43 protein-coding genes, 2 tRNA genes and 1 other RNA gene (1 of these 46 running past the window's edge) are annotated in these 57,671 nt (G+C 39.9%); 26 read left to right on the top strand and 20 right to left on the bottom strand.

Annotation, left to right across the window (positions count from 1 at the left end; genetic code table 11):
- The 8 genes from B9T19_RS10030 to B9T19_RS09995 form a co-directional block, all read left to right on the top strand.
- On the top strand, positions 1 to 1,156 hold the 3' portion of the coding sequence (locus tag B9T19_RS10030) for an NAD(P)/FAD-dependent oxidoreductase (RefSeq protein ID WP_094568495.1). 128 nt of this gene lie to the left of the window's left edge; only the last 1,156 of its 1,284 coding nucleotides appear in the window; the start codon falls outside the window, past its left edge; it ends in the stop codon at positions 1,154 to 1,156.
- Between the two features lie 368 nt (positions 1,157 to 1,524).
- A complete protein-coding gene (locus tag B9T19_RS10025; protein WP_143436883.1) occupies positions 1,525 to 3,231 on the top strand; it encodes a hypothetical protein in 1,707 nt (568 codons plus the stop codon).
- A 360-nt stretch (positions 3,232 to 3,591) separates the two neighbouring features.
- On the top strand, positions 3,592 to 5,355 hold the full coding sequence (locus B9T19_RS10020; protein ID WP_094568493.1) for a carbon-nitrogen hydrolase family protein: 1,764 nt from the start codon (positions 3,592 to 3,594) through the stop codon (positions 5,353 to 5,355).
- A 581-nt stretch (positions 5,356 to 5,936) separates the two neighbouring features.
- Positions 5,937 to 6,704: a YoaK family protein gene (locus B9T19_RS10015; protein ID WP_233146847.1), complete on the top strand. Its 768-nt coding sequence runs from the start codon at positions 5,937 to 5,939 to the stop codon at positions 6,702 to 6,704.
- A 107-nt stretch (positions 6,705 to 6,811) separates the two neighbouring features.
- A complete protein-coding gene (locus B9T19_RS10010; protein ID WP_094568492.1) occupies positions 6,812 to 8,005 on the top strand; it encodes a cupin domain-containing protein in 1,194 nt (397 codons plus the stop codon).
- A 379-nt stretch (positions 8,006 to 8,384) separates the two neighbouring features.
- Positions 8,385 to 11,306, top strand: a complete 2,922-nt coding sequence (locus tag B9T19_RS10005) for a xanthine dehydrogenase family protein molybdopterin-binding subunit (protein ID WP_094568491.1) — start codon at positions 8,385 to 8,387, stop codon at positions 11,304 to 11,306.
- Positions 11,307 to 11,485: 179 nt separating this feature from the next.
- The gene (locus B9T19_RS10000; protein WP_233146848.1) at positions 11,486 to 12,040 is read left to right on the top strand and encodes a (2Fe-2S)-binding protein; all 555 of its coding nucleotides are present in this window, start codon (positions 11,486 to 11,488) and stop codon (positions 12,038 to 12,040) included.
- 10 nt (positions 12,041 to 12,050) lie between these two features.
- Entirely contained in the window at positions 12,051 to 13,400 is a 1,350-nt protein-coding gene (locus tag B9T19_RS09995) for a cytochrome c (protein WP_094568490.1), read from the top strand.
- A 303-nt stretch (positions 13,401 to 13,703) separates the two neighbouring features.
- On the opposite strand, the gene rplI is transcribed toward B9T19_RS09995, so the two are convergent.
- From rplI to kdsB, 5 genes are all read right to left on the bottom strand, one after another.
- Positions 13,704 to 14,150, bottom strand: a complete 447-nt coding sequence (gene rplI / locus B9T19_RS09985) for a 50S ribosomal protein L9 (protein ID WP_094568488.1) — start codon at positions 14,148 to 14,150, stop codon at positions 13,704 to 13,706.
- A 22-nt stretch (positions 14,151 to 14,172) separates the two neighbouring features.
- Positions 14,173 to 14,397 (bottom strand): 30S ribosomal protein S18, encoded by a 225-nt coding sequence (gene rpsR / locus B9T19_RS09980; protein WP_094568487.1) that lies wholly within the window; start codon positions 14,395 to 14,397, stop codon positions 14,173 to 14,175.
- A 43-nt stretch (positions 14,398 to 14,440) separates the two neighbouring features.
- Positions 14,441 to 14,836, bottom strand: a complete 396-nt coding sequence (gene rpsF, locus B9T19_RS09975; RefSeq protein WP_094568486.1) for a 30S ribosomal protein S6 — start codon at positions 14,834 to 14,836, stop codon at positions 14,441 to 14,443.
- Between the two features lie 222 nt (positions 14,837 to 15,058).
- Positions 15,059 to 15,895 carry an archaetidylserine decarboxylase gene (asd, locus tag B9T19_RS09970; protein WP_094568485.1) on the bottom strand — a complete coding sequence of 279 codons (837 nt, stop codon included), beginning with the start codon at positions 15,893 to 15,895 and terminating at the stop codon, positions 15,059 to 15,061.
- 67 nt (positions 15,896 to 15,962) lie between these two features.
- Positions 15,963 to 16,730, bottom strand: a complete 768-nt coding sequence (gene kdsB / locus B9T19_RS09965; protein WP_094568484.1) for a 3-deoxy-manno-octulosonate cytidylyltransferase — start codon at positions 16,728 to 16,730, stop codon at positions 15,963 to 15,965.
- 729 nt (positions 16,731 to 17,459) lie between these two features.
- Here kdsB and mazG point away from each other — a divergent pair.
- The 3 genes from mazG (at position 17,460) to B9T19_RS10655 (ending at position 27,762) form a co-directional block, all read left to right on the top strand.
- Positions 17,460 to 18,326 carry a nucleoside triphosphate pyrophosphohydrolase gene (gene mazG / locus B9T19_RS09960; RefSeq protein WP_094568483.1) on the top strand — a complete coding sequence of 289 codons (867 nt, stop codon included), beginning with the start codon at positions 17,460 to 17,462 and terminating at the stop codon, positions 18,324 to 18,326.
- The gene (xseA, locus tag B9T19_RS09955) at positions 18,323 to 19,735 is read left to right on the top strand and encodes an exodeoxyribonuclease VII large subunit (protein WP_094568482.1); all 1,413 of its coding nucleotides are present in this window, start codon (positions 18,323 to 18,325) and stop codon (positions 19,733 to 19,735) included. Before mazG ends, xseA begins: the two co-directional genes overlap by 4 nt.
- 1,409 nt (positions 19,736 to 21,144) lie before the next feature.
- Positions 21,145 to 27,762 carry an Ig-like domain-containing protein gene (locus B9T19_RS10655; RefSeq protein ID WP_158214398.1) on the top strand — a complete coding sequence of 2,206 codons (6,618 nt, stop codon included), beginning with the start codon at positions 21,145 to 21,147 and terminating at the stop codon, positions 27,760 to 27,762.
- Between the two features lie 78 nt (positions 27,763 to 27,840).
- Here the strand turns inward: B9T19_RS10655 and B9T19_RS09945 are convergent, their stop codons facing one another.
- From B9T19_RS09945 to B9T19_RS09885, 13 genes are all read right to left on the bottom strand, one after another.
- Positions 27,841 to 28,536, bottom strand: a complete 696-nt coding sequence (locus tag B9T19_RS09945; protein ID WP_094568481.1) for a triacylglycerol lipase — start codon at positions 28,534 to 28,536, stop codon at positions 27,841 to 27,843.
- 242 nt (positions 28,537 to 28,778) lie between these two features.
- Positions 28,779 to 29,318 carry a ClpXP protease specificity-enhancing factor gene (locus tag B9T19_RS09940; RefSeq protein ID WP_094568480.1) on the bottom strand — a complete coding sequence of 180 codons (540 nt, stop codon included), beginning with the start codon at positions 29,316 to 29,318 and terminating at the stop codon, positions 28,779 to 28,781.
- A 9-nt stretch (positions 29,319 to 29,327) separates the two neighbouring features.
- Positions 29,328 to 29,936: a glutathione S-transferase N-terminal domain-containing protein gene (locus B9T19_RS09935; protein WP_094568479.1), complete on the bottom strand. Its 609-nt coding sequence runs from the start codon at positions 29,934 to 29,936 to the stop codon at positions 29,328 to 29,330.
- Positions 29,937 to 30,036: 100 nt separating this feature from the next.
- Positions 30,037 to 30,858 (bottom strand): cytochrome c1, encoded by an 822-nt coding sequence (locus B9T19_RS09930; protein WP_094568478.1) that lies wholly within the window; start codon positions 30,856 to 30,858, stop codon positions 30,037 to 30,039.
- On the bottom strand, positions 30,855 to 32,129 hold the full coding sequence (locus B9T19_RS09925; RefSeq protein WP_094568477.1) for a cytochrome bc complex cytochrome b subunit: 1,275 nt from the start codon (positions 32,127 to 32,129) through the stop codon (positions 30,855 to 30,857). The genes B9T19_RS09930 and B9T19_RS09925 overlap by 4 nt, the downstream gene beginning before the upstream one ends.
- The gene (gene petA / locus B9T19_RS09920; RefSeq protein ID WP_094568476.1) at positions 32,129 to 32,725 is read right to left on the bottom strand and encodes a ubiquinol-cytochrome c reductase iron-sulfur subunit; all 597 of its coding nucleotides are present in this window, start codon (positions 32,723 to 32,725) and stop codon (positions 32,129 to 32,131) included. Before petA ends, B9T19_RS09925 begins: the two co-directional genes overlap by 1 nt.
- Before the next feature lie 28 nt (positions 32,726 to 32,753).
- On the bottom strand, positions 32,754 to 33,323 hold the full coding sequence (efp, locus tag B9T19_RS09915; RefSeq protein WP_094568475.1) for an elongation factor P: 570 nt from the start codon (positions 33,321 to 33,323) through the stop codon (positions 32,754 to 32,756).
- 78 nt (positions 33,324 to 33,401) lie between these two features.
- A complete protein-coding gene (locus B9T19_RS09910; protein WP_094568474.1) occupies positions 33,402 to 34,502 on the bottom strand; it encodes a TRAP transporter substrate-binding protein in 1,101 nt (366 codons plus the stop codon).
- Positions 34,503 to 35,071: 569 nt separating this feature from the next.
- Entirely contained in the window at positions 35,072 to 36,157 is a 1,086-nt protein-coding gene (locus B9T19_RS09905; RefSeq protein WP_094568473.1) for a TRAP transporter substrate-binding protein, read from the bottom strand.
- Between the two features lie 163 nt (positions 36,158 to 36,320).
- On the bottom strand, positions 36,321 to 37,418 hold the full coding sequence (locus tag B9T19_RS09900) for a TRAP transporter substrate-binding protein (protein ID WP_094568472.1): 1,098 nt from the start codon (positions 37,416 to 37,418) through the stop codon (positions 36,321 to 36,323).
- A 440-nt stretch (positions 37,419 to 37,858) separates the two neighbouring features.
- Positions 37,859 to 39,271, bottom strand: a complete 1,413-nt coding sequence (locus B9T19_RS09895; protein WP_094568471.1) for a TRAP transporter large permease subunit — start codon at positions 39,269 to 39,271, stop codon at positions 37,859 to 37,861.
- A complete protein-coding gene (locus B9T19_RS09890) occupies positions 39,265 to 39,807 on the bottom strand; it encodes a TRAP transporter small permease subunit (RefSeq protein ID WP_094568470.1) in 543 nt (180 codons plus the stop codon). The genes B9T19_RS09895 and B9T19_RS09890 overlap by 7 nt, the downstream gene beginning before the upstream one ends.
- Before the next feature lie 542 nt (positions 39,808 to 40,349).
- Entirely contained in the window at positions 40,350 to 41,402 is a 1,053-nt protein-coding gene (locus B9T19_RS09885) for a class 1 fructose-bisphosphatase (RefSeq protein WP_094568469.1), read from the bottom strand.
- 279 nt (positions 41,403 to 41,681) lie between these two features.
- On the opposite strand from B9T19_RS09885, the gene fur reads away from it, so the two are divergent.
- The 14 genes from fur (at position 41,682) to B9T19_RS09815 (ending at position 53,613) form a co-directional block, all read left to right on the top strand.
- Complete coding sequence (fur, locus tag B9T19_RS09880) at positions 41,682 to 42,104, top strand: ferric iron uptake transcriptional regulator (RefSeq protein WP_094568468.1); 423 nt, start codon at positions 41,682 to 41,684, stop codon at positions 42,102 to 42,104.
- A complete protein-coding gene (locus B9T19_RS09875; protein WP_143436882.1) occupies positions 42,089 to 43,702 on the top strand; it encodes a glycosyltransferase family 39 protein in 1,614 nt (537 codons plus the stop codon). The genes fur and B9T19_RS09875 overlap by 16 nt, the downstream gene beginning before the upstream one ends.
- 296 nt (positions 43,703 to 43,998) lie before the next feature.
- Positions 43,999 to 45,906 (top strand): peptidylprolyl isomerase, encoded by a 1,908-nt coding sequence (locus tag B9T19_RS09870; protein ID WP_094568466.1) that lies wholly within the window; start codon positions 43,999 to 44,001, stop codon positions 45,904 to 45,906.
- Positions 45,907 to 46,027: 121 nt separating this feature from the next.
- Positions 46,028 to 47,056, top strand: coding sequence for a UDP-N-acetylmuramate dehydrogenase (gene murB / locus B9T19_RS09865; protein WP_094568465.1), 1,029 nt, complete (start codon positions 46,028 to 46,030; stop codon positions 47,054 to 47,056).
- Between the two features lie 84 nt (positions 47,057 to 47,140).
- Entirely contained in the window at positions 47,141 to 47,725 is a 585-nt protein-coding gene (locus B9T19_RS09860) for a phospholipid-binding protein MlaC (protein WP_094568464.1), read from the top strand.
- A gap of 118 nt (positions 47,726 to 47,843) precedes the next feature.
- Positions 47,844 to 48,128, top strand: coding sequence for a lipid asymmetry maintenance protein MlaB (locus B9T19_RS09855; RefSeq protein ID WP_094568463.1), 285 nt, complete (start codon positions 47,844 to 47,846; stop codon positions 48,126 to 48,128).
- A 148-nt stretch (positions 48,129 to 48,276) separates the two neighbouring features.
- A tRNA-Gly gene (locus tag B9T19_RS09850) sits at positions 48,277 to 48,352 on the top strand.
- Positions 48,353 to 48,360: 8 nt separating this feature from the next.
- A tRNA-Cys gene (locus B9T19_RS09845) sits at positions 48,361 to 48,434 on the top strand.
- 28 nt (positions 48,435 to 48,462) lie between these two features.
- Positions 48,463 to 48,559: signal recognition particle sRNA small type (gene ffs / locus B9T19_RS09840), an RNA gene on the top strand.
- Between the two features lie 34 nt (positions 48,560 to 48,593).
- Positions 48,594 to 50,654 carry a DNA polymerase III subunit gamma/tau gene (dnaX, locus tag B9T19_RS09835; RefSeq protein WP_094568462.1) on the top strand — a complete coding sequence of 687 codons (2,061 nt, stop codon included), beginning with the start codon at positions 48,594 to 48,596 and terminating at the stop codon, positions 50,652 to 50,654.
- A gap of 202 nt (positions 50,655 to 50,856) precedes the next feature.
- On the top strand, positions 50,857 to 51,186 hold the full coding sequence (locus B9T19_RS09830; protein ID WP_094568461.1) for a YbaB/EbfC family nucleoid-associated protein: 330 nt from the start codon (positions 50,857 to 50,859) through the stop codon (positions 51,184 to 51,186).
- Positions 51,187 to 51,202: 16 nt separating this feature from the next.
- Entirely contained in the window at positions 51,203 to 51,796 is a 594-nt protein-coding gene (recR, locus tag B9T19_RS09825) for a recombination mediator RecR (protein WP_094568460.1), read from the top strand.
- A gap of 9 nt (positions 51,797 to 51,805) precedes the next feature.
- Positions 51,806 to 52,147, top strand: a complete 342-nt coding sequence (locus B9T19_RS09820) for a histidine triad nucleotide-binding protein (RefSeq protein WP_094568459.1) — start codon at positions 51,806 to 51,808, stop codon at positions 52,145 to 52,147.
- Positions 52,148 to 52,563: 416 nt separating this feature from the next.
- A complete protein-coding gene (locus B9T19_RS09815; protein WP_094568458.1) occupies positions 52,564 to 53,613 on the top strand; it encodes a cytochrome-c peroxidase in 1,050 nt (349 codons plus the stop codon).
- A 217-nt stretch (positions 53,614 to 53,830) separates the two neighbouring features.
- On the opposite strand, the gene B9T19_RS09810 is transcribed toward B9T19_RS09815, so the two are convergent.
- A complete protein-coding gene (locus B9T19_RS09810; RefSeq protein WP_304441111.1) occupies positions 53,831 to 54,868 on the bottom strand; it encodes a cation diffusion facilitator family transporter in 1,038 nt (345 codons plus the stop codon).
- A gap of 103 nt (positions 54,869 to 54,971) precedes the next feature.
- Entirely contained in the window at positions 54,972 to 55,502 is a 531-nt protein-coding gene (locus B9T19_RS09805; RefSeq protein WP_094568457.1) for a GNAT family N-acetyltransferase, read from the bottom strand.
- 577 nt (positions 55,503 to 56,079) lie between these two features.
- On the opposite strand from B9T19_RS09805, the gene B9T19_RS09800 reads away from it, so the two are divergent.
- Positions 56,080 to 57,330 (top strand): SLC13 family permease, encoded by a 1,251-nt coding sequence (locus B9T19_RS09800; protein ID WP_094568456.1) that lies wholly within the window; start codon positions 56,080 to 56,082, stop codon positions 57,328 to 57,330.
- Positions 57,331 to 57,671 lie beyond the last annotated feature (341 nt).

Genomic DNA, 57,671 nt, shown 5'->3' with positions numbered 1-57,671 from the left:
TGTACCCAATATTCCGGCAGAAGTTTTAGAGAACCGTAATCCGGAGTATTCATTAAAGATGGATATTCCCAAAACATTGAAGAAAGATAAGATTGACTTTATTCATGCAGAAGTCACAAAGATCGATCCAAAGGCACAGACGGTCTCTATCATCCCTAATGAGCGTCCAGGTGCAGAAGCGCATGAGATGAGCTACGATTATCTTGTGATTGCTCTCGGTGCTAAATTAGCCTTCGATAAAATTGAAGGTTTTGCAGAATATGGGGATACCGTATCAGATTTCTATCATGGTAATAAGCTCCGTAAAAAATTACATGATGGAACCTATAAAGGAGGACCGATTGTTGTAGGTTCTGCTCGATTCCATCAAGGTGATGGGGCGAAAGGTTTAGAGCCTTATCCTGGCGGACAGATTCCTGATGCGATGGCGGCGTGTGAAGGCCCACCTGTTGAGATCAGTTTAGGTTTAGCTGACTGGCTTCAACGCCATAAAATGGGAGATGCCTCCAAGATCACTATAACAACACCTGCTGAGATGATTGCAGAAGATGCGGGCGATAAAGTTGTTCCGCAGTTGCTTGAAGTTGCCGGCAAAATGGGCTTTAAGTATGTGAACAATACTAAAGATATTGTGAAGCTCACGAAAGATTCCATCATCTTTGCAAATGGTATGGAATTACCGGCAGAGTTAAAGATTGTCTTCCCTGATTGGGTTGCGCATGATTTCTTAAAAGGTTTAGAGATTAGTGATAATCAAGGTTTTATTATTACCGATCTCTTGATGAGAAATCCTAAGTATAAAAATATCTTTGCCGCCGGAGATTGTGCTGCGGTAACGATGCCAAAATTAGGGGCGATCGGTCACCAGCAGTGTGAGATTATCGGCCGTCAGGTGGCCATGGATCTAGGTAAGATGGCGCCAGAAAAAGCAAATGAGCCATTAAAGCCTTGGGTCTTCTGTATAGGTGATATTGGTAGCGGTAAGGGATTCTATATCCGTTCTAACTCTTGGTTTGGTGGCGATACCCAAATATTGAAGATGGGCCGTATCCCTTATATGTTGAAGATGCAGTATAAAACACTCTTCTTTGAAACAGATGGAAAAGTTCCTGTTTGGGGGCCTGATGTTGCCGAGATTATGGCGGAGAAGCTATAAAAAAATAGCCTATCTTAGGATCTTAAAGATAAGTTTAAGTAGCTCTTAAGGGGGCTGGAATAATCAATCGCCTCAGTGTTTATCGATACTGAGGCTTTTTTACGGATTCTTTACTCACTTTTGAGACAATAACTCTGTTAGTAGAAATTGTGTATTATTTCTGTAGAATGGAGCAAGTCTTGAAGTTTATTTATTTTTCATTTATTTTAATTTGTTTTTGATTTAATAAAATAATTAATTAATCAACATTTATTTAAAATTTTTTATTTGAAATTTATTGAATGGTTATTTACAACAAGATCAGAACACTTAAATCTTAAACGCATAGTAGTTTTATGCAAAGTTGAGGAATTTTGGTTAAAAAAGGAATGCAGAAAAATATTTTTTATCGCATGATAGGAGGCATTCTCCTAATTATGGTGCTTCTTATCGCTTTGATCGGGAATAATATTACATTTGCACAGAGCGGTGAATCTCGTACCATTGTGCAAGAGAATACCGTCTCACTCAATCAGATTCGCGGGAATCTCGATGATGTAAATGCAAAACGAGAAGTTATTATTGCAGAATTAGCGGAGACGACAGATCCTGATCATAAAATGAGCCTTGAAGTGACGCTCTCCCAGCTCGATCAGCAGAAGCGCAATTTTGAGCGGATGTTTGAGAAGACAGCCCTAGGCGGATTGGAGGTTGAGCTTTTTGATATCTCCGATAATGAAGAGGAGGAGATTCTCCAATATGATTGGCAAAAAGAGCTGATTAAAATCGTTCAGCCGGTCTTTAGCTCCCTGCAAAATTTAACAGAATCACAAAGAAAGCGAGACTTTATTCGAACAACTCGCGCTGAACTTGAGCAGAATCTTATTGCGATCGATGAAGCATTGATTCACCTTAATGAGATCGATGAGTCTGAACTCAATCCTGCTTCACTCAAACAGCTTGATAAGATTAAAAATAGCTGGGAGATTAAACGCGCATACTATGCAAATCAGCTTGAGTTGATTAACTTGCAATATCGAGAGCTAGAGAAAGAGGGGACACTTTCAGAGCGAATTACCCAAGGAACGTGGAACTTTATAACAAATGAAGGGAAGATACTGCTCTATAGTTTAGGAACCTTTTTTGGTCTGCTTTATCTCTTCTCCTGGATCTTGCGACGTGTTGTACAAAGACATGAACGAAAAGTGCAAGAGAATCGCCATACAAGACGGGCAAATCTTCCTTGGCGCTTGATGTTGCTTCTCTATGAAATCTTCTCATTTATTATCGCTTTTTCCGCGATGTTAGTTATCTTGCACTCATCAGGGAATATGGTGCTCTTTGGTTTTGCTATCTTAATTATTTTGGCGATGCTGATCAGTTTCCGTAACTCTGTGCCGGCTTACTTTAAACGTCTTCGCACATTCCTTAATATGGGGCTTGCTCGTGAAGGGGAGCGTGTGATGTATCAAGGAATTCCTTGGGAGATTGAGCATATTAATCTCTATTCGGTCTTTCTCTATAATCCGCTACTCGATAATGGGCGTATTCGACTAACGATCGATCTTCTTGAAGATATGATCTCTCGAGATGTTCCTCATGATGAGGCTTATTATCCTACTAAAGTAGGAGATGTAGTGATTATCGATTCCACCTATGCGGTTGTGGTTAGGCAGACACCAGAGACGATCTATCTCAATAGTTATGGTGCGGCAATTGAGTATGGAACAGAGGAGTTTGTTAATCGTAAACCTAAAAATATTACCGATGGTTACGCTGCAAGCACACAATTTGTTTTAGATCAGGCTCATCGTCATGATGATATTGATCTTATTTTAGAAGAGCTTAAAGCAACGGCGATTGCTGAAATAGAGAAAGACCCTGAAATGGTAGCAACCGTCTTAGGTGTCCACTCTAATTATCGTGAGATTAATGCTTATGGAGATCTAGTCTTCGGCATGAGTATTAGCTTTGGTCCTAATGCTGCAGGTTACTACAATTCAGCGCCGAGACTTTTGCAACGTAGTGCTCTGATTGCGGCAGAGAAACATCAGTGGAAGTTGCCACGTAAGGGATATATTGCCGTAGCGGAGTAATCTAGAGGAATAATATCTCTTATCTTATTACAAGATCTTTATTGGTCTATAGAGTCGATAAGAAGTTGATAAGATCGATAAACGCTAATGAAGGAGTACTTTTGATAAGTACTCCTTTCTTATCAAAATATTTTTTTGAGATCTTTTCTTTTGAGATCTCTTTCATCTGATCTTTTAATTTTGTGATATTCAGCATACTTTTTGTCAATAATCGAAAGAAATCTTTTACTTGCTATGATTAATTGCTAATATCTTCTAATAATAATTCATCATTTTTTATCGAATTTCATGGTTTTCATTCTTAAAAAATGACACATCTTAAATAGAACCTAGATCGTTATAGGGATTGTAAGGTGAGATATGCAGAAAATAATAAAAAAGAGCGAGCATATAGGTCAGCATAAAAAAGAGAAGGTCACTGTTGCCGCGATTGATTTTATTCCGGCATGGGGTGATTTAGAAGGCAATATTGCGCGTCTTGTTGTTGCCGTTGAAAAGCTTGCTCAGGAAGGAATCGATTATGCTGTTTTTCCTGAAACGGCGACTTGTGGTTATCTTTTCCGGGATTATCAAGAGATCTCCCCTTTTTTAGATACCATTCCCGGCAAAACAACTGCGGCACTTCTACCTCTGCTCAAGAGATATAATCTCTATATCAGCGTAGGTATCGCAGAGCGAGATCAAGAGAGCGGACTTGCTTACAATAGTGCGGTCTTATTAGGGCCTGAGGGGATTATCGGGACTTATCGTAAACGGGGGCTTAATAGTCAAGATCAGCGTATTTTTGCCCCGGGAAATAGTGAAACGACGGTCTTTGATACAGCGCTCGGTAAAATTGGACTTCTGATCTGTTATGACGATACCTATTGGCAATATGCGCGTCTCTTGACGTTAAAGGGGGCGCAGATCATTGGTTGGCACTCGGTGTCGGATCGGATTATGCCTAATGCAGCGTCGAGTGAGCGAGTTGGGGATCACTCTACAATTGCACATGTGCAACATATTAGTGCACTTAATGGCGTTTGGTCGATCTGTGCAACTCGCAGTGGAATTGAGACTAATCCATTGACGGGAGCCGAGCTCTACTATAATGGTGGATCGAGTATTTGGGCACCAACAGGAGAAAAAGTGTTGCAAGCCCCCGTGATTTCTCCTGAAGAACTTGCTCCTGGTTTAAATGGAATTTATCGCGCTACAATTGAGCCGGCAGAAGCAGATACTTATCGTGATGCAATTTTGGCAAGAAGAAGAGTTCAGCTTTATATACCTCATTTAGCCCTTCATCGTGCGCCTGATGATGCTAATGCAACTCAAGAGCGCCGGCAGGTATTGTTGAGCGCAGCTCAATGGCCTAAAGAGAGTTCTCTGCTTGATAAGGTGAGCGTTCAAAAGAATCAGCTTTTAGTTTTACCGGCATTCTCTACGATTGCTGATCCCCTTTTAGAGACGGAGATTTTTGCAGCAGCTGAAGAGCAAGGTGGTTCTTTTGAGACAAAAATATCGCAAATTGCAGCGAAAGGGGGCGGTTATGTTGTGGGATCCTATCCTGAAATAGAGCAAGATCGACTCTACCATACAGTTGTTTTAGCAGGGCCAGAGGGCAATATTTTAGGTCGTTATCGTGCAACTCATCTTGATGCATCTGATAAGGGATGGGCGGTTGCAGGAGATCGGATCACGGTCGTGGAGACGTCGATTGGACGAATCGGACTGGCACTGGAGTATGAATTGGCGGTAGCAGAACTTGGGGCTCTCTATAGTGTTGAGCGTACCGATATTATTGCCGCGCCGGCGCGATTACCACTTCCGTTAAAGGTAGAGATTGATGCCGCTCTCTATTCGACCCCTAATCCCCCTACAGGAAGGGCTAATTATTATCCTTATGCAGCGGCAACATTACATCAACTCTGGGTTGTTTGTGGTGGAAGAGAGGAGGGGGAATTTACCGCTAGTGCTATCTATGGGCCTGAGCCTATCGTATTAACGCCGGCATTATTAGCAAAATCTGGAGAGGATTTACTCTATTGCAAGACGGTCGTACCCGCACCTGACTCATGGATTAGTCAAGAACGATTAATTCATGGGCAAGCTGCCATTTGGTTCCCCCCATTGGTGCAAGAGTAGAGGGTAAGAGAGGGTATTGATAGATAATATGCGTAATATTAATTCAGTAAATAATGGGAGAAGCTCTTTATTGATAGCGATTCACCCCTATTATATGAAGTAGGAGCATTAAAGAATAGAAAATAGAAAAATAAATTTTATATAGTGGAGTTAGCGTAATAACTAGTTTTATGACAAGTTTTGCAACTATATAACAGACATAGAGATATAACATGAATAGCATTCAAGGGAGCCATTCCCTGTTATATAGATTATTAACGTTATATGTGAAAATATAATATATATCGATCTGTTTTTATTACCATCTCTCTTCTTAAGATTAACTTTTTAATTAACTGTTTGATTAATTTTTTAATTGGTTTTTTAATTAAATGTTTAAGTCAACACTGGTGTTTATATTAGCGTTTAAATCTTTATAGCGAGTTTGTAGAAATAGATTATTAAAAAAATTGTAAATAATGGTATGTTGGAGTAAATGTATCGCAGTGAGTATGTAGAAGAAAATAAGACTTACAAAATAAGATTTACTATTTAACCTTATAGGTTTTATCACGATTTATCATTATTTGAGGGGATCTACTATGAAAAGTTCTTCATCACAGCCGGAGCAGTCGGTGAAAAGTCGGAATACATTGGCTTCTTCAATGTTAGATCCTGCTTCAACTGCCGTTCCGATTATGGAACGCCCAGAAATTGCTTTCGTTCTGGCGATTATCGCAGGGTTAATGAATGGTTACACCTATCATGTCTCTAAGATCTTCAGTACAGTACAATCAGGAAATATTATTCTCTTAGGTGAGACGATCGCAACTAAAAACTGGCCCCATTTCTATGCGATTATGTTTACCGTTTTAGCGTTTGGTGTCGGCTCGATGTTAACCGCGATAGTGGAGAAGATCTATCGAAATAAGAATAATCATAGTTGGACCTTCGTGATCATCGCTATTGAAGCGCTAGTACTTATTATTCTGGCGAGTGGTTATTTTAATAGTATTCTCTCTATCTCAACAATCTGCATCATCATCTCATTTGTTGCAGGTCTTCAGGGGAATGCTTTTCACAAGGTGAAAGGAATGCTCTACGGAAATGTTGCTGTCACTTTAGTTGTACAGTTGGCATTTAGTAATTTAATGCAAGCTATTCAAGGGGATAAAGGTACATGGCGAAAAGCTGTGATCTTCTTCTCAGTATTATTAGGGTTTGGTTTAGGAGGCTATGCTGGCACATTAGCGACGATTCGCTTTGGTGAGGCGGCCCTTCTTTTACCGGCAATTTTATTAATTTTACTCTTAATCTACCTTCTTTTGGCAAAAGAGAAGGGGGATGATTCAATCGATCCTGCTTCTTAAGCATCATTTCTGGAGTAGTAAGGAGTAGTTCGTTTTTCCAATCAGTGATTCAATCGATATGCTTGATTGCTGATGATATTAACTTAGATAGACAATGGAGATTTTCTATGCCTATAGATAAGAATACCCCGCAGCCGTTTCGCCCATCAGATGGTAAAGGTTGGATCGACCATGGTCCACGTAACATCATGCGCGATCGTGAAAATCCAGATATTTTAGTGCCACCACCAACGGATCATGGCACCATTCCAAACTTACGTTTTAGTTTCTCTGATGCGCATATGCGTTTAGAAGAGGGCGGTTGGACGCGTGAAATTACTAATCGTGAACTACCGGCATCGCTCGATATTGCTGGCGTGAATATGTCGCTTGAGCCAGGTGCTTATCGTGAGCTTCATTGGCATAAAGAGGCAGAGTGGGGCTATATGCTCTATGGTAATGCTCGTGTTACAGCGATTGATGAAGATGGTCGTATCTTTATTGATGATGTTAAAGAGGGTGATATCTGGAACTTTGAAGCTGGAATTCCCCACTCTATTCAGGGATTAGATCAAGGGTGTGAATTCCTTTTAGTCTTTAGTGAAGCTGATTTCTCTGAAAATAACACCTTCCTCTTAACAGAGCTCATTTCTCATATTCCACAAGATGTGATCGCAGCAAACTTCAAGATGGATGTGGATACGCTGAAAAAATTACCACAAGTTGAGAAGTATATCTTTAAAGGCGAGGTTCCAGGGCCGATCAATGTTGTGCGTAAGCATAATGAACATGGTGATGTTCCTTCACCATTTACATTCCATCGTGATTCAATCACGCCTCATGAGTGTGAAGCAGGTAAAGTCTACTTTGTAGATGAGCGTAACTTCCCTGAAGCGAAGACGATTTCAGCAGCATTTGTAGAGATCGAACCTGGTGGTATGCGTGAAATCCATTGGCATCCACGTGCGCAAGAGTGGCTCTACTTTATTGAGGGTAAGGCGCGTATGACGGTCTTTAACTCACAAGGGACGGCAAGAACATTCAACTATCAAGCAGGTGATGTAGGGGTTGTTCCTATTGTAGCGGGACACTATATCCAAAATATTGGTGATGAGCCTGTTCGCTTTATCGAAGTATTTAAACGTCCAGATGCTTATCCGATCTCTCGTTACTCCGATATTTCTCTTAATGCTTGGTTAGCGAGTACACCTACACAGATCGTTGCAGATCATCTCAATTTAACGTTTGAAGAGGCAGAAGCGCTCCCAAATCCAGGGCGTCCAGAGCCTGTTATTTGGTATAAAAAGCCAGAAGGTAAATAGTTGCTGTCGTGAGTGATCTATTGTGTTGATGGATCTGGAAGTATAGTAAATCCATTATCGATCTACCATTAACTCACTTACAATTGACGTACAATTCTATTTTTATTTTTTATTTTTAATATCACCAGTATCGATTCATCTACTTATTTTGAATCGATACTGGTTTTTTGATTGGTTATTTAAATCATCTATTTGAATTACTCATTGTGAATGGGTCATTATTAATTTAAGTAGATCGAGATTTTACTTCAGCTAGACTCCGTTAGATTCAACTAGATTTAGTCCGCTCGATCTGTTGCAATAGAGGGTAATATAGAGAGAGTATATAGAGATCGATCCGATCGTGATCGATTATAAAAGATTAAATAAGGGGTAAGTCATGAGTATGGAGATCTCCCGCCGAGGCTTTATTAAACTCGGTGTTATTGCTGGTATTACGATAATGGTAGGAAAGCTTCCAATCGCGGAAGCTGTAGAGATCAATTCAGGACCGACATCCACAGATTGGATGGGGCGTGATGGTCGGGCAAAGATGCGTTGGGATGCGATTCGTAAAATAACAGGTGAGAAGAATTTTGCCCGAGATTATCGTGCGAAAGATCTGGAGGGTTGGCCGGATCAACAAGCTTACGCCTTTATGCTTAAAAGTACGAAGGCTGATCGAACTTTTGAAGGGATTGATCTTTCGATTCTAGGGAGCGAGCTACAGCCCGATCGCCTTGTGATGCAGGAAGATCTAGTACGAGATGGACTCAATATTCCTCAAGATACCAGCATGGGTGCCGGCTTTTATGGGAGTAATATTCTTCTTCCGAAAGGGGAGACGCCCCCTATCTATGGTCATCCTGTTGCGATTTTGATCTATAAGGATTTTGACCGATTTAGTGCCGCACAACGTCTATTACAATTTGATGAGAGCGTTATTCAATATGGCGCAGTGACCGGTATTAAACCACCCAAAAATTATGGTGCTGCTCGTTATGTCCGTATCGGAGGTGATACACCGACTGCGCCTTCCCAATTCTCCCCTTATCAAGATTCTGCCATTAAAGGCGTCTTTGATGGTAATGAGGTGATTTGGCCACCCGAGGGGTATTCTACTGGCTCTTTAGTCGCCAGTCTTAAGCATAAGGATCGTGGAGGTGGTTTTATCCGTGCTCTAGAGAAGGCCGATAAGAAGCCAGAGATTCAACATATAGGGATGCAACATGCTGAAGCAATAGCCGCTGAGGTAGAGCGGGCAAAAGAGGATCCTAATAAAATTGTTCTAACGCGAAAAGGGTTTTCGCAGTCGATCGATCCGAGTGCGATGGAACCCGATAACTGTAATGCTTGGTATGATGCTGAGAATAAGACGCTTCATATCTTAACAGCGACGCAATCGCCGGCAGGAGTTGCGAATATGGCAGCAGATCTGCTCAAGGAGAGTCGTTTTAAAGGGGTAGAAAATATCCTCCTTTTAACGGGTTCGACGGTAGGCTATGGTTCTAAGGATTACTCTGTTTTCCCAATCTATGCGATGGCGGCTAGTTTCTATAGTGATGGATTGCCGGTACGAATGGCTAATAATCGCTATGAGCAATTTCAGATGGGCATGAAGCGACATGCGGTGGAGATGGAGGTCACTATTACAGCAGATCGTCAAAGTGGCCAATTTGAGATCTTAAAAGGAACTTATCAATGTAATGGTGGAGGGAGAGAGAATCTTTCTGTTGCAGTTTCTCATGTGGCAGTGCGGGGCGCGCAGTCGATCTACTATTTTCCTAAGTCTGATTTGACCGCTTTAGCGATGGCAACACCGGCAGTTGAAGCCGGTTCAATGCGTGGCTTTGGCTCTCTCCAATCGATGGCAATTACAGAATTACTGGTCGATGAGTTAGCGCATGAATTGGGGATCGACCCGATAGAGTTACGTAAAAAGAATGCAATTCGAGAAGGGTATACCAATACTCAAGGAGGTATTTTTGCCGGAGATCCCCGCAATATCGAGATGTTAGAGATGGCACAAAAGCATCCACTTTGGCGTCATCGTCATGAGGCAAAAATGAAGTATGAGGCAGAAAATCCTGGTCGACTCTATGGTGTAGGATTTGCCCAAGTACAGCAAGTTTATGGCTCAAGTGGTGTTCCTACAATTCTCTCACTAGAATTTGATGAGATGGGTAAACTCTCGATGCGCCATTGTGTTCAAGAGATTGGAACGGGTGGAACAACAGCGCAGCAGGTAATGATTTGGCAAGCGTTAGGAAAAGTTCCTGACTATGTCGAATTTGGCGTGACGCAATTTGATGAATTGCCGCTTTATACCAGTTGGGCAAATCAGAAAAAACAGGATCAACTAGCGAAGAATGATCCCTATTGGGTGCCGGCATTGATTCCTGATATGAGTTCTTCAAGTGGTGTTTACTATATCGGCTTTGGAACGCGACAAGCTGGGAATTTTCTTTTAGAACATTCACTCTGGCCGGCGGCAAAAGCGATCTGGAGTGAAGGGATTGGGGGGGGATCTTTTAATAGCCTCAATATGTCTCTGGCAGATCTTCGAATTACAGAGCTCGGTATCGGTGGTGGCGGTATGACACCACTCCCCTTTGAGGTTGTGGCGAAAAAAGCACATGAAATGGGATTGGTCACCGGTGTTGCCGTACATGCTTACTCTAGCTGGCAGTGGGCGCGTGCAGAGTTTGATATTCCCACAGTAGGGATGCTCAATCTCCCCCTAGATGCGCTTGCCGTAAAATATGGGAAAGGGGCGCCGGCAAGCTTAAAAGCGAGGATGACTACAGGGGGATATGATTTTATTAAACGAAAGGTTGCCTATTTCCCAGATACAGATCGATCAGGAGCAGATCCAACGACAGTCACGCCGGCATCGTCACTTGTAGAGTTGAGTGTTGATAGCTTTAGTGGTGAAGTGGAGATCCTTTCACATCATATGATTATGAATCCCGGTAAGCTCATCGTTCCTGAATTAGTCTCAGGGCAAATTCAGGGCGGAACGGCAATGGGGTTAGGGCATGCGCTAATGGAGGAGCTTCCACTCTATGAGGATGGCCCGGGAAATGGTACTTGGAACTTTAATCGCTATCGATTGCCACGGGCAAAAGATGTTGCTGTTTGGAATCAGACGGCACAATTTCTTCCCCCTTTATCGGAAACGTCTCCTCCAAAAGGGATGGCTGAACTTGGGATGATCCCTATTCTGCCGGCAACTAGCAATGCATTAACCCATGCAACAGGTAGACGTTTTTACCATTTTCCGGTAACGGCAGATAAGATTCAGAAAGCGCTCTCAGAGTAGCATTATGAGTATCAAAAAAGGGAGTAAAGATGAGTAGAGAGATAGAGAAAGAGCATCAAGTGGGCACTTTATCGAATCAACAAGGATTAGATGAACAAGGATTAGATCTACAAAAAAATGATCAACAAAATCATGACGAGAAGAGTCATATTGTGAAAGAGCACTTTGATAGTGAAAAGATTCAGCAACGTTATCCTGCAATTGAGCGTAAACCCCTTACACTCACAATTAATGGGGAGGAGGTTGGGCCGATTGAAGTACCATTGACGATGACAATGATCGACTTTTTACATGAGTATCTCGATTTAACAGGGACTCATTTTGGTTGTGGGCAGGGGATTTGCCATGCCTGTACCGTTATGGAGATTCATCCTGATGGGTCAAAAAGTGAAACGAGAACATGTATCTTTGGAGCGCACTATTTTTCCGGCAAAAATATTGTGACGATTGAAGGGCAGGCGACAAAAAAAGATGGAGTATTGATCTTAACGCCTATTCAACAGGCTTTTATTGATAATTTTGCTTTCCAATGTGGTTATTGTGCGCCAGGATTTGTTGCGGGTGCAACGGTTTTTTTAGATCGCTTAAATCGCCACCCCATTAAGAGAGCTAATCTAGAAAAAGCCATTGAGGAGGCACTCAATGATCATATCTGCCGTTGTACAGGGTATGTCCGTTATTATGAAGCAATTCGGGATGTCGCCTTAGCTACCCCCGGTTGTGTTATCGATTAAGGAGTAGAAGATGCGTTATGTTGAAGATATCGATTATTATCGTCGCAGTAAGCAGAACAGGAGCTTAAAGCGCTGGCTCATCTGGCTCCTATTATTGTTGATTATCTTAGCGGTATTAATCCTAATCGGTGTGTTTCGTCAAGATTCTGTGACTACTAAAGGTACTTTGAGTGAAGCAGAGATGAAGGCATTGATACCTAAAGGGCGAGAGCTAGCGCTTGCTGGAGATTGTTTTGGTTGTCATACCCGGGAAGGAGGAGAGATGGGAGCAGGGGGTGTTCCTATTACAATGGCACCATTAGGAACGATCTACTCTACCAATATTACTCCTGATAAGAGATATGGAATTGGCAACTATACGCGAGAAGATTTTCATCGGGCGCTTAAAGATGGGGTAGGTAAGGAGCGTGGAAATCTCTATCCGGCAATGCCTTACGTCTTTACCCATATTACGACTGATGAGGATATCGATGCGCTTTACGCTTACTTGATGAGTATTCCTCCTTTAGCAATTCCTAATGCTCAAAATAGTGGGGTATTTGCTTGGCCCGTACGCCCATTTTTGAACTTTTGGACACTCTTTAACTTTCCAGATCGATTGGCACCGCATGATCCTAATCGTTCTGAAGTATGGAATCGAGGTGCTTATCTCGTTGAGGGATTAGCACATTGTGGCGCTTGCCACTCTCCTAGAAATTTTATGATGGGGGTAGATTTTAAAGCGGCATTGACCGGAGGATTTGAAGATGGGTTAGCGATTCCTAATATTACGGCTGAGACATTGGCGAAAAGAGGTTACTCATTAGAAGATCTTACCGAGTATTTAGCGACTGGAATTGCCCCGGAAGGGGATTCTTTTGCGGGAATGGAGACAGTGACCCATTTCTCGACAAGTCAGATGAATCGTCAAGATGTGATTGCTATGGCAACCTATCTTCTTACCGATAAAGGGGGGAAGATTCTTTCGCCTAAGCGCTCTCCTATTATGACTAATCAAGTTATAGGAGCGATGAAACAGGCAGATCTTGTAGCGGGTCGAGAGAATTATTTAGCGGCTTGTGCTACTTGTCATGGGATAGAGGGTAAGGGAATTCCACATGTAGCGCCAGCATTAGAGGGAGATGCGATCGTGATGATGGAGGATCCACAAACTCTAATTGCCGTTGTACTCAATGGAATACCCACAACCTCCTACTCTAATGGGGAGCGTATGTACGCTATGCCAGGGTTTGAAGGTGCATTAACCGCGAAGGAGATTGCCGATCTTCTTAATTGGGTGAGAGTTGAGTGGGGAGGCATTGAAAAACCGATCAAAGCAGATCAGGTTGCCCCTCAAGGAGAATCTCTACTCCATTTATAAATTTAGAATCCAGAATCCAGAATCTAGAATTCAGAATCTGTAATCTCCGATTCATGATTTCCAAGATGATTTATGATGTAGCTCTACACTCTACATTAAGGATAATAGTAGGAATAGTAGGAATAGCAGATGAGGTAGATAGGATAGATAGGATAGATAGGATAGATAAGGTAGATAAGGTAGATAAGAGAAAGCCCACTATTGAGTGGGCTTTTTTGATTCATTGTCTTAGGATGAATTTTATTATTGATGTTTTGATCTGAATTTTAAAGCTACTAACATGTAGCTTTAAAACCTAATCGATTATTCAGCTGTTACGTTAACAGTGATTTCAACATTCACATCAGCGTGGAGGTGAAGTGTAACTGTGTGCTCGCCGAGTGAACGGATTGCACCATCATGGATACGAACTTCTTTACGCTCAACAGGTACACCTGCATCTGTAATAAGAGTTGCGATATCTTGAGCTGTTACTGAACCGAATAGACGACCTTCTGAACCTGCGTTTGCAGCGATAGTCATCACTAAACCAGCAAGTTTTTCACCACGTGCAGTTGCTTCCGCTAATACTTCAGCTTGTTTCTGCTCGAGTTCTGCACGACGCTCTTCAAAGCGAGCAACGTTAGCTTCAGTCGCTTCAGTCGCAAGACCTTGTGGAAGAAGGTAGTTACGTGCAAATCCTGGCTTAACATCGACCATGTCGCCAAGAGAACCTAAATTTTCAATTTTTTCTAAAAGAATAACTTTCATTGATTATCTCCCTTTGGACAAATTAGTGTTGATCAGTGTATGGGAGCAATGCAATGTAGCGAGCACGTTTAATTGCAGTTGCGAGCTGACGCTGATAGCGTGCGCTTGTACCCGTTACACGGCTAGGTACGATTTTACCTGTCTCTGTAACATAATTTTTTAAGAGATTAATATCTTTATAGTCGATTTCTTTAACGCCTTCAGCGGTAAAACGACAATATTTTCTACGACGAACATAACGTGACATAATTTTATTACCTTTTGTCTATATTTTAAAAGAGATCCGATGCTTATGCTTCTTCGCTATCTGCGTTGTCAGCATCATCGTTGCTTTCAGCTTCAACTTCACGATTGTCATGATGACGCTCAGGTTTTGCTGCAACAACAGATGGTTCAGTTTCCGCTTCTTCTTTGTTGATGATAAGATCACGGATAACCGCATCGTTAAAACGGAATGCGCTTTGTAGCTCTTCTAAAGAGGCTTTATCACATTCAATGTTCATAAGAACGTAGTGTGCTTTATGAATTTTTTGAATAGGATATGCTAATTGGCGACGGCCCCAATCTTCTAAACGATGGACTACGCCACCATTATCAGTCACGATTGCTTTGTAGCGATCGATCATTGCAGGAACTTGTTCACTTTGGTCTGGATGAACCAGAAATACTACTTCGTAATGACGCATTATTCATGCTCCTTATGGATTTAAAAAATATTTAAAGTCTTTTAAACACAACTTAAAAGACAAGGAGACCTAGAGTCTTGTAGTTTTGATTGGCACTATTTTTTTAAACTTTTTCAGTAACTAAAAAGCTTAGAAAGCACCATCTCATTAAAAGACTCAAAATCAAGCAAAGCATTATACCCGTTAAGATTTATAAAAGAAAGGGGAAAGAGCGGAGAAGTGCTAGAAGCTCTCTTCTTGAAGATGAAAGAGCGGCTCACCAAGTTTAATGGGCTGATACTCTTTGATGAGAGGATCGAGCATTAAATTCCCTTTCTCTGTAATAACGATTGCCGTTGATCCCATATTGAAGCGCCCCATCTCTTCCCCTTTTTTCAAGGAGATCCCCTCTTTTTGATAATCACTATATTGTAGCAGTTTGCCATAGGGTGGTGTAACGGTTCCCGACCAGATAGTTTCAATACTAGAGACATTAATGGCACCGACTAAGATAACGATCATCTTGCCATAGGGGGTCTCAAAGAGTGAGACGTGTCGCTCATTCTCCGCAAAAAGAGCGGGGATTTTTTCAGCAGTCTTTAAGGAGACACTATAGAGTTTCCCCGGGATATGAATGGTCCGTAGAAGGGTTCCATCCACTGGCATATGGATACGATGGTAATCCCTTGGTGAAAGATAGATCGTTGCAAAAGAGCCATCTTTAAAAGTGTCTGCTAATTGTGGATCAGCAATTAATGATTCTAAGGTGAAGTTGTGACCTTTGGCATGGATAAATTGAGTCTTATCTAATGCTCCACTTGCTGCAATTTTCCCATCAGCAGGGGAGATGAGCGCTGCGTCGCTTATGGGACGAGTCCCCTCTTTTAACTCACGGGTAAAAAAATCATTGAAGTTAATAAACTGTTCTGGGCTTTGACGTTCATAATCTTGCCAAGCGATCTTGTAGATTTTCGCAAATTGGGAGATGAAAAGGTTTTTAAACCATGCTGTTTTGATACGTGTAATTTTACGAAACAGAGTAGATGAGAAGCGTTGAAATGAGAGGTTGTTGAGAAACATGGATAATCTCCTAAATTTTTAAGTATTAAGCCGACCGTGAGTTTAGTCTATGATTTAGTCGAGGTGCTTATTTGAGGGTGCTTAAAGAGTGAATCCAAGATTCTGCTGTGATTAGATCCGCTTCAGTATCGATACCGGCAGGGGGTGCTTCTGTAGTGATTGCGACAGCAATTTTATAATTGTTCGCAAGGGCTCTGAGCTGCTCTAATTTCTCTAAAGACTCAAGATGGGAGGGGATTAAATGGGGATAGGCATTGAGAAAACTCGCACGATAAGCATATAGGCCTATATGGCGCAGATAGGGGGAGTCTTCAATTACCCCTGTTACCGGCATTGCATCTCTCTGGTAAGGAATCGCAGCTCTTGAGAAGTAGAGTGCTTCATCAGCCTCATTGAGAACAACTTTTACAGCATTAGGATTATGAACTTCTTCCCATTGATGAATCGGGGTTGCCAATGTACTTATTGCAACAGAAGGATTTTCTTTGAGGGCTGTTGCTGCAAGATCGATTAAATTAGTGGGTAGAAAAGGCTCATCCCCTTGCCAATTAACAATGATCTCATCATCGGGGAATTCTAATTTTTGAGAGACTTCGCTGAGACGATCAGTTCCAGATTCATGGGAATCTTTTGTCATAATAACTTCTGCGCCTAAAGCTTTTAAATGATGATAGATTGCATCACTATCCGTCGCAACGATAATGCGCTTCGCATCGCTCTTCAATGCTGCCTCCCAGGTCCACTCTATAAGAGGCTTGCAGGCAAGGTCGCGTAACATTTTATTAGGAAGGCGAGTCGACTTTAATCGTGCGGGGATGATAATGGTATAACTCATAATTAATTTAATGCTCTCTTCTGTAAATGAAAGTTGAATGGAATAATTGAATGGAGCGATTAAAATAGTTTTTTATAAGACTCCATTGATTAATTGGAGAGATTATAGCAATAGGGGGCGTTTGGCGCGAAGAATTAAATTAGTGATCATTTATTTGGATTTTTTCACCTAAAAAGAGAGAAAAATTTGATGTAGAAAATAGGAAGTTGTTCAAAGATTGCACCACTTTTTAACGCGTCTCTCATTGTGAAAAAAACAGAAAAAAAGATCTAAAATTAGCTTGACTTATTAACATCTTTTCAAAAGCTCGATAATTAGAGGGTTATGTCGCTATTTGACTTTTGTGAGTTTATGATTTGTGAAATCGATTGATATTACTAGCTTTAGAGAGGTGTCTAATTATTGGTCATTTTAATAGATGAGCCATTTTAATGCCCTTTATGCTCCTTATCATCGAGTTATACACAAGGTTATCCACAGTATCTGTGGGTATCTATTTTTAGGTCAATTACTTTCTAAAAGTCAAATTTTGGCATCTTATCTCATCATTCACTTTGAAAGATATTTTGAAAGATACTTTGATCAGATTATTAGGATGCTATTCGGTCTTTAGTTTTATTTAAAAATAACAATATAACGGGTATCATAAGCCCCATCATTAGTTGTAATTATTAGTTGTAAATTAGTGGCATTAAGCTAATCAATAAGAATAGGGAGTAGGAAAGCATCATGGCTCATAGAGAGAGATTAGATCACTTATTAGAGACGATGGCTCGATTGCGAGCTGAGGATGGTTGTCCTTGGGATCGTGCGCAGACACATCTTTCTCTGATTCCCTATTTAAAAGAAGAAGCCGCTGAAGTGATTGATGCTATTGTTGAATTAACCGAAGCGGATCAGATAGCTCGGCAAGAGAATATTAATGATAAAATACAAGAGCCTTATATCAATGATCAAGAGCAGATTAGAGAGGCTGCATTAGAAGAGGAGCTCGCGGATCTATTGCTACAGATCCTTCTTCATTGTGAGATTGCAAAGGAGCGAGAAGCTTTCGATTTTAGTGATGTGATGGCGCGTCTCAATGAGAAGATAATACGTAGACATCCCCATGTTTTTGCCGGAAAGCAGTACCATTCAATCGCTGAACAGAAGGCAGATTGGGCTCGTATCAAAGCAGAAGAGCGAGCAGAGAAGAGAGTAGAGATCAATCCATCATTGCTTTCGGGAATTCCCAGAGCTCTCTCTCCTTTAAGACAGGCAGAATTATTACAGAAAAAAGCTGCGACAGTAGGTTTTGACTGGGATGAGATTGATCCTGTTATTGAGAAAGTTGAAGAGGAGCGTTTAGAGTTTTTTGAGGCAATGGAGAGCGGGGATCGAGAAGCGATAAAGAGTGAGTTGGGGGATCTCTTCTTCTCATTGGTCAATTTAGCACGCTTTTTAGAGATTGATCCTGAAGAAGCATTGCAATTGACTAATCTAAAATTTAGACGTCGATTTAATTATATTGAGAAGAGCGCCACAGCGCCACTAGAATCAGTAACGCTCGAAGATTTAGACCGCTATTGGAATGAGGCAAAGCAAGGAGGATTATGAGTCGGCATGATCTTTTCAGCACAGAAAGGGAGGGATATCCTCTAGAGAATCGAGAAAAACGTGACTTATCTGATGCTGTCTATTCAGTTACGGCGCTCAACTTTGCGATTCGAGATCTTCTTGAAGGTGCATTTTTCTATTGTCAGGTTGAAGGAGAGGTCTCTAATGCGGCTTATCCTGGTTCTGGACATATCTACTTTAATCTTAAAGATGAAGGTGGGATGCTTAAGTCTGTCATATGGCGTTCTCAAGCAGAGCGTTATCGTTCATTGATTACAAATGGTCAGAAAATAAAGTTAACTGGAAAAGTCTCCGTCTATGCGCCTCGAGGAGAGTATCAGTTAATAGTCTCTCGTGTTGAAGAGGCTGGAGTTGGTGATCTTTATCTACAATTTTTAGCACTTAAAAATCGCCTTGCAGAAGAGGGGTTATTTGATACGCATTATAAACAGCTTATCCCTAAGCATCCGCGTAAGATAGGTATTATTACCTCACGAAGCGCCGCAGCGTTACAAGATGTCTTACAGGTTTTCTCATCCCATAGACCCGATATTCCCCTTAAGCTGTATGCAACTAATGTACAAGGAAGAGGGGCCGAACATGATATCGCTAATGCAATTGGGCGTGCGAATCGAGAGAATATATGTGATCTTCTACTTCTTATCCGTGGAGGGGGCAGTATAGAGGATTTATGGTGTTTTAATGAAGAAGTAGTTGCTCGCGCAATCTTTGCTTCTAAGATACCTATTATCACAGGAGTAGGGCATGAGACAGATATTACAATAGCTGATTTCGTCGCCGATCTACGAGCTCCAACGCCATCTATGGCAGCAAAATATTCATCACAATCTCGAGATGAGCTCTATCAATATCTTTCAGAAGTTGAATCCCATTTAATGAAAATGATGCGGGATAAGTTACGTACGCTCGAAAAAGAGATCGATCACCTCTCCTATCGACTCTATCTTAAAGATCCTAAATCGCGCTTAAGTCAAAATAGGGAGCAATTGATTCGTCTAAAAGCAGGTTTAGGAAGAGCGATTCATTATCGATTAGAGCAACTTCAGGCGCGTTATTCAGTTATCAATGATCGATTGAAGAGAATCTCTTTAAATGATCAGATAGAGCGTCATCAAGATCGACTTCAGATGATGAGTGATGGGATGGAGAGAGCGCTTAGAAAAAAATATCAAGAAAGAGAGCAAGCGTTTGTCAATACTGTAGAGAAGTTAACGCTATTGAGCCCTCTCAATACGCTTTTACGCGGTTATTCTATGACCACTAAAGAAGGGCAGTTAGTCAAAAGTATTACTGATGTCGAGATCTACGATCAGTTAGAGATAGAAGTGACTGATGGAACGATTGATGTTGCTGTTATTTCTGTCGGTTTCCATGAGCGAAGTGAATGAAGATATTAATTGTTATAGGCCAGCCATCAATGAAAATACAAGTTTTATATTATTTGACTGGACTTTTAGTCATTACCTATATTCTATAATCATTCTATCAATATTAACTACTTAAAAATATTTTAACTCTTATAAAGTTAGGACTATCATTCAAATTTAAAAGCGATATTTTTATTTAAAGTATGTAGAAAAATATACTATTGATTATCTTTTTTCGGGAACTTAGCATCTAAAATTTAATTTTGAGGGGATAGTTAAGGGCTTAATAATAGATTAAGCTCTACTTCTATAGGGTTCTGTTTATTTTAAATACTCAAATCGACTATACACATTCTAAAATCAGATTTACTTTTTGAAGCCTCTTTGTGGTGGACAGATGGTAAAACTATCTCTTTAGCTTCTAATTGAAGACAGTCAATATATTTTAAAATATATTGATTTGTATATTTTATAGTTTAAATGTCAATTATTGTAATCTCCATTAAATTTAATTCAGCGTTTATAAGTGTTTTTTTATGTTTGACAGTTGGGTCGATATGTAATAAGCAGTTTAAGGCTGATATTTACCATTTTTTAAATGTAAATTTAAGTGTTTTTATGTATTTATTTTAAATTTAGAAAGAGATATATAAAGAGTAAACTCTATCTTATATTTTTTATGTGTATATATTTCAACAGGATAGAGTTTTTGTGGGAAATTAAAATATATTTCTATTGATATATATTAAAAAAACAGTTGATTTTTATATTCCATCAAATTTTTATTGATAATTATTCTTTTTTTGGTCAATTGTTGATCATATTTAAGTTTTTAAAATACTCTTTTTTCTCTGATATCATCATTTTTTTTTGTTCTTATATCCTCACCAAGTCTGCTATTCACACATATTATTAATAATATATTACTTGTTTTAGTAACCTTCATGGGTATTTAAGCTTATAGTTATAAATTGACACTAATAGGTATTATTTTATAATCAGAATCACCTTTTGTTGTGAGAATGAGTGGTCAGTTATAAACAAAGTTTTAATGAGTGCTTCCATTGGGAAGGTTCAATATGCGATAGCAGCTAGATATGGGTCTTTATCTGACAATCTAATTGGTGATGTTTGATGTCTATTAAGACACTGTTATATCGTTGAGTCGGTTTACTTATTTATAAATAAGTTCTGTAGAAATTGATGTATAGAAATAGATCTATAGAGGTTAATTGCTTTAGCTCTCTTCTCTATTCACGTGTTTCGCTGTTTATAGATGTATATTAATCGCAAGTTATAGATTAGATAGAACGTTAATAATATTTTTTACTTGAATGAATATTCAGGTAGGCCTCTTTTTATCCTTTTTTTAATTGCCTTAAAGTTAAGCAATCTGAATAAGTTATTTTTTAACAATATAGCGGAGTTATATGACAATGATATTGATCGAGCGGGTAGATGGTGCTAAGCCATTAAATGTTTCTTTAGATGACCAAACATTATTAACACCTCATCTCATTAAGATTGAGGGGAGTCCGCAAGATATTACTAGAGTTGAGCGCGATGGTAATAACCTGATATTGACATTTGTATCGGGAAAAAAGGTCGTTTTCTATGGATTCTATAATGAAAATGAAGAGGGAGTTCATAGTGAATTAGTCTTTGAAGACGAAGATTCTCAATTGTTTTGGCTTAATGGCGATGGATTTGTAGAAGTTGCGGTAGATCCGGCTTTAGTGCCAGAAGTTGTAGGGGGAGTAGCCTCAGACTCAGCGATGCCTAAGTGGATGTTGCCCTTATTGGGTATTGGTATTTTGGGCGGAATGCTTGCAACGTCTTCGTCGAGTTCTGGCGGAGGCCGTTTTTCTGATCAGGGTGATGTTAATAAGCCCGATTCTCCAACAGATTTAGAAATTAATAATAAAAATGATGGCTCCACCGCTGTAACTGGTAAGGGTGAGCCGGGTGCTGAAGTCATTATCCGCGATAAAGAGGGTAATGAAGTTGGTAAAGGTAACGTCGATGGAGATGGCAACTTTGAAGTAGAAGTTGAGAATGGTCTAAAAGATGGCGAAGAATATGATGTTATCGCTAAAGACCCCGCAGGCAATGAATCTGAAGCCGGAAAAGTTGTAGGTGATACCACAGCTCCTGATGCGCCAACGGACTTAGAGATCAATAATAACGAAGATGGCTCCACCACTGTAACTGGTAAGGGTGAGCCGGGTGCTGAAGTCATTATCCGCGATAAAGAGGGTAATGAAGTTGGTAAAGGTAACGTTGATGAAGATGGGACCTTCGAAGTGGAAGTTGAGAATGGTCTAAAAGATGGTGAAGAGTATGATGTTATCGCTAAAGACCCCGCAGGCAATGAATCTGAACCAGGGATCGTTATAGGTGATAGCGATTCTGACTCGGATAGCGACTCTGACTCAGATAGTGATTCAGATTCCGATAGCGACTCCGATTCCGACAGTGATTCAGATTCCGATAGTGATTCAGATTCCGATAGTGATTCAGACTCAGATAGTGACTCTGATTCCGACAGTGATTCAGATTCAGACAGCGATTCGGATTCTGATAGTGATTCAGATTCTGATAGTGATTCAGATTCCGATAGCGACTCCGATTCAGACAGCGACTCAGACTCCGATAGCGATTCTGATTCTGACTCGGATAGCGATTCAGATTCCGACAGTGATTCAGATTCCGACAGTGATTCAGATTCCGACAGTGATTCAGATTCCGATAGCGACTCTGACTCAGATAGTGATTCAGATTCAGATTCCGATAGCGACTCCGATTCCGACAGTGACTCTGATTCAGACAGCGACTCAGACTCCGATATCGACTCCGATTCCGATAGCGATTCTGATTCGGATAGCGATTCAGATTCCGACAGTGATTCAGATTCCGACAGTGACCCCGATTCCGACAGCGACTCAGACTCCGATATCGACTCCGATTCCGATAGCGATTCTGATTCGGATAGCGATTCAGATTCCGACAGTGATTCAGATTCCGACAGTGAGCCCGATTCCGACAGTGATTCAGATTCCGATAGCGACTCTGACTCAGATAGTGATTCAGATTCCGATAGCGACTCTGACTCAGATAGTGATTCAGATTCAGATTCCGATAGCGACTCCGATTCCGACAGTGACTCTGATTCAGACAGCGACTCAGACTCCGATAGTGATTCAGACTCTGATAGCGATTCAGATTTAGATAGTGACTCAGATTCCGATAGTGATTCAGATTCGGACAGCGACTCCGATTCCGACAGCGATTCTGATTCCGATAGTGACTCAGACTCCGACAGTGATTCTGATTCCGATAGTGACTCAGACTCCGACAGCGATTCAGATTCCGACAGTGACTCAGATTCAGATAGTGATTCTGACTCCGATAGCGACTCAGACTCAGACAGTGATTCAGACTCGGACAGCGACTCCGATTCCGACAGTGACTCTGATTCAGACAGCGACTCAGACTCCGATAGCGATTCAGATTCCGACAGTGATTCAGACTCGGATAGTGATTCAGATTCCGATAGCGACTCCGATTCAGATAGTGACTCCGATTCCGACAGCGACTCTGATTCAGACAGCGACTCCGATTCCGACAGTGACTCTGATTCAGACAGCGACTCCGATTCCGACAGCGATTCAGATTCCGACAGCGATTCAGATTCCGATAGCGACTCCGATTCCGACAGTGATTCAGATTCCGACAGTGATTCAGACTCGGATAGTGACTCTGATTCGGACAGCGACTCAGATTCCGACAGTGACTCTGATTCAGACAGCGACTCCGATTCCGACAGTGGCTCTGATTCAGATAGCGACTCCGATTCCGACAGCGATTCAGATTCCGACAGCGATTCAGATTCCGATAGCGACTCCGATTCCGACAGTGACTCTGATTCAGACAGCGACTCCGATTCCGACAGCGATTCAGATTCCGACAGCGATTCAGATTCCGATAGCGACTCCGATTCCGACAGCGACTCTGATTCAGACAGCGATTCAGATTCCGACAGTGATTCAGATTCCGACAGTGATTCAGACTCCGATAGTGACTCAGATTCTGACAGTGATTCAGATTCCGACAGTGATTCAGACTCCGATAGTGACTCAGATTCCGACAGCGATTCAGATTCTGATAGCGATTCAGATTCTGATAGTGATTCAGACTCGGACAGCGACTCAGATTCGGATAGCGACTCAGATTCGGATAGCGACTCTGATTCCGACAGTGATTCAGACTCCGATAGTGACTCAGATTCCGACAGCGATTCAGATTCCGATAGCGATTCAGATTCCGACAGCGACTCAGATTCCGACAGTGACTCTGATTCAGACAGCGACTCCGATTCCGACTTAGATACAGTGGTGCCAGAAGCTCCGACGGAGGTTGAGATCGAGAATCAAGAAGATGGTTCAACGACTGTCAAAGGTAAAGGTGAAGAGGGCTCTACCGTCATTATCAAAGATAAAGAGGGTAATGAAGTCGGTCGTGGAGAGATCGATGAAGATGGCAACTTTGAGGTTGAAATTAAAGATGGCCTTGAGGATGGTAAAGATTACGATGTGGTCGTGAAAGATCCTGCTGGAAATATATCTGATCCAACGACTGTTACGGGCGATAAAACGCCACCTAAAGCACCGACCGATATTGTGATCGAGAACCAAGAAGATGGTTCAACGACTGTCAAAGGTAAAGGTGAAGCGGGCTCTACCATCATTATCAAAGATAAAGAGGGTAATGAAATCGGTCGTGGAGAGATCGATGAAGATGGCAACTTTGAGGTTGAAATTAAAGATGGCCTTGAGGATGGTAAAGATTACGATGTGGTCGTGAAAGATCCTGCCGGAAATATATCTGATCCAACGACGATTACGGGCGATTCCACGGCTCCTGATGCACCTAAGAATGTTGTTGTCTCTGACGATGGATTAGTGATTACAGGAACGGGGGAAAAAGGGACTACGGTGACTGTTAAAGGTAGTGATGGGAGTACTATCGGAGAGGGTAAAGTGGATGAAGATGGTAATTTTACTGTGGATTTAGAAAATCCAACAGATGGATCGCCTATTGAGATCACTTTAACGGATGATGCAAAAAATACTTCTAAGCCAACAATAATCGAGAAAACACCTGATTTAACTATCTTAAATCCGCCGTCAAATATTATGTTTTCAAAAGATGGATTCTCTGTATCAGGTAAAGGAAAACATGGGGCAACTATTGTTATTAAAAACGATAGAATGGGGACTTTAACAAAAGAGGTCGATGAGAATGGTGACTTTAAATTTACCTTTAATAAGGTAACAGATGGTTCTGATTTTGAATTTTATTTAACAAGTGGTGAGAAAAAATCAGAGAGTATTACAGCGCCGTCTTATGACAAGTTACCACCAGATGCGCCCACTGATCTTGTTGTTATCATGGAAAATGGTGAAATTAAAATAACTGGAAAAGCTAAAGAGCCGCAAAGTTTTGTTAGTATTAAAAATGCTGATGGAAAGCACATAGGTGGTGCAATAGTGGGGCAGGATGGAACTTTTAAGGCAATTATGAATAAAGGGCATAATTTAAAGCCTGGAGATATGGTTACAGCTGATGTTGTAGATAATGCCAATAATATTTCAGAAAAAACTCCTATTGTTATTCCTTCTTTCTCTTTGGATGCACCAACTGATATCTTAGTTTCTGATAATGGTGAAGTCGTGATAGGTAGAGGTAAGCTTGGAGCGACAGTATTAGTTAAAAATCAGCAAGGTAAGACTATTGGTTCTTCTACAGTGAATGAAAAAGGGGATTTTGTTGTAAAATTGGATGGAGCAACAGATGGTTCACCTATTAAAGTTGGGCTTGAGAAAGATGGGTTAAAGTCAGATTATGTGGAAGTAATAACTCCAGATAAAGTCGCTCCTAATGCACCGACAGAGGTTGTTGTATCAGAAGTTGATGGTAAGACCGTAACAGGTAAAGGTGAAAAGGGAACAACGGTTATTATTAGGGATTCAAATGACCAAGAGATTGGTCGTGGTACGGTTAATAGTAATGATAAATTTACAGTGGTGTTGGAAAAACCAACAGATGGTCGAGATATTAAGGTTGGTTTAGAGGATAAATCTGGAAATAAATCACCAGAAGTGACCGCTTCTACACCTGATAAAGTAGCCCCGGATGCACCTGACAATGTTGTTGTTTCAACCGATGGTAAAACTGTTACGGGTACCGGAGAGAAAGGAACAACGGTTATTATTAGAGATCAAAATAATAATCAGATCGGCAAAGGGACTGTCGGTGAAGATGGTAAGTTCAAGGTAACACTTGATAAACCAACTGATGGATGCGATATTAAGGTAACATTGACGGATGCATCCAATAATACTTCTCCAGAAGCTATTGCTCAAACACCAGATGCCACAAGACCTGATGTACCTACAAACCTTGAGGTAGACTCTGAAGGCTTAGTATTAACAGGTAAAGGTAAGCCAAATACAGAAGTAACAGTGAAAGATCAGGATGGTCAAGTCATTGGTAAGGGGACTGTTAAAGGTGATGGCAACTTTAGTGTAACGTTAAATGGGCCAACGGATGGTCGTGATATTAAGGTCACATTAAAAAATCCTAGTAACGGTAAGATCTCTGATGAAGGGAGAGTGCCTACACCAGATAAGGTTGCACCAGATGCACCAACTGATATTGTTTTAGTTGATACAGGTTTAACTATTACTGGAAGAGGGGAACCGAATGCAACAGTAACTGTTACGGATAAGGATGATAACTTATTAGGTTCTGCAGAGGTTAACGAAGATGGATCATTTACAGTTGATTTAGACACAGCAACAGATGGTGGTAAAATTCTTATTAGCCAAACAGATAAGACTGGTAATAAATCTCCGGAAGTAGCAAAAGATTCACTTGATAAAGTAGCACCTAATGCTCCAACAGATCTTGTTGTATCTAATGATGGGAAGTCTATCACTGGAAAAGGTGAGGCAGGTGCTAAAGTGGTCGTGAAGATCAAGGATGGTGCAGTTATTGGATCCGGTAAAGTTGGTTCTAATGGTGAGTTTAAGGTTGATTTATCAAAACCGACAGATGGTAGTCTTCTAGAAGTAACACTTGAAGATACAGCTGAAAATGTATCTGCGGAAACTATTGTTGAAACTTTTGATCGGACTTTTGAAAGTATAGAGACAAATTTAACTCTCCATTCTAGAACAAAAAGAGGTCTAAAGGAGACAGCAAAGGCATCATTCACTGTAGAGAATGGCGTAGAATATAAGAAACTAGTTATATCAAGAGGAGATTCGCCCAGTCATACATTGATATCTATTCGTGACTCAAATGGTTATGAGGTCCATCATCAAATGCTCGCAGGCGGAACCACTCCTATAAACATAGGTCCGGGTAGTTATACTATTGAATTTATTGTTAACTCGAGCTTCTTAACCTCGTCAATGCAATTGCCATCAACCGTAAAGGTAACATACGATAAAGTCGTTACAACGCCGATACTCAAAGCTCGCATGTTAATGGCTGATGATTTCTTTGATGAGCATGAAGAAGTACGTCAAGATGATCAGAAAGAACTAATTTTTGAGTCACAAGGTGAAAATTCACTTGAATCCTCTGAAGAAGTTTTAGCAGATGAGTCTGAAATTGAAGAAATGCTTAACCCTGAATTGTCAGAAGAGGGTAATGATGCTGTAGATCTAGAAGATGAGTTTACTGAAGAGCTTCTCTCTGAAGAGAATATTGCTGATCTTGGTGATTTGTTAAATCTTGAAGAGAGCAATATTGAGCAAGAAGAATTACTAGGTGAATCTCTAGATCTAGGCAATCTTATCTCTACAGATGAAAATTCCGATACGTTGGTATTGCCATCTGAATATGGAGATGTTGAGCAAAAAGAGGAAAGTAGTGAAGAGATAGATGAAGAATCTGTTGATTCTGCCAATGAATTTGATGTTCAGCCAACAGTTGATCCATTAGATGACTTACTAGATGTTAATAAAACAATTATCTAATATACATGTTAAGTATTTAAGTATTTAAGTATATAATGATAAGATCAGAGCCCCATACTTTTGGTATGGGGCTCTTTTTTATTGATGGTTTGATATGACTTTTTTTGAGGGCTTAAAAAGAGCATGTTTGATAAATAGATCACATAATGAGGCAGTCTTTGGATCAAAAAGAATCATTGAGTGAGAGCGATTAAGGGTAATAAAGTCGCTATACCCTTCTAACTTAGTCTCATCGAGATAGACTGTACCATCACCAACTAGTGAATCTTTATCAATAGTATCGGTGATTGACTCTAGTAGTAGAGAAGTCGGACCTTGATTGTGGGTTCCTGCGATAATCCCCAAAGGAATGGGGAATTTCCAATATCGATTATAGTTTGGTAGTAGAACATTTTGAGATTTTCCGATTAGAAAGGATGCATTATGATCTGTCAGATATTGGACAATTCGGGATCCATGAAATGGAGGGGTAATCGCGATGACTCTCTTTAGTTGTTGAGATATTGATTTTTCTAGACTCTTTAAGATGATTAAAGAGCCTAAACTATGTCCGATAATGGCAAAAGGGGAGGAAAATCTCTCTAAATAGTGACAAAAAGAATCGACATTTTTTTCAAAGCTCGTTATGAGTGTAGGATATTTAAAGTAATGTACTTGATATCCAAGTTTTTCAAGACGATACCCCAATACTCTCATAATAAGTGTATTTTGGTATAAACCATGTATTAGGATGACATCCTTGATATCTTCAATATCTTCATATTTTTTTTTCATATTTTTTCATATTTTCAGAAATAGAGTAGAGGACCTAGGCGTTGTTAATATGATGTAGGGAAGCCCCATAGTAAGCTTCTAAAATCAGCTTTGCATTAAATATCGATAAATTATGATAATAGAGAATAAAAAAATCCTCGTAGCTTAATAGGAAATATAATGCTACGAGGATGGTTTTAGTTATTATTGTAGGGTTTAAATGCTACTCAATGCCCTGATCTTTGTAATTTTAATCTATTGATCTATTTGATAATTGTTAGAGTCGGCTTTTTATTTTTGTTACTATCTTTACCCTTATCTCTATTTTGTAAGCTCTCTTTATCAGATTGTTCCTCATCTTTAGAACTCTCTTTATGAGAGGTTGGCAGTTGCCCTTTATCTGGCTCAATAATATCTAGTTGAGGTCCCTTCTTTTTGGAGAAGGAGGGCGTTGTGATTTTCATCATATCTACAAAATAATCATCAGGGAGTGCCTCTGTTTGAAAGCCCATTCCCTCACCATTTTCTTGAGCATAGATTGCTGCAACAGCCCCTACAGGAAAGTTAATTTCATGAACGATCCCAGAAAAACGAGCGGAAAAAGAGATCCACTCATCGCCTAAAATAAGATTACTTACGGCTGATGGAAGAACATTAAGAATAATATTACCATCGGTGATAAATTCTTCTGGTACATCGACATAGGGAAGGGTTGCGTCTACTACAATGTAGGGTGTGCAATTATTATCGAGTATCCAGTCATAGAGGGCTCGAATAAAGTAGGGCTTATTTGAGGTCATCATAAAAAGTCCTTAAATAGTTTTCTCTTTTTTATCAAAAGCAGCTTTAACGCTCTCTTTTTCTAATAACCGATCATAGTAATCTAAGACAGGTTGAGCCTTTTTCGGAAGTGGGATATCCAAATATTTAACCCACCATAAGAAAGGGGCAATTGTTGCATCAATTAATGAGAAATCCTCATTTTGAAAATAGGCTGTCTCACTAAATAGTGGTGAATAGGCCACAAGAAGATCAGCGATCGCTTTATTAGTTCTATTATCTGCTGTTTTACGACCAATAAGTTTTTCAACGAGAGGATACCAATCGTTAACAATCGTTTTAATAGTTAGGCGAAACTTAGCCCGTAATATAGGGTCATTCGGGAGTAGTGGGGGGTGAGGAAAGCGCTCATCTAAAAATTCTAAGATAGTATCTGTATGATAAATAGCGATTTCACGAGTAATAAGTGTAGGTAGAATAACTTGAGGATTAACTTCTAAAAGGTCACCTGGGGGATTAGTTGGGTCGACAATTACTGTCTCACAGGTGATGTTTTTTTCGAGCAGGACGACTTTGACTCGATCACCATCTAAAGAGTTTTTTTCCGTAAAAAGGGTAAATCCTGTGCGTCTTGTTGACATAATTATGCTCTCCTTAATCGCAAGTAAGGAGCAATTAGATTTTAATTGCTCCTTACAGGTTTATTATAGTTTTCAATTATGAATGGTGTTCATTAAATACTTACTTTACATCCTTCCAATATTCACGATTTAAAGCATACGCAAGTATTGTAAAGATCACTAAGAATCCTAGAACCCAAGGACCATATTTTTTACGCTCGAGTTGTGCCGGCTCTGCAACATATGTCAGGAAGTTAGTGATGTCATTAACAGATTTGCGGAATTCTAATTCTGTCATTGCACCATCAGTTACTTTTTCAAGCCCTACAACAACTTCTTCATATTGACACTCATCAGGTTGTGATAAGTCACACTCACCAATAGCTACTTTTTCAATTATAGGGCGATTAGTGCCTTGCAGTTCAGCTAAAACATGAGGCATTCCCGCATTAGGGAATGCAATGTTATTCATTCCTGTAGGACGGCTTTCATCTTCATAGAAGGAAAGTAGATATTTATAGATATAGTCAGAACCTTTAGCTCGAGCAATAGTCGATAGATCCGGAGGTGAAACTCCTAGCCAGATTTGAGCATCAGCACGATCCATTGCTGTAAACATTAATTCCCCATCTTTTGTCGCTATAAACTCAGCTTCACGTGGGTCATAACTACCAGTATTGATCAACATTTGAATATCTTCTTCCTGCAAACCAATATCACGAGCTGTGATATTGTAGCGTTGGAACTCTAATGAGTGACAAGCCAGGCAGTAGTCTATATAGAGTCTAGCGCCTGATTGAAGAGATTCGTAGTTGGTCACATTGATTTGTGGTTTACCGAGTTGATCTAATGCTTTAGCCGTTAAATCCTCAGAAGTTTGTGCGGTTGCACTGGCTGCCATAAAGAAGAGACAGCTAGTAAATAGAGTTATGATTTTTCTCATTTCATTGTCACCCTTGTTGGAACTGGTTTAACTTTACCCCATCTAGACCACCATGGCATGCCAAGGAAGAAGATAAAGTAGAAGATAGTACAGATACGTGCAACTAATGTACGGGTATCATTCGCAGGAACTACTCCTAAGTATCCTAAGATAATAAAGCAGATAACAAAGAGGGCAATCATAATTTTGATGAAAGCACCTTTATAGCGAATAGAGCGTACAGGGCTTCTGTCTAACCAAGGTAATACGAAGAGAACTGCAATTGAAGCTCCCATTGCTAAAACGCCCCAGATCTGTGTTCCAAACCATGATGGAACAGCACGTAAAATTGTGTAGTAAGGTGTGAAGTACCAAACAGGTGCAATATGTGCAGGTGTTGCTAATGGGTTAGCAGGTTCAAAGTTAGGTGCTTCTAAGAAGAGACCAAACATATCAGGAGCATAGAAGATGATCAATGCAAAGAAGATCAAGAAGATTCCTACCGCAAAAGTATCATGAACTGTGTAGTAAGGGTGGAATGGGATTCCATCTAGAGGTTTTCCGTTCTCATCAAGATGATCTTTGATCTCAATTCCATCTGGGTTATTAGAACCTACTTGATGGAGTGCTAAAATATGTGCGACAACTAGACCAACTAATACAAGTGGTAAGGCGATAACATGGAGTGCAAAGAAGCGGCTCAATGTTGCTTCTGAGATAACAAAGTCCCCACGAATACCTGTAACTAAAGTATCACCAATATAAGGAATAGCACCGAAGAGAGAGATGATAACCTGAGCACCCCAGAATGACATCTGCCCATAGGGAAGTACATATCCCATGAAGGCCTCAGCCATAAGCACAAGATAGATCAACATACCAAAGATCCATACGAGTTCACGAGGTTTACGGTGTGAACCATAGATAAGACCACGGAACATATGCATGTAGACAACGATAAAGAACATCGATGCACCAACGGCATGCATATAGCGTATGAGCCATGTCCAGTTCGCATCCCGCATGACGGCAGTCTCTAATGATGCATAAGCAATAGGAATACCCGTAGGGCCAAGCGCTCCATCGGGTTTGTAGTACATGACTAACCAGATCCCCGTTAAGATTTGGTTCACAAGCATAACGCCCGCTAAAACACCAAATACATAGAGCCAGTTAAAGTTTTTTGGTGCGTAATACTCAGTGACATGAGTACTTAAAGCACGCTTATATGGCAATCGATAGTCGATCCAGTCGCCTAAACGAGCCAATTTTGATTTAGATTGAGTTGTCATTAAGCCCCCTCCCCGCTAATACCTACAACAATTGAGTTTTCATTTTTGTAGTAGTGATCAGGAACAAGTAAGTTAATTGGAGCAGGTAGATTCTTAAATACACGTCCTGCAAGGTCAAAACGTGAGCCATGACATGCACAGAAGAAGCCACCACGCCAAGATGGACCTAAGTCTGCAGGTGCAACTTCAGGTCTAAAGGTTGGCGAACAACCTAAATGAGTACAAATACCTACGAGTACGAGATATTCAGGTTTAATTGAACGGTACTCATTTTGAGCATATGGAGGCTGTTGATCGCTTTTTGAATTAGGGTCAACTAATGCATCCGGTGGGGAAGTTAGTAAACGCTCTAACATTGCTTCAGTACGATTTAGTACCCAAACCGGTTTCCCTTGCCACTCAACACGGAGTAACTCGCCAGGGGAAAGCTTAGATAGATCAACCTCAACAGGTGCTCCCGCACTTTTTGCTCGTTGACTTGGCATCCAAGACTTAACAAAAGGAACCCCGAGAAATCCTGCTCCAAAAGCCGCAACTGCTACCGTTGCATAGCTCAGGACTCGTCTCCTTTTATGATTAACATTCTCCGAACTCATGTTCTTCGTCTCCATTAAAAAATTACTTTTACTTGTTTACACGAGACACATACTCGCCTGTGCGTGTGTCAACCTTGATCACTTCACCGATTTGTACAAAGAGTGGTACACGAACAACAGCACCTGACTCAAGCGTCGCAGGTTTACCACCTGTTCCCGCAGTATCACCCTTTAGACCAGGATCTGTATCAACAATCTTCATTTCAATGAAGTTAGGCGGAGTCACCGTAAGTGGAGCACCATTGTAGAGTGTAACAGTGCAAGTATCTTGCTCCATTAACCATTTTTTTGCATCCTCTACCGCACTCTCATTTGCAGCGACCTGATCAAATGTTTCTGGATTCATGAAATGCCAAAATTCCCCATCGTTATACAAGTACTGGAGTTCAACATCCATGACATCCGCACCTTCAACAGATTCTCCTGAACGGAAGGTCTTTTCGATAACACGACCTGTTTTGAGGTTTCTGATTTTGACGCGGTTAAATGCTTGACCTTTACCAGGCTTAACCATCTCATTTTCGATGATTGAGCATGGATCCCCATCAAGCATAATCTTTAGTCCACTTTTGAATTGATTTGTTGTATATGTTGCCATTTTATAATCACTATATCCTGCTAATAAATTTTTCTATGCAGATTATACCTGAACTCCATTTTAAATTCAGCTTACATCTTACCTATTTTGTTTACGCAACTGAGTTGTCATAAAGCTTTGAAATATATTCTCATTGATTCTAAACCATTGGTATTCTTGGTTGAGGAATGCCTTCCAGTGATCATAGACCATTTTGAAGTCAGGGTTTTTAGCAGACTCCTCTTTATAGATTTCTTGAGCTACCTCATAAGAGGCTTCTAAAATTTCTTTAGAGAAGGAGCGAAGTTTTGCGCCATTTTTAGTTAATGTTGCTAAAGCAGGAGGATTTTCTGCATCATATTTTGCAATCATCCACTGGTTGATCTCGGCACAAACGGTCTCAAAGAGATCTTTATAGAGTTGGGGTAGCTCATTCCATTTAGCATCATTGACATAGAAGGAGACAGTAGCAGCACCTTCCCAGAATCCAGGTGTATAGTAGTAGGGTGCTACCGCTTGAAGTCCTAGCTTCTCATCGTCATAAGGGCCGACAAACTCAGCAGCATCAATCGTACCTTTTTCTAAGGATGAGTAGACGTCGCTTGCCGGGATTGTTTGTGGGATAACACCTAATCTAGAAAGAATCTCTCCTCCGAAACCAGGAATACGGAATTTCAGTCCTTTAAGATCTTCCAAGGTGTTAACCTCTTTTCTAAACCAGCCACCCATCTGCGCCGTTGTGTTACCACCAGGAAAGTTGATGATATTGTATTGTGCAAAAACTTTGCGTAGGATTTCTAACCCTCCGCCGGCATAAAACCATGCGTTTTGCATTCTTGCACTCATCCCAAAAGGTAGAACCGTATCAATAGAGAGCGCGGTATTTTTTCCATGATAGTAGTAAGAAGCGGTATGTCCTACCTCAACAGTTCCTTGAGATACAGCATCAAAGACTTGGTTTGCAGGGACGAGCTCGCCAGGAGCAAAAACTTGAATTTCAAATTGACCATTTGTTAATTTTGCTAACTTTTCAGAGAGCATTGTTGAAGCTGCAAAGAGGATGTTGAGGTTTTTGGGGAAACCCGCGGCAATACGCCACTTAACTTTTGGGAACGTTTCCGCTTTAGCTACAGAAGTTGCTGCTAATCCTGAGATTGCTGCTGCCGCACCGGCCTTTTTCATAAAATCACGACGTTTCATCTCTATTTCTCCCTTTATCGAATGCATATTTTATCTTTTAGAATAATATAAATTGTATAGTTAATTGTCCCTTTACAGAGACGATATGGATTGATTTATAAAGCTTTTTTATGAGGCTTTTAGTAAATAAAATTCAAATTCAAATTCAAATTTTATTTAAATATGATTTTTAAGATGTGAACCTTAAAGCATAAAGCTATCTATCAAAAGTAGATTTAGGCTTTAGAGTGAATCTAACTGAGTGAGTTTTAATCTATCGATAAGTTATATCAGATGTATCAGATAGAAGTTCTTACTCAGTGATATCCTAGATTGATGCTAGTGTTATGGGGTAGAACTACTCTCTAGTAATCAATCGTGAGGATTAGCATCTTTTTCGCTTTGCATTCGATGGGTAAATCGCTCTAAATATACTCTCTCTCAAGGGATAGATTGAGATGAGTAACCACCTTTATAGGGTTTATAGAAAGTGGTGCGGTAGATGCTGGTGATATAAAGATAGGTGCTTATTAAAGCTATCCTATTTTTATTTTTTATAAAATCTTGTGTTACTTGTCTTAGTTTATCTTCTATTTTCTAAGTTGTGAAAACATAAATTGTTGAAAGATATTCTCATTGACTCTAAACCATTGGTACTCCTTATTTAGAAAGTTTTTCCAGTGCGTATATACTTTTCTAAAATCTTCATTAACTGCTGATTCTTCTGCATATATCTCTTGTGCAACATCGTAAGCGGCTTGTAATATCTCTCGTGAAAAGGAGCGCAACTTCGCACCATTTTTTATAAGAGTTGCTAGAGCTTCAGGGCTTTTAGCATCATATTGAGCAGACATCCACATATTAACTTCAGCAGCTGCTCGCTCAAAGATAATCTTGTATCTTTGGGGAAGATTACTCCAGGCATCTTGGTTGACATAGAAAGAGAGCATCGAAGAGCCTTCCCAAAAACCTGGTGTGTAGTAGTAAGGAGCAACTTCTTGTAAACCTAACCGCTGGTCATCATAGGGACCTACAAATTCGGTAGCATCGATTGTCCCTTTTTCGAGGGAAGAGTAGATATCACCTACTGGAATATTTTGAGGAATTGCACCTAGTCTCGCAAAGATCTCTCCACCAAATCCAGGAATTCTAAACTTTAATCCTTGGAGATCAGCTACGCTTTTGACCTCTTTACGAAACCATCCTCCCATCTGTGTGTTAGAGTTGCCACCAGGGAAGTTTACAATATTGTATTTCCCAAAAAGCTCTCTTAAGACCTCATTTCCACCGCCAGCATAACACCAAGCATTTTGCATTCGGGTTGTTAAACCGAAGGGGAGGCAGGTATCGATCGAGAGCGCTTTATTTTTGCCATGATAGTAGTTCGAGGAGCTATGTCCAACCTCAACGGTACCGTTTTGGATGGCATCAAATACTTGTGTAGAAGGAATGAGTTCGCCAGCAGCAAAAACTTGAATCTCAAATTCCCCATTACTCATCTCATAGATAGAATCTGCTAGACGTTGGGATCCGCCAAATACAATATCGAGGTGGCGAGGGAAACTTGAGGTCATCTTCCACTTTATTTTTGCAGGTGTTGATGCTTTAAGTAGAGAGAAGGTTATTGCCCCTCCTGTTGCGAGACCAGCTTGCGCTATAAATTTGCGGCGCTTCATATCTTTCTAATTCCTCATCGTGATCTGTGAGAAAGATATTAGATCTTGAATGCCTAATATCTTCCTTGCTTTACTTTCAATATCAATATCATCGATTAATATCGATATTATTCATGTTTTATATCGACTTATTTTAGATCTATCTTTTACCTTACCACTCAATTTATGTTGTCTGTTTTCTAAATTGGGAGAACATAAATTGTTGGAAGATATTCTCATTGACTCTAAACCATTGGTACTCTTTGTTAAGAAAAGCTTTCCAATGGGTGTAAATTCTTCTGAAGTCTTCATTCACTTCAACCTCTTCCGCATAGATCTCTTGTGCGGCATCGTACGCAGCTTGAAGAATTTCTCGCGAGAAAGAGCGTAGCTTAGCACCATTTTGAATTAAGGTTGCTAGTGCTTCAGGGCTTTTAGCATCATATTGTGCTGACATCCACATATTGGCTTCAGCGGCCGCTCTCTCAAAAATAATCTTATATTTTTCAGGAAGATTTGCCCAAGCATCTTTATTGACATAGAAGGTGAGCATTGCTGATCCTTCCCAAAATCCAGGCGTATAGTAGTAAGGAGCAACTTCTTGTAGCCCTAGACGTTGGTCATCATAGGGTCCTACAAACTCAGTAGCATCAATGGTTCCTTTTTCGAGAGATGAGTAGATATCGCCGACAGCAATATTTTGAGGAATAGAGCCAAGACGAGAGAAGATCTCTCCACCAAATCCCGGGATACGGAATTTAAGACCTTTAAGGTCATCAACTGTTTTGACCTCTTTACGGAACCAGCCACCCATTTGAGTGTTGGAGTTACCGCCAGGGAAGTTAACAATATTATATTTATCAAAAAGTTCGCGTAAGACCTCCGTTCCGCCTCCGGCATAATACCACGCATTTTGCATTCGAGTTGTAAGGCCAAAAGGAAGACAAGTATCGATTGATAAAGCTTTGTTTTTCCCATGATAGTAGTTAGATGTGGTATGTCCTACTTCCACAGTTCCATTCTGAATAGCATCAAATACTTGTGTAGAGGGGACGAGTTCACCAGCGGCAAAAACCTGAATCTCAAATTCTCCATCACTCATCGCATATATGGAATCAGCCAATCTTTGTGATGTGCCAAAAAGGAGGTCTAAATGTTTAGGGAAGCTTGATGTCATGCGCCATTTTACTTTTGCATTGCTGTTTGCTTGTGCACTACTTAATGCGCCAATACCTGCTCCAGCAATGATTCCCGCACGGGAGATAAACTGTCGACGTTTCATGGTAGATAAATCCTCTCTTTAGATAGTAGTTTATAATTTATTGAATTTGATTTGTTAGTTATTAGTTATTAATTATTGGTTTTAGGCTCTAAATTATAGGTGTAGAGTAGGTAAAATGCGTTAATGCACGACTCTATAAATCTGATGCTTTACAAAGCTATGTTTGATTAATTGATAATTTAGCAATTTGTAATTTGCAACTAGCGAAGACTCTGATAGAGGCTTTAATATTTAAAAATAGACTTTTGTAAAGTAGCTTTTGAGGGTGCACTCTTGAGTAAAGAGTGGAGCATATGAGCAGAGCATTAGTTCTATTCTCTGCAACATATGGGCATATCATATTGGATATAGACATGGTTTTAAAAGCTTTACGACCTTCTCCTTTTTGAGGAGAAGATCGTTTTTATTGCCTCTTTTTTGAAGAGGTAAGATGAGTATGATTAAAAATCAACACCAAAGTCATCAAAGTCGCTAAAGCTATCCATTCCGGTATCGAGATTAAACTCAATATCAGCACCAGATCCTTCAAATCGTTCAATTTTCTCTGTCTTAATAATATCAGGGAAGGCAATCAATAATACAACCATTATAACTTGGAGTATTAAGAAAGGAGTTGCACCGTAGTAGATATCTTTAGTTGTAACCTCTTTCGGGGCGACTGATTTGAGATAGAAGAGAGAGAAGCCGAAGGGGGGATGCATAAAGGAGGTCTGCATATTCATCGCTAGAATAATCCCAAACCAGGTCAGATCTATTCCTAATGAGGTGGCGATAGGAAGAAGGAGCGGAACAAGGATTAGGGTAATTTCAAAGAAGTCCAAGAAGAAAGCGACGAAGAAGATCAAGATATTAACCGCAATAATAAAGCCGAGAACGCCACCGGGAAGGTTTCCTAAGATGCCTTCAATCCAAATTCCTCCATTAAGGCTTGTGAATGCTAGAGAGAAGAACATTGAGCCGATCATAATGAAGACAACAAATGTGGTGATTTTTACACTTTGATCGAGTGCTTGATAGAGTAGCTTTTTAGTTAGAGATCTCTTGAAAAGCGCTAAAACCATTGCTCCAACTGCACCAATAGCACCGGCTTCTGTAGGAGTTGCCATGCCTAAAAAGACCGTTCCTAAAACGAGGAAGATTAATGTAACGGGCGGGATGACACTAGTGACTACTTTTTTTGCTAAGGCGGTCCCGTGCAATGTTCTTGCTGCTTCTGGGATTGCCGGCATTGATTGTGGTTTAACTAGTGTAAGAATAAAGATAAAAAGAATATAAGCGCCAATCAATAGAGCACTGGGAATGAGCGCTGCTTTATACATTGAACCAATAGAGACCCCTAACTGATCACCTAAAACAATTAAAACTAAACTAGGGGGAACGATTTGCGCTAATGTCCCTGAGGCGGCAATAACGCCGGAGGCAATCCTTTTGGAGTAACCATATCGCAACATAATTGGAAGGGAGATCAGCCCCATGGCAATGACTGATGCAGAGACAATTCCTGTTGTTGCTGCAAGCATTGTTCCTACAAAGATAACAGAATAAGCAAGTCCGCCTCTCATTTTGCCAAAGAGTTGGCCCATGGTATCAAGCAGATCTTCAGCCATTCCTGTTCGTTCAAGTACGAGTCCCATTAAGGTGAAGAAAGGGATGGCGAGTAGGGTATCGTTACTAATAATGCCGAAAAATCTATCACTTAAAGCACCCAGTAGGGCGAAATCGAGTTGGCCGATGGAGATACCAATAAGTGAGAAGAGTAGGCCTGTTGCTGCTAATGAGAAAGCGATGGGATAGCCTTTTAATAGAAATAAGATTAAGGCTATAAACATTAATGGGGGTAAAAAATCTAACATTGTTGCTGTTGCTCCGAGTGTTTAGCGATGTCGTTAGAGGTGCGAAGCGTAATAATTGCTTTGCAAAGTTCAGAAACTCCTTGAAGGATGAGGAAGAACATTCCAACAGGAAGTAATGCTTTAATAGGGGCTCTTGGAAGTCCACCAGGGTTTGAGGACATTTCCCAAATTTGCCAGGAGCTGATAGCAGGGCCAATTGTGAGATAAAAAAGCATTGTAAATGCGGGAAAGAGGAAAAAGACAATACCAATAATCTCCATAGTCGCTTTCACTTTTGGCGAAAAACGGTTGGAGATAATATCTATCCGAATGTGTTGGTCTTTTAGATAGGTATAGCCAGATCCAAGCAAAAATACTGCTGCAAAAAGATACCATTGAACTTCTAACATACCATTAGAACTCATATTGAAAGCGTATCTAAAGAGCGCATTTCCCGCAGAAATAATCGTAGCTAGAAAAATTGCGACAATTGCAATCTTACCTAGGGTGGCGTTAATCGTATCGATGATATGCGAGATTTTTTTTAAGATATTCATGGTTTAAAACCGTTTATATGTTTTGCTTGAGATAAAAGTTGATACTTTTAGGTAAAACTAAAAGCCTTTGCCATGCGCGCTGTTACATGCAAGTAACAGAGGCATCAGTTAATGTACTGTATATTCTAAATTTTGCAAAATTTCTTAAATAGTCGATATATTGCGGATCTAGACACTTCTCTTGTTTCTGCTGATTATGATCAATTACTTTGGTGATGGTGCTATGAAGAAACCTTCCGATTGAGGATTCGGTATCGGTCTGATTTCTTGCTCTTTTCTTCTTTTTTGATCTATCGAGAAGAGAAGGTATTGATGCCTTTTGGTTTTTGTTTGGTGTTTTTATTTGAAGCCTTATTTGAGGTCTTATTTGAAATCCTATTTGAAAAAAGTAGTTGAATTTTTACTTGAGAGTTGTAGGAAAGGGTGTGACGAAGGGGATCAATATAAAAAAACGCTGACAAATTGTTGGATGTCAGCGTTTTTGATGGTTCAACTAAAGCTATGAAGCTGTGAACCTAGAGAGTTGAGTTAAATGTGGGCAGTTAAGTATAGCTTTTACATTGATGGGTGAACTCTTTTCCTGCCTCTTTAGCAAAAGCTTTATGGTTATCAAGAATAATTTTCATCTCATCGGTTGATCCCATAATAACTGGCACACGTTGGTGTAATTTTTCAGGGGCTAGGTCTAAGATGCGCTCATATCCTGTTGATGCGATGCCTCCAGCTTGCTCTACAAGAAAAGCCATTGGATTTGCTTCATACATTAAGCGTAGGCGCCCACCTTTCTCGGTAAGTGAGCTATCCATAGGATAAGCAAAGAGACCACCGCGTTGAATTAAACGGTGAATATCCATCACCATTGCCCCAACCCAGCGCATTGTAAATTTCTTTTTGCGTGGCCCTTCAACCCCAAGATCACATTCATCAATGTATTGGCGCATTGGCGGTTCCCAAAGGTTTCTGTTAGCTTGATTAATTGCATATTCGGCAGTTGAGCTAGGAATTTGCATATTGGGATGGGTTAGAATGAATTCGCCAATTGCCGGGTCGAGTGTAAACCCATGTGTACCATATCCGATTGTTAAAACCATCATTGTTGCAGAGCCATAGAGACAGTATCCTGCACAAACTTGTTTCGTACCTTCCTGGAGAAAGTCTTCTTCAGTAGGATTTTTTTTGTCCGTTTTAAGGATGGAGAAGATAGTGCCAATCGGACCATTAATATCGATATTGCTTGAACCATCTAGAGGGTCAAAAATGAGTAGATAGTTTCCTCTTGGTACATTTTCTGGGATGTTAAATACATCATCCATCTCTTCACTAGCCATTGCTGCTACATGACCGCGGTTAGCATTATTTTTAATGAAAAGCTCATTTGCGATAACATCTAAAATTTGTTGTGTTTCTCCTTGGCAGTTTTCATTGTCTGTAGCACCAAGAACATTGGCTAGTTGACCTTTCTGAACAGCTGCCGCAATCATTTTACAGGAGACTGCGATATCATTGAGGAGAAGGGTAAAATTACCGGTAGCTTCGGGGAAGCGACGTTGCTCCTCCATAATAAATTGTGAGAGCGTTACGCCAAAGTGAGTCATTTAAATCTCCAGAGTCTGATTTAGGTAATAAAAAATTGTGAATATGATATCCTTTTTAGAGCATTAGATAAAGTTATTTGTAGTAAATGTGTAGTTTATAGCCCTGTTAGAAAGGGATAAAAAGCATGCGTCTTCTATGCTTGGAATTGTGATGTTTTACGGTTATACTCACCTTTAGATTAATATCTTAGAAAGGGGATCTAGAAATTGATCATTCTAAGGATTATAAAATAAATTTATCATCCATCTAATCAAGTTAATGGAGATTAATAACTAAATATGAGTTCAACAGAGTTAAAAAATGCTGGTTTAAAAGTAACGCTTCCTCGTCTAAAGATTTTAGATATTTTAGCGAAAGCTGCCGCAACTCCTGTTTGTCATCTGACGGCAGAAGAGATCTATATGCAGTTAAGTAGCTCAGGGGAAGAGGTCGGCCTTGCTACGGTGTATCGAGTGTTGACTCAATTTGAACAGGCGGGGTTAGTGCGTCGTCACTTCTTTGATGGTGGTCAGTCGATGTTTGAAATTGATGATGGCGATCAGCATGATCACATTATCTGTATCAACTGTGGGCATATTGGCGAGTTTTCTCATGAAAAAATACATGAGAAACAGGCTCAGATTGCTGCTGAATTAGGGTATGAGTTGACAGATGCTCGTACGATTTTGCACGGTATTTGTGCTCAATGCAGAGAGAAATAATTTTTTTACGACAAGAGTTCACGACTCGTCGCTACGCATTTATATGGATTAGTATCTGGCTAATCCTTATATTTGCAACATGGTTTTCAAGACCTCTAATCCCATTTCAAGAAACGCTCTTTTCTGGTGTTGTATGGGAGATGTATCAATCTGGGGATTGGCTCTACCCCATTATCAATAGAGAATATCAGCATGCTCTTTTCCCACTTAATTACTGGTTAGCCTTAGGTGGCTGGCAATTTTTCGGTGTGTCGGAGTTTATACTTCGCTTTTTAGCTACGCTCTTTAGTTTGTCAACTCTCTTTTTGACCGCTTGGGCCGCTTATCAGTTATGGCCTGATAGAAGAGAGGTTAGGGCGAATGCGCCTTTAGTATTGATAGGTAGTTTAGTCTGGACCCTTTTTGCGACAGCTAATGTTGAGTATCTCTATTTCACTTTCTATCTGATGTTAACGATGAATTTTTTGATTAGAGTTTGGCGCTTTGATCAAAAAGTTTGGTGGATTGGTTTTACAATCTCTCTCACTTTAGGGTTGTTTTCATCGGGATTGATCTTTCTTTTAGTGACCGCTCCCATCATCTTTCTCTCTCCTTATTGGGCTAATAAGCGGTGGTCTCAGATCTATCTTTATGGACTTGTATCGACTGTAGTAGCGCTCTCTCTCTTTCTTATATGGGCATATTTTAGTGCTAGTTTGCTAGGCTTTTCACTCTTTGATGCAATAGGGTTGAAGTCTTTAATTGGGGCGTTGAGTAATACCCCGCCATTTTATGTCTATCTGCTCAATCTTATTATTATTCTTTTTCCTTGGCTTTTTTGGTTAAGAATATATCAGCTCTTTAAGAGTGCAGAGCGTGATGAATCACTCAATTTTGTGATTGTTTGGTTTCTTTATCTGATTGTTATATTAGGTATTTTGAGTCTAACCTCTCTTGATGCACTCTTACCTCTCTATCCCGCTTTTGGTCTTATTATTGCGCGTATCTATCGACAGGGGATAAGTCGTAAAAAAGATGTTGTTCTTATTACTCTAGTCATGTCGATCGTTGGGGGGTTATTGATTTTGATCCCTCAAAGCTATTCTTATTGGGGGTTGCCAGATTGGGTGGGACAGGTATCTCCATTCTGGGGTGCCGGGCTTATTCTCTTTAGTATTACGCTCTTTTTTAATGCTGCTAATACCAGAGTTATGACCTTAGCCTTGATGAGTGTTGCATTAACGCTAGCTATTAATTTTGGGGTTGTGAGAGTCGCTACAGACTTTTATGATTTAACACCAGCAGGTGAGCGAGTCTCCTGGTATCAGTCAAAAGGGGTTAAGGTCGCACATCTCTCTGGATATCGCGGTCATCTCCATTTTGTTGGGAAGCTTCAAGAGCCTATTGTTGAGTTAGGAACAATGGATGATCTTGCGACTCTTATTGAGGAAGATCCTCGCTCTAGAGTTATATTATATCTTGAGGGTAAAGAGGAGCTGTTAGATGAGATGGTTGAGTATTGGCAGCCCTTTAGAGGGCGTTACTTAATGATTGTAAAAGCAGGGGATCTTGATCTTTGGTTGAAAACCTTACCGAAAGGAGGTGGACTATTGGAATAGGGATCCCGAATATAGGGCTATAGTTTGTATAGCTTATATTCGTATAGCTTATAAATGAGTTATTTATTAAATGCTTGCTTGTAGGTATAATTTCCCCATTCATTTTTGATAAAGCTTTAAAGAGTCTTTATCAGAGCGGTGGAATCAAAGAGTTGAGCTTTAATAATATGGACACCTAACTGTTCATTAAGATTGAGAGATTGAGAGTTTGAGTTTTTTGGGTTCACAGTTGGATTGGCAAAGATATCGAGATATTGATTGGCCAATAATTCAAATAATAAAGGTGATTTTTAATTATGATGCAATTCATCAGAGACCGTGCAAATAGTGTGTGGGCAAAAGTGTTATTAGGAGGGGTAGCTATCTCTCTTGCAGGGATAGGTGGGACGCAGATATTTAGCGGTCCTAGTGCGGATACTGTTGCAACAGTTGATGGAGAGAAGATCTCTTTACAAGAGGTTGAGGCGCAATATCAGCAACTATTAAATGCTAATGCTCAAAATATGGATTTGTCAGACGAATTACAGCGCCAATATCGCTTAATTGCCCGACAAGATCTTTTGCAACGTAGGGCAATGGATGCACAAATTAAAAAATGGGGCATAAGAGCTTCTGATAAGTCTGTGGCAGAGGAGATTATCTCCATTCCCGCCTTCCAAAAAGATGGGGTGTTTGATCAGGAAACCTATAAGACTGCACTCTTTTATGCAGGATACAATATTGAGAGTTTTGAAGAAGCGGTTAGGAGAGATGTTCAAGAGAAAGTGGTAAGAGAGGCGTTAGTCAATAGTGTCTTTATTCCGGAGAAATCTTTAATTGAGCAGATAGAGTTTGCAGGGCAAACACGAGATCTTGAAGTCGCAAGTTATAATTACTTGCAAGATTTAGAAAGTGTAGCTGTTTCAGATGATGCGATCTCTAAGCATTATGAGTCACACTCTGATAAATATGTAACGCCTAATCGTATTAAATTGCAATATATCGAGTTACTGCCCGAATCGATATCACTCTCATCGGTAGATCTAAGTGATGATGCGGTTGCAGCTGAAGTTGAGCGTTTACAAAAAGCCAATGAGCAACGACTCTCTGAACAATTTACAATTGAATATACATCGGAAGCAGAAAAGGAAGAGGCAATTGCGTTGCTATCTGAATTAAAAGCAAAAATTGATGCCGGAGACCTCACTTTTGAGCAGGCAAAAGAGCAGATTAAGGCCCTAGATAATGCTTATTACAATAAGAATGGAAACTTTAAATATGGTGTTGCCGGCATTCCTATATTTGACGACGCATTATTTTCATTGACGATGGAGCAACCTATTTCAGCGCCGGTTATTACCGATGGTGAAGTGCATATGATCCACTTGCTAAATGTCAGCTCTCCTTATAGTAGTCAAGATGATTTGGTAGAGGCAGCAAAGCGCTCTTTAAAAGAGAAGGCTCAAGTTGATCGTTATTTAGAGCAAGAGATGCGGCTGCAGGAGTTGGCTGAAACTTATACTGAGTCCTTAAGTGAGATTGCTCAAGATTTAGGTGTTGAGTTGAAAGAGAGTGATTGGTTAGATCTGGATAAACAAGAAGGATTGCTCGCTAATCCAACGGTTTGGAGTGCTGTTAGTAGTTATGATGTGATGGAGAATCATCGTAATTCATTGCCTTTTGCTTATAATGATCAGCCTAATCATGCAATGATTGTACGTATTGCAGAGCAGGAGGCGAGTCGACCTAAGAGCTTAGAGGAGAGTTTTGATGAGATAAAAGCAGAACTTGCTCAAGAGACCGCTAAAAAGAGTATTCAGAATCAGGTGTCTGCGATGTTAGAAGCAGGGGATCAGCAGAGTTTTCGTAATGATATTGAGCAGTTAGGATTTGCTTATAACCAATATAATGATCTCTCTATCTCTTCAATTGGGCAGCTTTCAAAGCCTGTAGAGCAGCATGCGGTATCTAAAGGGTTTCAAAAAGTGCCGGCACTGGAAGAGGGAAAACCCGCTTATGTTGTTGAGGATGTGGATGGACATATTGTTGTTGTAGCTATCAATAATATCGCTAAAGGTTCAATGGATGATTTTTCTGATGATGAACAGATGCAGATTAGAGAGTATCTACAAGGTATTGAAGCGAGTTATGAGTATCGCGCATTTCAACAATACCTTCTAAATAATAGTAATATCAAGATCTACAACAATAGTTTTTTTGAGTAGATCAGTGAGTAGATCAAGTACGTGGGTTGATGAATGAAGGGGTAGGTTGATAGTAATATCAACCTCTCTTTTTTTATCAAAAAGAGATTTATTAGATGTGGATGGTTTACGGTAGGCATGTATGCAGCAGATAACGCAAATTAAAAATATTCAGGAAAATGCTTCATTAGAAAAGTTGAATACTTTTGGTGTTCTTGTTAAGAGTCGATATCTCTTCTCGTTAGATAATTTAACTCTTCTTCCCCTTTTAAAGCATCTACCAAAACCGCATCTAATATTGGGAGGCGGGAGTAATATTCTCTTTACTAAGGATTTTTTGGGGACTGTAATCTTAAACCGACTGCTAGGAATCGAGGTAATGGAAGAATGTGCTGACTCTGTTGTTGTGAAAGCGATGGCAGGAGAGGAGTGGCATGCATTTGTGCTACAGATGAACCGCAGAAGATATTTAGGGTTAGAGTATCTGTCATTGATTCCAGGAAAGGTAGGAGCGGCACCAGTACAGAATATCGGCGCTTATGGTGCCGAGGTTAAAGACTTTATTACAGAAGTAGAGGTCTATGATTTTCATGAAGATAAGATCAAAAGACTCGACAATAAAGCTTGTGGTTTTGCCTATCGCGATAGCCTTTTCAAACAAGAGAAGGGGAGATATCTCATACTGTCAGTGTCTTTTAGGCTTTTGAAAAAGATGCAGCCGAAGATCTCCTATCGAGCGCTTCAAGAGTATTTTGACGCTAAGGGGGAAGATCTTGAAAACCTTTCGATGAGTGATGTGATGAACGCAGTCATTGCTGTTCGTTCTAGCAAACTTCCTGATCCAAATATTATCGGTAATGCCGGCAGTTTTTTTAAAAATCCTATTGTTACAGAGGCAGAACTTCAGAGAATAAAATCGAAATATCCAAATCTCGTTACTTATCCTGATCAACAGGGTTTTTATAAGCTCGCAGCAGGACAGTTGATTGAGTTAAGCGGATATAAGGGTCTTTACGAAGATGGTGTAGGGATGTATGAGAAGCAAGCGCTCGTTCTTGTGAATATGGGATGTAATGATGGAAAAACACTATGGAGTCATGCGCTTAAAGTACAAGCAGGGGTATTTGATAAGTTCGGGGTTATGCTTGAGCCAGAGCCTTTAATATTGTAGTTTTTAGCCTTAAGGCGGTATAATTAGCTCATTAATTAGTTTTATATAGGACGTAGAATGAAATATAGCTTTAAAAAGATCATAATGTTTGGTTTTTTTGTGACATTGCTCTCTTTTTTTCAGACAGCAAATGCGCAAGAAGATCCGATAAGTGTTATTCAAAATACATCTGATCAGCTCTTTAAGACATTAAAAGCAGAGCGTGCAACATTGAAGAAAGATCCCAATAAGGTCTATGGCATTGTTGAGAAGATCTTAGTTCCTCGCTTCGATTTTGGAACAATCTCGCAATGGGTGATGGGTCGTTCTTGGAGAGAAGCAACGCCAGCACAGAGAACAGCGTTTACAAATGAATTCCAACGACTCTTAATCAATACTTATGCCGGCGTCTTACTCGATTATTCTGATGAGCAATTAAAGGTATTGCCACTTCCACCTAATGCGGCAAAGGGCGATGAGGTGACTGTTCGCTCAGAGATTATCTCTAAAGATCGTCCTCCCATTGCGATCAACTACTCTATGATAAAAGCGGGTAAACGTTGGATGGTTTACGATGTCTCTGTTGAAGGCGTCAGTATTGTGGCGAATTATCGTTCTGAGATTAGAGAGCTCGTCTCTAGAAATGGTATTGATGGAATGATCAATGTCTTAAAACAGAAAAATAAGTAGTGTGACTGATCACTATTACTTATGAGATAGCCTGTTATAAAGGTAGATATATTGAGTAGGCGGTGACTAAATTTAACCGCCTATTTTTTATTGAAGCATTGTGCCAATAGAGGAAAAGATGAAAAGTAGATTAATAGAGATTGTGAATGAAGGGCAACGATATCGATTTAAGGGATGCTTTGATAAGTTTACGATTCCTGATGAGTGGCTACGCCTAAGGAGAGAGTGGGAGGCTAATCCCCCTAAGATAATTGATCTAGCGGAAGTTGAAGAGTGTGATAGCGCTTTGATTGCATTGCTAGTAGAAGCTAAACGTTTTTCATCGGATTTAACGATTGACTCTATTCCTGAAAATTTAGTACAATTGCTCGAGTTATATCAGGTTAAAGAACTCTTTTCATAACTCTTTTTTAGTATGTTGTTAGATCTAATAGAGTTGTATTGCAGTGATAATGCAAATCACTGATAGATAAAATAGAGAATGTTGCTTAATTGTTGATCTAATATTTGACTGAAGTAAAATAATCGATATAATACATATCTTCACTTAAGCGGGAATAGCTCAGTTGGTAGAGCACAACCTTGCCAAGGTTGGGGTCGCGAGTTCGAGTCTCGTTTCCCGCTCCAAATATATAGGCTGGATAGCAAAATGGTTATGCAGCGGATTGCAAATCCGTAGACGCCAGTTCGATTCTGGCTCCAGCCTCCAATTTTATGGCCCGTTCAGTGGTGGCCTGTATTGGCTTCCTAACAATGAACTATTGCAAACCGTGTCAGGTCCGGAAGGAAGCAGCACTAGTAAGACCTTCATGTGTTATGGGTCGGCTAATACGGGTCATCTCCATATCTATCTGAAAGTGATGACATAATGACTCAACAAGTTCTCGCACTAAAATGGCGACCTCGAACCTTTAACGAAGTCATTGGTCAGCCCCATGTTGTTCAAGCCCTCTCCAATGGATTAGATAATAATAGATTGCATCATGCCTTTCTATTTACCGGAACTCGGGGCGTTGGAAAAACAACTCTCGCAAGAATCTTTGCAAAATCTCTCAATTGTGAAAAAGGTGTCTCTTCATCCCCTTGTGGTGTCTGTTCGATCTGTAAGGAAGTTGATGAAGGGCGATTTGTCGATCTTATTGAAATTGATGCTGCTTCTCGGACACGAGTGGAAGATACTCGTGAGATTTTGGATAATGTTCAATATGCGCCGACACGTGGGCGTTATAAAATCTACCTCATAGATGAAGTCCATATGCTCTCTAACAGTAGTTTTAATGCGCTATTAAAGACATTGGAAGAGCCACCTAGTCATGTGAAATTTTTATTGGCGACAACTGATCCTCAAAAACTTCCTGTGACGGTATTATCTCGTTGCTTGCGTTTTCAATTAAAAAGAATTCAAGATGATGAGATTGCAGAACAACTAGAAAAAATATTAAGTAGTGAAGGGATACCTTTTGATTCTTCTGCTGTTAAGCTTATTGCAAAAGCAGGGGATGGTAGTATGCGAGATGCGCTCTCGTTACTCGATCAAGCAATTGCATATACTGGGCAGAATGTTGCCTATGAACCGACTCATGAAATGCTAGGATTGATAGATACTCAATATCTACAATTAGTACTTTTGGCTCTGGCGAGTCGTGATGCTAGTGAGCTTATATCTGCGCTAGGTACTATCCGAGATAACGGATTAGATTATCACCGCTTTTTAGAGGATCTCATCGATGCATTTCATCTATTGACGATGATGCAGATTTCTGAGGAAGTTGCAGAGAATGAGTCATTAGAATATCGTACTTTAGCTCAGCAGTTTAGGGCAGAAGACTTGCAACTTTTCTATCAAATTGCCCTAAATGGTCGGAAAGATCTGCAAAATCATCCCAATAGTGAAGTGGGTTTTGAGATGACGCTATTGCGAATGCTCTATTTTGCACCTCAGGCACCTATAGATACAGCAACCTCGCCAAAAGATAAAGAAAATGTAGAAGATAAGAGTGATGAAAGTGGCAAGTCACTATTAGTAGCTTCTCATCATCAAGATTCTGATAGCCCTAAGATGAAAGAGAATTTGGGGTTTTCTCAAAAAAAAAGTATAGATAATGAGGGGGCGTTGCAAACCTCGATTAGCATAAGAGATAGTATAAAAGAGTTGCCGGTAACAGACTTATCAATATCTGATGATAACGCTCATCCTCACCCACAAAGCTTAGGTGATTTAGTTGTAGAAGCAAGAGAGATGGGGAAGGTTGAAGAGAGTCAAGATGCGTTAGAAAAGGCAACAGAGATCGATCTTCCATGGGATGAACCAAGCTCTAAAGAGATCTTGTCAGCAAAAGAGAGTGATCGTGAGATTGATGCTCCTAAAGGAGATATCGGTAAACGTGTTGTTGTTAACGATGCTAGTGGTAGAGACGCTTTGGCTGAAGATGAGATCTCGATGCGAGTCAATGATCAAAATAGAGTCGATCGAATCGATGAGATTTTAGAGATTCCTCAATCTATTAATGTTGATTCCCCCATCAGAGCTGATCAATTAGTCGATAATGAGGCTTGGTTAACGCTTGTATCTGAATTATCTCTTGAGAGTGTTCTATCAGGAATAGCGCATAGTCTTGTGTTTAAGAGCTTTAGAGGGAATTTATTAACCTTAGAGCGCCCCCTATCTGTCAAAGATTTTAGAGTAGATGAAGCGGAGACAAGACTAGCTTTGGCAATATCTGCTCAATTGGGGAAAGAGGTTACTTGCAAAATTGAATATGTTGAAGCTCTCGCAGAGGAGAACTTTCATGAACGCGTTGAAAGACTCGATGTAGAGAGAGCACAAAGAGCTTTGCAGGATCTTTTAGAGGATGATGTTGTGCAGTATTTGCAGAGAGAGCATGGGGCTCGTCTTTTAGAAAGAACTGTTAAATCGCTCGTAGAATAGTATAAAGAGTATATTATTTGAGCTACTGAAGAGATTAATTTTTCGTTACCATTGAGTAGTTTTGTTATATTCGTTGTAGTCGCATGATATAACATAGATTGCAATAATTTTATAAATGGTTAATTTTTTTAATTCAGCTCTATCTATTCATGGGAATAATAGAGATTATAAATAGAACTTATAGAGAGTAGAAGGAGACCTTATGTTTAAAGGTGGAATTGCTGGAATGATGCAGAAAGCACAGCGCATGCAAAAAGAGATGGAAAAGGCGCAAGAAGCTTTAGCTGATATTACTGTTACAGGAGAATCAGGCGCAGGTTTAGTAAAAATAGAGATGAGCTGTCGTCATGTGGTAAGAGCTATTCGTATCGATGATTCTTTAATGTCAGATGATAAAGAGATGTTAGAGGATCTATTAGGCGCGGCATTTAACGATGCTTTGGCGAAGGTAGAACAGACCTCTTCAGAGAAAATGTCTGAGGTGACCGGGGGATTAGGTCTTCCTGCAGGAATGAAAATTCCAGGATTCTAATCTTAAGGGGGCATAAGTGTATCCTAAATCATTGCAAGATGTTGTTGATGCTTTAAGAGTTTTACCGGGAGTAGGGCAGAAGACGGCTTTAAGAATGGCGCTCTATCTTTTAGAACGCAATCAAAATGGTGCAAAGAATATTAGTAAAGCGCTTGATTATGCCGTCAATACGATTCAAAAATGCTCTCTGTGTCGAAACTTAACAGATAATGATATTTGTGATGATTGTTTAGATGCGCGTCGAGATGAGTCGTTGCTTTGTATTGTGGAAAACCCCGTAGATGTTTTTGCTTTAAGGCAGAGTATTGAGTATAAAGGACGCTATTTTGTTCTTTTTGGACGTCTCTCGCCACTCGATGGAATTGGGCCACATGAGTTAGGATTAGATCTATTGGAGTCGCGACTCTCTGAAGGGGTTATTAAAGAGATTATTTTAGCGACTAATACAACAGTAGAGGGTGAAGCTACGGCTCATTATATTGCTGAAATCGCAAAGCAGTATGATGTAGCAGTCAGTAGAATTGCACATGGTGTTCCATTAGGGGGAGAGTTGGAGTATCTCGATGGTGGAACCTTATCTCATGCATTTTCGGCAAGAAAAAGTTATTAGGAGGTTGGTGTGAGTACAATATTTGGTAAAATTATTCGCAAGGAAATTCCGGCAAAGATTATCTATGAAGATGAGGATGTGTTGGCGTTTGAAGATATTCAACCTCAAGCTCCTGTTCATATCTTAGTCATTCCGAAAAAAGAGATTCCTACACTCAATGATCTGAAGAGTGAAGATGCCGAATTGATGGGGAGGCTATTCTTAGCAGCACAAAAAATAGCTAAAGAACAAGGTTTTGCAGAACAAGGATATCGAACAGTCTTTAATTGTAATGAGGATGGTGGGCAGACAGTGAATCATATTCATCTTCATCTCTTAGCGGGGAGAAGTTTAACTTGGCCCCCAGGTTAATTCTTTAGACGTTGATAAATAGATTATAAGTTGTATCAAATGCATTTTGAACGTATTTTGAACGTATTTTGAATGCATGTCGAATGGATGACTTAGAAGTGAAGCTATAGCAGTCAATAATATATTGGCTGCTTTTTTGTTGTTTCGAAGAAGGATTTTCTACATCTACAGATATTAGTTTTTGCATCGATTAAATAGGGGTAGATAGAGACATGAAGGTAACAATAATTTTTAATTACAAACTTAAAATTAAATTTTTTGATTTAAATAGACTTTTTCTGAAATAGCGTCTCTTTTGCTAGGTTTATCATATGAAACTAACTATTATGAAGAGGAAAGAGAATTGATTAGATCTAAATAGCTAGTCGTTAGTTAAATCAATGTGTTTTACTGCTTTTCATAAAAGGAGACGGTAGATGTTTAGTAGAAAAAAGTTATATACAATTGGAATATTAGCATTGACAGCAGGAGTCTCATTGGGACAAACAGCCACAAATAATGGATCTGTGCGTCAAGAGCCTATTATTCCTCTTGTTCAAGAAGTTGTTGTTGATGAAGGAAAAGCTGAGTTAGGTAAAAAGCTTTGGTTTGATCCTAGACTTTCAAAGTCGGGTTTTATCTCATGTAATTCATGTCATAATTTAAGCATGGGCGGATCAGATAACCTACCGACATCTATTGGTCATAAGTGGCAAGAAGGACCTATCAATTCTCCGACAGTGTTAAATTCTAGTCTTAATTTTGTTCAGTTTTGGGATGGGCGGGCGGCTGATCTCAAGGAGCAAGCGGCAGGTCCTATTGAAAACCCAAAAGAGATGGCCTCTACCCATGATCTCGTCGTTGATGTGATAGCATCAATTCCTGGATATGTTGATGAATTCACCGAGGTTTATGGTGATGGGGATATCAATATTGATCGTATTACTGATGCGATTGCAGTATTTGAAGAGACATTAATTACTCCTAATTCTCGTTTTGATCAATGGTTGCGTGGTGATGATGATGCGATTACTGCAGAAGAGTTAGCGGGGTATGAGCTTTTTAGAAATAGCGGTTGCGTTGCTTGCCATTATGGTGAAGGTATAGGTGGTGCAAGTTTTCAGAAAATGGGGTTGTTAGAAGAGTATAAGACTGATAATCTCGCAAAAGGCTTGGCAGATTATACGGGCAAAAAATCAGATGAGATGTTTTTTAAGGTGCCGACACTTAGAAATGTCGTTTTGACCTATCCATACTTCCATGATGGACAAGTGAATACATTAGAAGAAGCAACTCAAATTATGGGTAGGTTGCAGTTAGGTCGAAATTTTAGTGATGATGAGGTTAAAAAGATTGTAGCATTTTACGGTACCTTGACGGGAGAGCAGCCTCAAATTGTCTTGCCTATCCTTCCCCCATCCAATAATGATACCCCTTTACCACGTCCTTTTGATGATGAAGAGGAGATCGTTGTAGAGGAGAGTTAAAATTTTAGGCTAATAAAATTACTCTGCAATATCATTACCAATTTTGTTTCAATTTTCTAGCGTATAGCAAAAGCCCCTATGGTGATTTGATAGTAATATCATTCATCCTAGGGGCTTTTAATTTGCATTAGCAATGGGTTATAAAGTGGTAGGGTTATTTTGGTAAGTATTAGTTAAGTACCAATTGAAGACCACTTCCTATCTTCAATCTTTACCTTTAATCTCTACCCTCAATGCGTTTGATTTTTTGTTCTGCTAAATCTTCAATGGTATGTCTTTGATCTTCAGCGACAAGCTTTGCTGTCCATTCGATCTCACCAACAAACTTCATCTGCCGTTGGGGGCATTCTTGAAGCGCACATATTTCACAAGAGAATGGTTTGCAGTCATCAGTATGAATATACATCTCATGTTTATCGCCAAACTTATCTTCTAGAGCCTTTGTCATCTTATCTAACTCGACATGCGCTTCTCGCATATTGAGATACCAAGGTAGCGTGAGATGAGCATCGAGATGAACATGATTGCCATATTTTATAAATCTTACTTTATGAAGATCGACCCAGTAGGGAGAGCGATGTTCATTGACGGCTTCTACAAACTCTTCAATAAGATCTTCATCTACTTCATCCATTATGCCGGCGATAGATTCCCGTATAATCTGAATTCCAGAGTGAATAATAATTCCCCCAAATATGAGCGCAATAGCGGCATCCAACCATTGCCATCCAGTGAGCCAGACAAGAAGTAGGCCAATGATAATACCGACAGTCGAATAGGTATCTGAGTGAAGATGTTTGCCACCGGCGATTAAGGGTAAAACATTATGTTCTTTACCTCTTTTTATTGCAAGATAGCCTACGATATAGTTAATAACGGCTGTAATAGCAATCAGGACGAGACCTGAGCCTAAGCTCGAAAGCGATGCGTCATCAAATAGAAGACGTTTTACACCCTCATAGATAATGATGATGCCGGCAAAAAGAATGAGAGCTCCTTCAACGCTTGCCGAGACAAATTCAATTTTCCCATGACCGTGGGGGTGGTTATGGTCTTTAGGTTTTGCGGATAGATAGAGGCTAAAGAGGGTAAATGCACCAGCTAGCATATTGGTGATGCTCTCTAGCGCATCTGTTAAAATCGCTACCGATGAGGTGATATACCAAGCAATAAACTTTAATATGAAGAGGAAGATTGCAACGCCAAGTATGATTTTTTGAAAATTATAATTGGCGCGATCATCTGCGTTCATCATGATGATGCTCCTAAATAACTATTGAGTGTAACCAGATAATCAAGATTATATGGTTCTAAAAAGTATTGTAATTTTTAATGATAAATTTTCATGATATTTTTAATTATCTATTGATGCGACTATAGACGACCTGATCGACAAAATCACCACAGAGATTTTTAGTGTGTCGTAACACTCCCTCTTTTTCCATGCCGATTTTTTCCATCACTCTACCAGAAGCGCTATTTTCTGCGGCATATTTAGCCCAAACACGCTCTATTTTTAGAGTGTTAAATGCAAAATCAAGCAATTTTCCGGCAGCTTCCGGCGCATAACCTTTTCCCCAATATTTTTTATTGATGGCATAAGCTAATTCTGCTGATTTTTCATCTTCATTCACTCGAAGGTCGCATGTTCCTATCATCTTGCCATTCTCTTTAAGTTCGATTGCGAAGTTACCTAAAGGATTACGCATGAAAAGATTCGCTATAATCCATTGGCTCTCTTCTAATGATTGATGGGTAGGGAAAGTATGCTTTGTATTTTCAGGATCGCTCGCATATTCAAAAAGATCCTCGGCATCTTCTAAGATTATTGGGCGAAGAATTAAACGTTCAGTTTCAAGGATGCGATGCTTAGCAAGTTGATAAAACATAAAGTGATACCTCTAATTTTTTGAATAGGTCCGATTTTAGTTTAGGGATAGATAAAAGATCATATCATTTTAGGATCTAACTTCCCTAAATGGCTTTTGTCTCGATTTTTAATAGATAGCTATCAACTATCAAACTATAGATGAGTTATATAGATAGTTATAATCAATTCAATATCATTTAGATAAATTGAGGCGAATTGAGCTGGAGTCTTCGGGTGCTTGAAAGAATGTTTCCTCGACTAGTAAACTCAAAAAAATCGCCAATCATCCCATTGGTTAAATGTTATGAGGAGATTATGAGTAGATGAATTTTATATAAAAATCGGTACATAAAGATAGGTTGTTATTTTACCACTTCTTCCTCCTATTCGTAATATAAAGGAGGCTTCTCTATCTATTAGTTGTCATCAGTTAGAGGCTTTAATCTATTTCCCTAAATATTTCCCCAAAATTTTTCCAATAATTTTCCAATAACTTTTCTCTCGATTGTTTGTAGAGCCATGGTGAGAATCTATAAGATAGATTAATATGAGGCTTAAGATGGGCCCAATAGGTATATGATTAATAGGATAGTTGAATGGTAAATAGTACGGTAGTTATCTTTTTGTTGGTTTATTTAGCGATGGCATTAGGTAAGTTGCCGGGGTTTAAGTTAGATAGGACAGGAAGTGCTTTAGTTGGTGCTTTAGCATTATTAGTAATAGGAGATATTACTGGACAGGAGGCGTGGGATGCCATCAACTATAAAACAATTGCGCTCCTATTTGGATTAATGGTTCTCTCCGGTGCTTTCGGAATTTCGGGCTTTTATAACTATGCGACCTATAAAGTGGCCTCTTTAAAAGTTAGCACCCCCCTTTTATTGGCTATTTTGATCGGTGTTTCAGGAGTGCTCTCTTCACTCTTAACAAATGATGTTGTTGTAGTTGCAATGACACCACTTTTAATTTCTTTGACGATGGCGCGTAATTTAAATCCTATTCCATTTGTTTTAGGATTCTGTTTTGCTGCTAATACGGGATCAGCAGGAACGCTTATTGGTAGCCCGCAAAATATGATTATTGCACAATCACTAGATCTCAGTTTTATGGAACTATTGAGGGTAGCTGGTATCCCCGCCTTATGCTCATTAATATTAGTTTGGGCGGTGATCGCCTTTATCTATCGTGGAAAATGGGAGTTGGATCGAGCGCTCATTACCTATGATGGTTCTAGTAATAGATCGCTAGAGACAAATATCACAATTAATCATATTGAGCTTTTGAAAGCAGCCGTTGTTGCTCTTTTGGTGATGATTGCTTTTGTTTGGGATCTTTGGCCACAAGCATTGGTTGCTTTGGGGGCCGCAGGGATATTATTGCTCAATAGAAAAATCTCTTCGGATGACGTTTTAAAAGAGGTTAATTATAACCTGCTGATTTTGATAGCGAGTCTCTTTGTTGTTAATAAGGCGATTGCAATGACAGGGCTTCCTCAACTATTTTTAACAGAGCTAAAAGAGTTGGGGTTAAATCTCAATGAGCCACTATCTCTACTATTTACTGGGGCGATATTGAGTAATAGTGTGGGGAATAATCCGGCAGTAATGTTGTTGACGCCATATCTCCATGTAGGTAGTGACGCTGCATCATTAGGAGCAGCACTAACATTAGGCACGGGATTTGCTAGCAATTTTATGATATTTGGAAGTTTGGCAGGGATTATTGCTGTTGAAGAGTCTAAGAAGCATGGCGTTATTATAACTTTTGGTGAGTTCTTAAAATCAGGCATTTTAGTTGCTAGTAGTTGTCTGGCCATGGCTGCAGCTTGGATTATATGGCTTTATTGATTTTGCCCTCTATCTGTTACTGACAAGTGAGGAGATAAACTTAAACTCAAGCTGTAAATTATAACTTGATGCAATGTAAGGCCCAAGATCCCGTCGTAATGATTGTTGAACTCTTATAAGGTCAATTCTTTATAAGATCAAAGATAGTAAAAAATAAAAAAAGAGTTGCAAATAAAAATGAAAGGTGTAAGATACACCACTCATTCAGACGGCAACGTTGAAGATGATTCGGTAGAAGCCCAGTTCTCTAGTAGTTTCTTTGCTTCTCTCTTTAAAGTTTAAGTTCAGTTTTTAGTAGTCTTTAAAATTGAATCGGTGCTTAAAAAGAGGTCAAAAATAAA

This window comes from Ignatzschineria sp. F8392, from assembly GCF_002252045.1.
Taxonomy (GTDB): domain Bacteria; phylum Pseudomonadota; class Gammaproteobacteria; order Cardiobacteriales; family Wohlfahrtiimonadaceae; genus Ignatzschineria.
This window is presented reverse-complemented; position numbering and strand designations above follow the sequence as displayed.

What these genes read in the sequence shown, in the direction of transcription:
- asd (WP_094568485.1), bottom strand. Translation starts at nt 15,895, where the DNA reads ATGTTTCTCAACAACCTCTCATTTCAACGCTTCTCATCTACTCTGTTT.
- B9T19_RS10025 (WP_143436883.1), top strand. Translation starts at nt 1,525, where the DNA reads ATGCAGAAAAATATTTTTTATCGCATGATAGGAGGCATTCTCCTAATT.
- B9T19_RS09860 (WP_094568464.1), top strand. Translation starts at nt 47,141, where the DNA reads ATGTTTGGTTTTTTTGTGACATTGCTCTCTTTTTTTCAGACAGCAAAT.
- B9T19_RS09885 (WP_094568469.1), bottom strand. Translation starts at nt 41,402, where the DNA reads ATGACTCACTTTGGCGTAACGCTCTCACAATTTATTATGGAGGAGCAA.
- mazG (WP_094568483.1), top strand. Translation starts at nt 17,460, where the DNA reads ATGGCTCATAGAGAGAGATTAGATCACTTATTAGAGACGATGGCTCGA.
- B9T19_RS09900 (WP_094568472.1), bottom strand. Translation starts at nt 37,418, where the DNA reads ATGAAACGTCGACAGTTTATCTCCCGTGCGGGAATCATTGCTGGAGCA.
- B9T19_RS10020 (WP_094568493.1), top strand. Translation starts at nt 3,592, where the DNA reads ATGCAGAAAATAATAAAAAAGAGCGAGCATATAGGTCAGCATAAAAAA.
- B9T19_RS09870 (WP_094568466.1), top strand. Translation starts at nt 43,999, where the DNA reads ATGATGCAATTCATCAGAGACCGTGCAAATAGTGTGTGGGCAAAAGTG.
- efp (WP_094568475.1), bottom strand. Translation starts at nt 33,323, where the DNA reads ATGGCAACATATACAACAAATCAATTCAAAAGTGGACTAAAGATTATG.
- B9T19_RS09800 (WP_094568456.1), top strand. Translation starts at nt 56,080, where the DNA reads ATGGTAAATAGTACGGTAGTTATCTTTTTGTTGGTTTATTTAGCGATG.
- B9T19_RS10010 (WP_094568492.1), top strand. Translation starts at nt 6,812, where the DNA reads ATGCCTATAGATAAGAATACCCCGCAGCCGTTTCGCCCATCAGATGGT.
- B9T19_RS09890 (WP_094568470.1), bottom strand. Translation starts at nt 39,807, where the DNA reads ATGAATATCTTAAAAAAAATCTCGCATATCATCGATACGATTAACGCC.
- B9T19_RS09925 (WP_094568477.1), bottom strand. Translation starts at nt 32,129, where the DNA reads ATGACAACTCAATCTAAATCAAAATTGGCTCGTTTAGGCGACTGGATC.
- B9T19_RS09855 (WP_094568463.1), top strand. Translation starts at nt 47,844, where the DNA reads ATGAAAAGTAGATTAATAGAGATTGTGAATGAAGGGCAACGATATCGA.
- B9T19_RS09930 (WP_094568478.1), bottom strand. Translation starts at nt 30,858, where the DNA reads ATGAGAAAAATCATAACTCTATTTACTAGCTGTCTCTTCTTTATGGCA.
- B9T19_RS09910 (WP_094568474.1), bottom strand. Translation starts at nt 34,502, where the DNA reads ATGAAACGTCGTGATTTTATGAAAAAGGCCGGTGCGGCAGCAGCAATC.
- petA (WP_094568476.1), bottom strand. Translation starts at nt 32,725, where the DNA reads ATGAGTTCGGAGAATGTTAATCATAAAAGGAGACGAGTCCTGAGCTAT.
- B9T19_RS09905 (WP_094568473.1), bottom strand. Translation starts at nt 36,157, where the DNA reads ATGAAGCGCCGCAAATTTATAGCGCAAGCTGGTCTCGCAACAGGAGGG.
- dnaX (WP_094568462.1), top strand. Translation starts at nt 48,594, where the DNA reads ATGACTCAACAAGTTCTCGCACTAAAATGGCGACCTCGAACCTTTAAC.
- fur (WP_094568468.1), top strand. Translation starts at nt 41,682, where the DNA reads ATGAGTTCAACAGAGTTAAAAAATGCTGGTTTAAAAGTAACGCTTCCT.
- kdsB (WP_094568484.1), bottom strand. Translation starts at nt 16,730, where the DNA reads ATGAGTTATACCATTATCATCCCCGCACGATTAAAGTCGACTCGCCTT.
- B9T19_RS09875 (WP_143436882.1), top strand. Translation starts at nt 42,089, where the DNA reads ATGCAGAGAGAAATAATTTTTTTACGACAAGAGTTCACGACTCGTCGC.
- xseA (WP_094568482.1), top strand. Translation starts at nt 18,323, where the DNA reads ATGAGTCGGCATGATCTTTTCAGCACAGAAAGGGAGGGATATCCTCTA.
- B9T19_RS09935 (WP_094568479.1), bottom strand. Translation starts at nt 29,936, where the DNA reads ATGTCAACAAGACGCACAGGATTTACCCTTTTTACGGAAAAAAACTCT.
- B9T19_RS10655 (WP_158214398.1), top strand. Translation starts at nt 21,145, where the DNA reads ATGACAATGATATTGATCGAGCGGGTAGATGGTGCTAAGCCATTAAAT.
- B9T19_RS09995 (WP_094568490.1), top strand. Translation starts at nt 12,051, where the DNA reads ATGCGTTATGTTGAAGATATCGATTATTATCGTCGCAGTAAGCAGAAC.
- B9T19_RS09815 (WP_094568458.1), top strand. Translation starts at nt 52,564, where the DNA reads ATGTTTAGTAGAAAAAAGTTATATACAATTGGAATATTAGCATTGACA.
- B9T19_RS09895 (WP_094568471.1), bottom strand. Translation starts at nt 39,271, where the DNA reads ATGTTAGATTTTTTACCCCCATTAATGTTTATAGCCTTAATCTTATTT.
- rplI (WP_094568488.1), bottom strand. Translation starts at nt 14,150, where the DNA reads ATGAAAGTTATTCTTTTAGAAAAAATTGAAAATTTAGGTTCTCTTGGC.
- B9T19_RS09830 (WP_094568461.1), top strand. Translation starts at nt 50,857, where the DNA reads ATGTTTAAAGGTGGAATTGCTGGAATGATGCAGAAAGCACAGCGCATG.
- rpsF (WP_094568486.1), bottom strand. Translation starts at nt 14,836, where the DNA reads ATGCGTCATTACGAAGTAGTATTTCTGGTTCATCCAGACCAAAGTGAA.
- B9T19_RS09805 (WP_094568457.1), bottom strand. Translation starts at nt 55,502, where the DNA reads ATGTTTTATCAACTTGCTAAGCATCGCATCCTTGAAACTGAACGTTTA.
- B9T19_RS10005 (WP_094568491.1), top strand. Translation starts at nt 8,385, where the DNA reads ATGAGTATGGAGATCTCCCGCCGAGGCTTTATTAAACTCGGTGTTATT.
- B9T19_RS09940 (WP_094568480.1), bottom strand. Translation starts at nt 29,318, where the DNA reads ATGATGACCTCAAATAAGCCCTACTTTATTCGAGCCCTCTATGACTGG.
- murB (WP_094568465.1), top strand. Translation starts at nt 46,028, where the DNA reads ATGCAGCAGATAACGCAAATTAAAAATATTCAGGAAAATGCTTCATTA.
- B9T19_RS09810 (WP_304441111.1), bottom strand. Translation starts at nt 54,868, where the DNA reads ATGATGAACGCAGATGATCGCGCCAATTATAATTTTCAAAAAATCATA.
- rpsR (WP_094568487.1), bottom strand. Translation starts at nt 14,397, where the DNA reads ATGTCACGTTATGTTCGTCGTAGAAAATATTGTCGTTTTACCGCTGAA.
- B9T19_RS09945 (WP_094568481.1), bottom strand. Translation starts at nt 28,536, where the DNA reads ATGAAAAAAAAATATGAAGATATTGAAGATATCAAGGATGTCATCCTA.
- B9T19_RS10015 (WP_233146847.1), top strand. Translation starts at nt 5,937, where the DNA reads ATGAAAAGTTCTTCATCACAGCCGGAGCAGTCGGTGAAAAGTCGGAAT.